Raw genomic sequence first — 57,444 nt, forward strand, 5'->3', positions numbered from 1 at the left:
CGCAGACCGGCTCATGCAGTTTAAACAGACAGATAGGACGGCCGTTGATGATGTTCTCAGAGAGCAGTTCCCCGCACTGTTCAAACCCGCGACGCCAGCGCTCGGCGGTGGCGTTCTGATGACAGCGCAAGGAGATGTGATCGGCCTCAAGCGGTGCGATGTCCAGACCAAGACGGGTGGCAAGTTCTGTGAACGCCTGGGTGAAGCGCGGTAAATCTGCGGAAATATCATGCAGTTCGTCAATGGATTGCCAGTTCGCCATAAGTCAGTCTCTTATCGTGTCGCAAAGCCGCTAATTTACTCTGTTGCCCCCTTTTGACCAACCGCGGAATGACGCTTTTTATCACTGCATGATTATGCATGCTTTCTTAGCCTGGATTCTGCGCAATCTTCGCCCCCCGCAATGCTGACGCCAGAAGGCATTTGCAGTATACTCCCGCCCTCATTCTTTAACTGGCGCGGGTGGCAGTCAGCCCGCATCAAAAACGTAAGGTATCCAGGTGAATATTCAGGCTCTTCTCTCAGAAAAAGTCAGTCAGGCACTGATTGCCGCAGGTGCGCCTGCGGATTGCGAACCGCAGGTTCGTCAGTCAGCGAAAGTACAGTTTGGCGACTATCAGGCTAATGGCGTGATGGCAGTGGCTAAAAAACTGGGCATGCCGCCGCGACAACTGGCTGAGCAGGTGCTGACTCATCTGGATCTCACCGGCATTGCCAGCAAAACCGAAATCGCTGGTCCGGGCTTTATCAACATTTTCCTTGAGCCGGCCTTCCTGGCAAGCCACGTTGACGCAGCGCTGAAATCTGACCGTCTGGGCGTAACCCAGCCAGAGCCACAGACCGTGGTGATTGACTACTCCGCGCCAAACGTCGCGAAAGAGATGCACGTTGGCCACCTGCGCTCCACCATCATCGGTGACGCGGCAGTACGCACCCTTGAGTTCCTCGGTCACAAGGTGATCCGCGCGAACCACGTGGGTGACTGGGGTACCCAGTTCGGTATGCTGATTGCTTACCTGGAAAAACAGCAGCAGGAAAACGCGGGTGAAATGGCGCTGGCGGACCTGGAAGGGTTCTACCGTGAAGCCAAAAAACACTACGACGAAGATGAAGCCTTCGCCGAGCGCGCGCGTAGCTATGTGGTGAAACTGCAGGGCGGCGACCCGTATTTCCTGGAGATGTGGCGCAAGCTGGTGGACATCACCATGTCCCAGAACCAGCTCACCTATAACCGTCTGAACGTCACCCTGACCCGCGACGACGTGATGGGTGAAAGCCTCTATAACCCAATGCTGCCGGGCATTGTGGCTGACCTGAAGGCCAAACATCTGGCGGTTGAGAGCGAAGGCGCAACGGTCGTATTCCTTGATGAGTACAAAAACAAGGAAGGCGAACCGATGGGCGTGATCATCCAGAAAAAGGATGGCGGCTACCTCTACACCACCACCGATATCGCCTGTGCGAAGTACCGTTACGAAACGCTGCATGCTGACCGCGTGCTGTACTACATCGACTCCCGTCAGCACCAGCACCTGATGCAGGCGTGGACTATCGTGCGTAAAGCCGGTTATGTTCCCGATTGCGTACCGCTGGAACACCACATGTTCGGCATGATGCTGGGTAAAGACGGCAAGCCGTTCAAAACCCGTGCGGGCGGTACGGTGAAGCTGTCCGACCTGCTGGACGAAGCGCTGGAACGCGCCCGTCGCCTGGTGGCAGAGAAGAACCCGGATATGCCGGCCGAGGAGCTGGAAAAACTGGCGAACGCCGTGGGTATCGGTGCGGTGAAATACGCGGATCTCTCCAAGAACCGTACCACCGACTATATCTTCGACTGGGACAACATGCTGGCGTTTGAAGGTAACACCGCGCCGTACATGCAGTATGCCTACACCCGCGTGCTCTCGGTGTTCCGTAAAGCGAATATCGATGAAAGCGTGCTGGCGAATGCGACCGTCACCATTACCGAAGATCGCGAAGCCCAGCTGGCGGCCCGTCTGCTGCAGTTTGAAGAGACGCTGTCCGTGGTTGCGCGCGACGGTACGCCGCACGTGATGTGTGCTTACCTGTACGATCTGGCCGGTCTGTTCTCCGGCTTCTACGAGCACTGCCCTATTCTGTCTGCGGAAAATGAATCGGTCCGCAACAGCCGCCTGAAGCTGGCGCAGCTGACGGCGAAGACCCTGAAGCTGGGTCTGGATACCCTGGGTATCGAAACCGTAGAACGTATGTAATACAAAAAACCCGGCTATCATCGCCGGGTTTTTTTATGATCAGAAGTACTTCCGCAAATACTCCGTCAAACAGAGGATTGCCATTGCCTGACCGTACGGCATCGACGTCAGCGGGATCTGGCGGTAAAACTCCAGATCGCTCCCCATCCCGGTTCCGAACGACGTTTGCAGCAGCTCCCCTTCCGGCGAGATGTTTTTCACAATCCCTCTGATGGCTTTCTCCGCGACATCAGCGTATTCCGCCGCCACATAGCGTTTACGCACGGCCTTAAGAATACCGTAGGCAAAGCCTGCCGTGGCCGACGCCTCCAGGTATGAGTCTGGGTCGTCGAGCAGCGTATGCCACAGGCCACTGTCGTCCTGACATGTCGCCAGCGCGGCAATCTGCGCATTGAGCACCTGCGTCAGATAACGGCGCACGGCGTTGTTTTCCGGCAGATCGACCAGTTCGAGGAAGTCCGGGATCACAATGGTGAGCCAGCTGTTGCCACGCGCCCAGCGGGCATGGGCAAAGTTATGGTTGCCGTCATAGTTCCAGCCGTGGAACCACAGCCCGGTCTCCCGGTCCATCAGGTTCTGCACGTGCAGCAGGAACTGGTACACCGCCTCCTCAACGTATTCCGGTTTGTTCAGCAGCTTGCCAATTTTGGCCAGCGGCAGGACCGTCATCATCAGCGTGTCATCCCACATCTGCTGCGCGTTCTCTTCCGCCAGGGTAATGTGCTGCATGCCGCCGTGTTCGGTACGCGGCATCTCATGCATCGCCCACTCCGCCCAGCTCTCCAGCCACGGCAGCCAGGCCGGATTTCGGGTCTCTTCATAGCGGTACGCCAGCGTCAGGAACGGCGACATGGTATTCACGTTTTTGGTGGTTGCCCCTTGTGCAAAACGGTCCGCAAACCAGCTGTCGATAATGTCGCGCATCCCGTCGTCGCCGGTCTGGCAGTAGTACTGCCAGATACCGTACAACGCGACGCCGTGCGTCCACTCCCACCCTGCCCAGCCTTTGGTATCTATGACGCGCCCGTCGTCCAGCCGCAGCAAAAATTCACCCGTTTTGTCGTGGATATTGACCAGGTTATGCGTCACCTTCTGAATCAGCGATTTCAGCTCGTCCCTGGCGATAAAACGCTCTGGCTGACGCAGCAAGGGGCTATGTTTGACAGGCCAAATTTTCATCATCTTAACCTCTGTTGTATGTCGAATTCAGTACCGCACGTCCCTTCAGCGAAGGAGCCGCTGGTTTATTGCGATTGAGATAACCAATGTTGTTATTCCCCCACAAGGATTCGAACGGCATACCGGCCAGCATTTCCACGGTGGCGCGGGCGTGCGGGGTGGCCGCTTCAGGCATGGCGCGGCCCGATTCGCGCATTTTCGCGGTCTCTTCGCGCAGCGTGCTGTGGGTTTGTAGATTGAGCCTGAAGCGCAGGGAGACCAGGAAGCCACAGAACAGCACCAGAAGGGTTCCCACGCTCAAAATCAGCAGAATGGTGTGGCTGACTTCAGCAGGCTGGGTTTTCTGACCGCTGACAAAGCCGGACATCTGCATCACGATGCCCACCAGCATTACCGCACCGGCCTGAGACGCTTTTCGGGTCAGTGTCATGATACCGGCGAAGATGCCCTCACGACGCTGGCCGGTGATCACTTCGTCCACGTCAGCAATGTAGGTATAGGTGTTCCACGGCACATAGTTGATACCGCCGCGACCAAGACCGGCAACCGCGGAGATAAGCAGCAGCAAAGCGTAAACGTCGCTCAGCCCGGCATAATACAGCACGGCGTAGGAGAGAGAGGCCAGGCCAAACAGCACCACCACCATGCGGTAAGACGGCGCAGGCCCAAAGCGAATGCACAGCGGGATCATCCCAATCACGGCAAGGAACTGGAAGATGGCCATCGTGCCCAGCAGGTTCGATGCCATTGACGCCTCCTGCATTAGCACAAACACCACGTAATAGGTAAAGACGGCGTTGAAGACGTCCTGCGCAATGTAGCCGCCGAGGTACATGCCCAGGTGCTGACGGAAAATCTTGATGCGCAGCGTCGAGCTTAACTCCACAAACAGGCGATTCAGGCTCTGGCCCAGGGTCAGTTTTTTCTTCTCTTCTTCCGCGCGCAGGGCCGCTTCGGACCACTCCTCGCGCGGGCGCTCCCAGGTGAAGAACCAGACAAAGGTCAGCATCAGCGCGCACAGCACCGAGAAGACCAGGCTTGCGTAGAAGAATGAAATCGCGTTGTCTTTACCAAAGTGGGTCAGCAGGATCCCCGGCAGGAACGAAGCCAGGATAGCGGACATCTGCGCCATCGAAATACGCGCACCGGAGAATTTCGTTTTCTGTTTAAAGTCATCGGTCATCTCCGGGACCAGCGTTTCATACGGCACCAGAATCATGGTGTAGACGATATCGAAGACCAGATAGGTCAGCAGGTAGTACCAGAAATTCATCTCCCCAACCCACATCAGGGAGTAGCTGAAGACGCAGGGAATGCCGAGCAGAATAAAGAATTTGCGACGGCCAAAGCGTTTGCCCAGCCAGGTGGTGCCAAAGTTATCGGTTAAAAAGCCCATCAGCGGGCTGACCACCGCGTCCAGCACCCTTGCAGCAGCAAAAATAAAGGTCGCTTCAATCGGTGTGAGTCCACAGAAGGTCGTATAAAAATACAAAAGCCAGGCCGCCGTCAGCGCGGTCGTTCCCGCGCCGAGGAAATCCCCTGCCCCGTATGCAAGATAGTTTGCGAGTCCAATTTTTCGTGTTTTCATTGCCGTCAACCCTAATCAGTTTTAGGAGACCCCCTGTAAGCAAACCTCGTCCGGGAGTTTTTACACGGCTACAGTAGAATTAACGCACTGTGGAAACCTTTCTGTTTCTGCCATCACACCGCAAAGGCTGGCAAAAATGCAAAGAGTGTCATTACGTGCATCACTGATTTATAAAACAGCGTTTCTATTACTTCAAAAGGCGAGGTCATTTTTGCGAGCCCGCTATCATAAACGTTGATAACGGGCGTTGAGGCAGGCAACTAGCGGTAGTTAACGATAACGGAATTACTCTGCACCTTGAGCGCCGGGATCAACCGCCCGCCGCCCGGCACTTCCCAGATAAAGCGTAAAGGTTCTACCGCAGGTACGCCGTTAAACGCCTGGGTAGTGCCGCTCTCTCCGTCAATTTCCGTGCAACGGCTCTGGGAGCACAGACGCACCTGCAGCCCGGCAGGCGTCGGGCCAATCAGCGAGTAGTTCCACACCACCAGGCTCATCTGACCGGATACCGGTTCAGAAGGTGCCAGCGGGCGCGACGACATCGCCACGCCACGGTTGCTGAGGGTCACGCCGATGCTGCTGGCCTGCCAGCTCCCTTCGCCCGCGGCCTGCGCCACCAGCGGGAAGAGTAATAGCCCTAACCACTTACGCATTATTTACCTCCAATCGTCGCCGTCATACGAATATGGCGATTATCAGACAGCTCCAGATTCGACAGCACCACCAGCTGGTTCAGGCTACGGCGCAGGAAGCGTGACAGCAGCGGACGCAGCGCATGGTTCACCAGCAGCACCGGCGGTGCACCCAGCATCTCCTGACGCGCCAGCGCCTCCTGTGTTTGCGCCAGCAGACGGTCAGCCAGACCCGGCTCCAGCCCGCCACCGCCCTGCAGGGCCTGCAACAGCAGACGTTCCAGCGGCGTATCCAGGCCAATCACCTGCACTTCACCGGTGCCCGGGAACCACTGCTGGGTGATCGCGCGGCCCAGCGCCACGCGCACCACCGCCGTCAACTCATGCGGATCGCTTTGCAGCGGCGCGTGCTCGGCGAGGGTTTCCAGAATGGTGCGCATATCGCGGATCGGCACTTTTTCATCAAGCAGGTTCTGCAGCACCTTATGCAGGGTGGTCAACGTCAGCACGCCCGGTACCAGATCCTCCGTCAGCTTCGGCATCTCCTGGCTCACGCGGTCGAGTAACTGCTGTGCTTCCTGACGGCCAAACAGCTCTGCTGAGAACTGTCCAATCAGGTGGTTAAGATGGGTAGCCACCACGGTACTGGCCTCCACCACGGTATACCCCTGAATTTGCGCCTGCTCTTTGAGCGCGCTTTCAATCCAGATAGCGGCCAGACCAAACGCGGGATCGATGGTCTGTTCACCCGGCAGCGTACCGGCGGCTGTGCCCGGGTTAATCGCCAGCCAGCGGCCTGGATACGCATCACCGCTGCCAATCTCAACCCCTTTCATCAGAATACGGTAGCGGGCAGGCGGAAGATCCATGTTGTCGCGGATGTGCACAACCGGCGGCAGGAAGCCCATATCCTGGGCGAACTTTTTCCGGATACTGCGGATGCGGCCAAGCAGTTCGCCATCCTGCTGGAAATCGACCATCGGGATCAGACGGTAACCCACTTCCATCCCCAGCGAATCTTCCAGCTGAACGTCGTTCCAGGTGGCTTCCACGGCCTGCGTGTTCTCCGGCATTTTTACCGGTACAGGTTCTGCCGCGGGTTTCATTTCACGGCCACGCATCCACCAGGCAAGGCCCAGTAATGCTGCCGTGAACAGCAGGAAAACCAGGTTCGGCATGCCCGGCACCAGGCCGAGCAGGCCCAGCACCGCCGCCGCCAGCAGCATGACGCGCGGGTTGCTGAACAGCTGGCCAACCATCTGCTCGCCAACGTCCTGATCGGTACTGACGCGGGTAACAATAACGCCCGCGGCGGTAGAAATGACCAGCGCCGGGATCTGCGCAACCAGACCGTCACCAATGGTCAGCAGCGTATAGCTTTCAGCCGCCTGGCCCATGCCCATGCCATGCTGCAGCACCCCAACAAGCAGGCCACCCACCACGTTAATCACCATGATGAGAATGCCCGCGATGGCGTCACCGCGCACAAACTTACTCGCACCGTCCATTGAGCCGTAGAAGTCCGCTTCCTGGGTCACTTCCGCACGGCGTTTTTTCGCTTCATCTTCCGCGATAAGCCCGGCGTTAAGGTCAGCGTCGATCGCCATCTGCTTACCCGGCATCCCGTCCAGCACAAAGCGCGCACCCACTTCCGCAATACGCCCTGCACCTTTGGTGATAACCATAAAGTTGATGATAACGAGGATGACAAACACCACGATGCCGATGGCAAAGTTACCGCCCACGAGGAAGTGGCCAAAGGCCTCAACCACTTTGCCCGCCGCTGCCGCGCCGGTGTGGCCTTCCATCAGGATGATACGCGTGGACGCCACGTTCAGCGCCAGTCGTAACAGGGTGGTAAACAGCAGGATGGTCGGGAACGCCGCAAACTCAAGGGTACGCTGGGTGAACATCGCCACCAGCAGCACCATGATGGACAACGCAATGTTGAAAGTGAAAAGCAGGTCGAGGATGAATGCCGGCAGCGGCAATACCATCATCGACAGGATTAGCAGGATGAGGATCGGCCCGGCAAGGATTTGCCATTGGGTCGATTTCAGGTTGCCGGGCAGGCGCAACATTGCCACCAGATTAGCCATCAGTGTCCTTCTCGTTCATAAAATCCAGCGCAGCAGGCACCGGAAGGTTCTCAGGTTTGACAGGTCGTTGACCGCCAGCCAGACGCCAGCGTTTCAACTGCCATACCCAGGCCAGCACTTCCGCCACGGCGGCGTAGAGTTGTCCTGGGATCTGTTGTCCAATTTCCGCGTGGCGGTACAACGCACGCGCCAGCGGCGGCGCTTCCAGTATTGGCACCCGGTTTTCCGTGCCAATCTCGCGGATGCGCAGGGCGATTAAGCCCGCCCCCTTCGCCACCACTTTCGGCGCGCTCATTTTGTTTTCGTCGTACTGCAGCGCGACGGAATAGTGGGTCGGGTTGGTGACGATAACGTCGGCTTTCGGTACATCTTCCATCATCCGTCGACGGGCGGCGGCGCGCTGCATCTGGCGGATACGCCCTTTCACGTGCGGGTCACCTTCCATCTGCTTATATTCGTCACGGATATCCTGACGGGACATGCGCAGTTTTTTGAAATGGCTGTACAGCTGGAAGATGACGTCGAACCCCACCATCGGAATAATGCTGAGGACCACCAGCAGCGCGCAGAGTCCGACCAGATTCAATGCATTGCTCATCGCGGTCAGAGGCGACTCGCTGATAAGCCGCATCATTTCCGGCCAGTTGTGCCACAGGTAAAACCCCGCGGCACTGCCCATCAGCGCCGCTTTGAGGATGGCTTTAAGCAGTTCTGCCCCGGTCTGTGCGGAGAACATTTTCGCGATGCCGGACAGCGGGTTCAGTTTGGAAAATTTTGGTTGCAGCGATTTGGTGCTAAAGACCAGACCGCCAAGCATCACCGGCGAGATCAGCGCGACCAGCACCACCCCGGTAATCAGTGGCAGCAGTGCGACCATGGCCCCTTTAATAAGCTGAATAATCTGGCTGAGGATAAGGTTTGGGTCGTTGACCATACTGTGGTCGAAACGTAATCCGGCAGAGAGCATCCCCGCCAGTTTTCGGGCGAGCGACTCCCCACCCCACCAGATGATGCACACACCCACAATAAGTATCAGCAAGGATGTCAGCTCTCGGGATCGGGGGATCTGCCCTTCCTCACGCGCTTTTTCAAGTCGGTGGGGTGTGGGGGCTTCTGTCTTGTCGTCGTTCTCTTCTGCCACAGTGCATGCTCAGCCCATTACGTCACGGGTATCATGCCAGCGCAGAGGAAATCCAATGGCGGGAAAAGCCCGTTTATTCGGGCTCTTTTCGGTGATTCTGCGTTAACCGCCTCAGGCGCATGCACACCTGAGGCGGTAAGGCGTATCAGAAGCCGAGACTGTCCAGCAGGTCGTCTACCTGATCCTGGCTTGCCACAACGCCCGCTTTGGTGGCGTCGAGCTGTGGGCCATTAAGCAGGCTTTCATTCTCGCGTTTCGGACGTGCAGCCGGTTCCGGGATGTTTTCCAGCAGCACCATCAGCAGCTGACGTTCAATCTCCTGAATCACATCCATCATGCGCTTGATCACCTGACCGGTCAGGTCCTGGAAATCCTGCGCCATCATGATGTCCAGCAGCTGAGCGTTGGTGAAGCTGGTGTGGCCCGGTACATCGCCCAGGAACTGACGGGTATCCGTCACCAGCTCGCGGGCATCCGCCAGCTCGATAGGATTCTCAAACCACTCATCCCAGCGTTTGGTCAGCGCTTTTGCGCCCTTTTCCATCGCATCCTGGTGCGGTTGTGACGCTTCAACGCTGTTCAGCGCACGTTCAGCCGCTTGCGCGGTCATCTGCACAACGTAGTCCAGACGGTCACGCGCATCAGGAATCGCTTCCGCCGCTTCTGCGATTGCCTGGTCCAGCCCCAGTTCACGCAGGCTGTCACGCAGCATGCGTGTCAGGCTGCCGATGCGGGCAATGATATCGCTGGGCGAATGTTCTTCAACGGGTTTCATAGCAGGTTGCATCATAACCAACACCTCACATGCCGAGTTTCTCGAAGATCTTACCGAGCTTCTCTTCCAGGGTCGCCGCGGTGAATGGCTTCACCACATAGCCGCTTGCGCCCGCCTGTGCAGCGGCAATGATGTTCTCTTTTTTCGCTTCTGCGGTCACCATCAGCACCGGCATAGAGGCCATGCCTGCATCCGCGCGGATGGTTTTCAGCAGTTCCTGACCATCCATATTCGGCATGTTCCAGTCAGAGATAACAAAACCAAACCCGCCCGCCTGCAGTTTGTTCAGCGCATCCACGCCGTCTTCTGCTTCTTCAACGTTGTTGAAGCCCAGCTCTTTCAGCAGGTTACGCACAATGCGACGCATGGTGGAAAAGTCATCCACAACCAAAAACTTAAGCTCTTTATCCGCCATAAAATAATACTCCTGAGTCAAATACGTATTGCCTGTCCGGCACTGATTTTCGCCAGCATCTGCTGGCTTACCTGGCTAAGATCGACCACTTCGCTCACGCCACCCATATTGATGGCCTCGCGCGGCATGCCGAACACCACACAACTTGCTTCATTCTGCGCAATCGTCCAGGCGCCAGCCTGGTGCATTGCAAGCATTCCGGCGGCACCATCGTTGCCCATCCCCGTCAGGATCACCCCAACGGCGTTGCGCCCCGCATGTTTCGCCACCGAATGAAACAGCACATCCACCGACGGACGGTGCCGGTTTACCGGCGGCCCGTCATGAATTTTGATTTGATAGTTAGCGCCGCTGCGCGCCAGCTCCATATGCTTATCGCCCGGCGCGATGTAAGCATGACCCGGGAGCACACGCTCGCCATCTTCCGCCTCTTTCACGCTGATCTGGCACAGCTTGTTCAGACGCTCCGCGAACGAGCGGGTAAAGCCTGGCGGCATATGTTGAGTGATCAGAATACCCGGACTGGAAAGCGGCAATGGCTGGAGTACATGGCGAATTGCCTCTGTTCCTCCGGTTGATGCGCCAATCACCAGCAGTTTTTCCGAGCTGAGTAACGGACCCGCCTTCAGGGTTGCCGGGGCAGCCGTTGGCTTATGGGCCGCGAGCTTCGCGCGTGAGGCGGTGCGGATCTTCTCAGCGATCATTTCGCTGTAGGCCAGCATGCCTTCACGAATGCCAAGCTGGGGTTTGGTGACGAAATCCACCGCCCCCAGCTCCAGCGCGCGCAGCGTAATTTCCGAGCCTTTGCCAGTCAGCGATGAGACCATCACCACCGGCATCGGACGCAGACGCATCAACTTTTCCAGAAAATCAATGCCATCCATGCGCGGCATCTCGACATCCAGCGTCAGCACGTCGGGGTTATATTTTTTAATTAAATCCCGCGCTACCAGCGGATCCGGCGCGGTAGCGACCATCTCCATGTCGCTGTGGCTATTGATAATTTCAGTCATGATCTGGCGCATCAGCGCCGAATCATCGACAGACAATACCCTGATTTTACTCATGCTTTTTCCTTACTCAGCGCATATACCGTTTGCCCACGCAGGCTAAACTCACGCACGAGGTTGCTGAAGTTTTCCGAGTGCCCGGCAAACAGTAAACCGTCAGGCTTGAGCAACGGAACAAACCGACGCAGAATGTCCTGTTGCGTCGTTTTATCAAAATAGATCATGACGTTACGGCAAAAAATGGCGTCGAAAGGCCCCGGCACGTTGTACTGCTTATCCAGCAGGTTAACCGGTGCAAACTCCACGCAGTTCGCCAGCTCCTGGCGCACGCGCACCAGCCCTTCATGCGGGCCGGTACCGCGCATGAAGTAACGCTGAAGCTGCTGAGGCGACAACGTCTTCAGCTCATCCTGGCGATAGACGCCGTTACGCGCCTTCTCCAGCACTTCGGTGTCGATATCGCTGGCGTACACTTTCCAGCGACCCGGCGCCATTCCCAGGGTATCGGCAAGGGTGATCGCCAGCGAGTAAGGCTCTTCCCCGGTCGAGGCCGCCGCACTCCAGACGCGATATTCCCCGGTGCGACGGCGGGCGTGCTCTGCCAGTACCGGGAAGTGATGAGCTTCGCGGAAAAAGGCCGTCAGGTTAGTGGTTAAAGAGTTAATAAAAGCCTGCCACTCGGCGCTGTTCTGGTTCGCTTCGAGCATGCTCAGGTAGCGACCAAAATCATCCAGCCCCAGCGTACGCAGGCGCCGCACCAGACGGTTGTAGACCATGTCTCGCTTATGGTCAGCAAGCACGATCCCCGCACGCTGGTAAATTAACTGACATATCCGACGAAAATGCGCGTCGGACAGCGCGAGGCGCTGTGTCATCTGCAACAATAATGACGTTTGCCCTGGAGGCATTGGTGATGTCATAGCGCCTTCTTAATTACATTCAGGATACAACTGGCACGGCCTGCGACCGCCCGACTTCTGTTACTGCTTCAACGTGCTCTTTGACATTAAATACCGCGACCAGCCCGGTCAGATGATCCGCCTGACTGGCCAGCTGATCGGTTGCCGCTGCCGCTTCCTCCACTAACGAGGCATTCTGCTGCGTGACCTGATCCATCTGGCTTACCGCCTGGGCCACCTGCTCAATCCCGCGACGCTGCTCATCAGACGCCGAGGCAATTTCGCCCATGATGTCGTTCACCCGCGTAACGGAGGTGACAATCTCGTGCATGGTTTTCGCCGCCGTATCCACCAGCGCGGAGCCTTGCTGGACGCGGGAGACAGACTCTTCAATCAGCCCTTTGATCTCTTTCGCCGCGTTGGCGCTGCGGCTCGCCAGGTTACGGACTTCACCCGCCACCACAGCAAACCCGCGCCCCTGCTCACCCGCACGCGCCGCTTCCACAGCCGCGTTCAGCGCCAGAATGTTGGTCTGGAACGCAATGCCATCAATCACGCTGATGATGTCGCCAATTTTCTGCGAACTGGCGGCAATATCCTGCATGGTGCTGGCCACATGAGACGCCTGGTCGCCCCCCTTCTTCGCCGTCATCGCCGCCTGTTTTGACAGGTCTGACGCCTGGCGCGCGTTGTCGGCGTTCTGGCTTACCGTTGCAGTCAGCTGTTCCATGCTGGCCGCCGTTTGCGCCAGCGAGGCCGCCTGTTGCTCGGTACGGGAAGAGAGATCGTTATTGCCTGCCGCAATCTCTGAGATCCCGGTGTGCATGGCATAGCTGCCCTGGCGCACATCGGAGACCGTTTCCCGTAGCGATCCTTGCATCGCCTTCAGGCTGGCAAAGATCGCCGAAATTTCGTTTTTGCCATACACTGCCACCGGACGCGCCAGATCCCCCTTCGCAATGCTGTCGAAGTGGCTGCTGATGATCGCCAGCGGCTGAACAATCATCTTGCGCGACCAGAGCAGCGCGGCACCGGTCAGCAGTGCCGCCAGAATCACCACCACGGTAAAAATCACGCCGGACATGTGGTAGCTCATGCGGCTGCTCTCCCCTGCGCGCTGCACAAACTGGTTAATGTCCTGCTGCCAGGCGTTAAAGCTGTCATCAAACGCCGCCTGTGAGGCCTGCACCGGCGCGCTCATAAAGTCCGAGAGCTGGTTGTTCTCAAGCCAGGTCGCCTGGTGATCCAGATCGCTGTGCCACTGCTCAAAGTTCTTCTTCATGGCAGCTTTCAGCGCTTTCCCTTTTTCGCTGACGTCCTCCTGCGCGGTGAACGTTTTGAACTGCGCGTCGGCCTGTTTAAGGCTGTTGCGCGCCGTCGCCATCAGCGCCTTGATATCATCCGGCGGATAACTCAGCGCGGTTAAGGTTCCCGCCTTGTTCAGCGCAGTGCTTGCCTGCAACAGCACGGCACGCGTTTGTGCCAGTGCGGAGCGCTGCTGATTACTCGCCTCAACTTCCTGCAAATTCTGATAGCCATCGCGAAACGCCCAAAAAGACAACCCGTTACTGCCAACCTGCAACACACCGCAAAGGATCAGAATCAAAAACAGTGTGGTCGAGATACGAATACGATTTAACATCCACGCTCCCATCAAGCGGCAAGCAGCCGCGGTTTAAATGTCAGTCAAAATGTTTCCCAGTTTTCATCATGTCCGTTCGTCGCGGCGCGGGTACGCGTGGCCGCCGGCTCAGCGGCGGGCGCACGATACGTGGCTTGCGGGATGACCGTATTTCCAGCGAGTGAAGCGAGACGAAACGCCGAGACGGCCATCTTCAGACGGCTCGCCTGGTCTTCCAGCGCAGCGGCCGCCGCGGCGGACTCCTGCACCAGAGCGGCGTTTTGCTGTGTCACGCGATCCATTTCCGATACCGCCAGGGCAACCTGGTCGATACCACGACTCTGCTCATCAGAGGCAGAGGCGATTTCACCCATGATGTCCGTTACGCGGGTAACGGCATTCACGATGTCATTCATGGTCTCCCCTGCGCTTTCCACCAGCACGGAGCCGGTATCGACGCGGGAAACCGAGTCTTCAATCAGGGCTTTAATCTCTTTCGCCGCGTTAGCGCTGCGGCTGGCGAGATTACGCACTTCACCGGCCACCACCGCAAACCCGCGCCCCTGTTCACCCGCACGCGCAGCCTCAACGGCGGCGTTCAGCGCCAGGATATTGGTCTGGAAGGCAATGCCGTCGATCACGCTGATGATGTCAGCGATTTTCTTCGAGCTGTCGGCAATTTCATGCATGGTTTTCACCACACCATCCACCACCCGACCGCCACGCTGCGCCGTTTCGGACGCGCTTTCTGCCAGCTGAGAAGCCTGACGCGCGTTATCCGCGTTCTGCTTCACGGTGGCGGTGAGCTGTTCCATGCTGGCCGCGGTCTCTTCCAGCGCGGAGGCCTGTTGTTCGGTACGGGAAGAGAGATCGTTATTGCCCATCGCAATTTCGCTGGTGCCGGTATAGATGGCATCCGTGCCGCTACGCACGTTGGCAACGGTATCGATAAGCGAACGCTGCATATGGTCTACGCTGTTGGCCAGTTCGGTGATTTCATTCCGCCCGGAGACGGTCAGCGTTTTGGTCAAATCGCCGCTCGCAATCTCGCGGATATGGGCAATGACGCGACCCAGTGGGTTCAGCAGGCTATGGCGAATGCCGTACCATACCGCGATCAGCACAATGGCCAGCGCCAGCGCCATCACCGCCATCTGCCATTTGGCAAAGCGGTAATCATTCTGGCTTTCCGTAAAGGCCGAGTGGTAGAGATCTGCGCTGGCTTTGGCGTATTCACTCAGCGCCGCGCCGAGCGCGTTTTGCATTCCTTGTGTCGGCTGGGCGAAATAGGCGTCCATGTTGCCGCTCTCCAGGAACTGGATAAGCTCCGTCAGACCGGCATAGTAGGCGTTATATTTTTCGTCGATGTTCTGACTCACCTGCTCCATGGCAGGCTGCGGGGCGATCTTCTTAAAGGCGTCGTAGTGCTTTGCGGCATCCGCAAGGGTCGCGCGGGCATTTTTCAGCAGATCGGTTTTCGCGCTGCTCTGCTGGTTATTGGGATCCATCATCATGCGGGCGGAGGAGCGGCTCAGGTTGATACGCGTTTGCAGCATCAAATCCCACGTTGACGTGAGTTCACTCTGCTGCAGGCGCAGATCGTTTGAGGCGGCGAAACTGTCCTGATTCTGTTTTAACGACGAGAAAAAAAGCCCACCGGAGATAAGCTGAAGTAGTGCGAAAATGACCAGCACCATCATGAGCATTGTGACAACGCGGATACGGTTCAACATACAACACCTTCTCATAGATTTATTAACGGTGTTATCGGCACAGGCCACAGGAACTTTACATTTGCGAAAGGGAAAAGCGCGGGGGTTAGAACGCCACGTCAACAATCAGCGTGTCGGTATAGGTTCCGGCGGGGGGCGTGGCCTGCCCGGTCAGGACTTTGGCGGTGTAATTGTAGGTACGCAGTAATCCGTCGGTACTGACCTGGGACGACGTCGCACTGGTCCAGCGTTCGGTGCCGCTGCTGCCCCAGCGGTTGGTGGTGGCTTCTTTATAGATGTCGTAACTCATGTAGTTACTGCCGCTCACCATGCGACGAACGTTGTTCAGCGCATTGGCACCATTGTTAATCCCTATGGTATAGGTACTGCCTTTGGTGCAGGTGACGGCGATGGCCTGCGAGACGGTGGGAAAACTTTGTACCAGCGGCGCGCTGTTGAAATTCACGTCCGGGGTGGTCATGGTGCTGCAGTCGTTAGTGACGGTCATGTTGAGAAGGATCGTGGTGGTGGCCGTGCCGGTTTGCGGCGTCAGGCAAAGTCCGGCAGCGCCAACGGCACAGACGTTGTAATTAATGCTGAATGTCAGCAGCACCTGATACGGCCCGGCCGAGACGTTTTGCCCCGGCACCGTACGGAAATAGAGCGGAATGTTGTAGCGCTTCGACCCCAGCAGCCCGAGCAGCGTGTTCCCGCTCCAGGTATAGGCATTACCGATCTGCACTTCGCTGCTACCGCCACAGCCGGAGGCAGCGCACAGGCGCGTGGGTATGACATCGGTAATAGCCGCATTGTCCGTGCGCTTCAGGGTGGCGCGACTGTTGGCGAATATCGATGCCGAGGTGTAAGTCAGCGCCACCGAGTCGTTGGTAAGGAGGTTGAGGACCGTATCGCAGGCCACCACCAGCGTACCGGTGGTTTCCACTTCCCCGGTTCCGCTCAGCGCGAACGAGGTCACGCTGCCAAACGACGCATTCACCGTACTGACGGTGCAGGCCGCGCCGCTGGCACCGGAGAAGAGCAGCAAAATCACCAGCAGATAACGCGTCACCGTGCCTCCCGACATACCAGCGGCCCGTAGGTTTGCAGCCTGTGTTCCGGGTTCGCGCCAACGGTCAGCGTCGCCTGGCACCGTTTGCCCGTCGGGGTGATCACCTCCAGCGAATTGACGTCGCTAAGATTTTCCAGCCAGGCGATCCCGTCATAACCCACCACCGCGTTGCTGCGTGAGGCACGTCTGACCTGGCTGCCCACCGGAATGGCCTGTCCCTCGGCATCATGCAGAATGACGCTTGCCACCCGCTCCTGCTCCATCGGGAAGTCCACCAGATAACCGCTGTGGCGGCGGATCGCAATCCGGCGTTCGGTCTCTTTCAGACGCGTATCGGCAGGCAGATTAAGGGTGTCAATGCGGTAACTGGCCGGGTAATAGGCCGATACGCCGCTCACCAGCAGATAGCCGTTGCGATTCGTTTTGCCGACCGGCTGATTCTCATAGCTGACGGGTACATCCGGTTGACCATCAGTGCTGATCACCACAAAGGCGTCGTTGATTTTATTCGCCGCAAACAGCTCGCCGTCCATCAGCACAATGGAGCCCAGCGCCTCGCTCCACCAGGTCATCATGTCCTTTTCACCGTAGGCCCCACCCTGCACTTCGATATTATTGTTACGCCACCCCAAGGTTCCCTGCTGATAATTGTTCGCCCGCGACTGATGCGCCCATGCCATGTTCCAGCTTAACCCGCCATCGGAAGGCATGGAGTGGTTGTAGTTGATGCGCTGCGTGCTGCCTGCCTCCGGCGTGTTTTCGAAGGTGACTGCGGCGCTGTCCCGTTCCCCAAGCGGGACCTGTAGCGAGAGTGCAACCGTCCAGTCGCCCCGCTGCTGATCACGGCTTGCGGCGAGGTAAAGACTGCTCGCGCCCCACAGGTTGCGGCTCCATGAGAGGTTAAGCAGTTCTGTTTTCTGGCTGTCAAAACTCTCCACACCGATCCAGGCAGCCCCGATATTGCCGTACTGCCCAAGATTAAAAGTCAGGGAATATTGATCGGTATTGCGGCTGAAGCTGGCGACAGGCCGGTCGTTTTCGTCATAGATCGTCGGCTGGTCATAGAGGGCCAGGTTGCCAAAGCCGCGATCGCGTCGCGTATGTTGAGTGGCAAGGCTAAAATCGCTGGTGCTATACTGATAGCCCCAGGCGATCTGCCCGCCCTCATCGCCGCGCATCCGGCTTTGGGTATACGCGGTATTCACAACGCCAAAGTGCCCGAGCTTCACCACCGTCCCGGCCCCACCCAGCACCAGCGACTCCGCCCCTTCCGCGTGAGCTTCAAGGGTCAGCCAGTCCGTTACCCCGTAGCGATACGAACCGCTGCCCGCCGCCGGACCATAGTCAAAATTGTCGATCCCGTAGTTGCGCCGCAGGCTTCCCAGCGTCACCGCCCCATCGCTCAAGCCGCGTTTAAGCAGTTCGCTGGTGACATAGAACGGCAGCGTAGTGCTCACCTGCCGTCCCAGCGCATCGGTGGTGATCAGCACCGCGTCCCCGGCCCCGTTAATATAGGGCAGATTCGTCAGGGTAAAGGGGCCCGGCTGAAGCTGCGTAGAGCCAGACCGATAGCCATTAATAAAGAGATCGACCGAGGTGGGAACCGCTGCTTCCCCGGAGAATTCCGGTAGCGGCCAGGTCACCAGATCCGGGCGCAGGGAGAAGTCACGCCCGTAGCTTATCCCACCCATACGCACGCTGGAGCTCCAGCTCAGGGCATCGCTGATCACATCCCCGGCCGTCCAGGTGGTGGCGTCCTCTTCGTTGGTGACCAGCAGGGTGGTGTCATAGCGCACATATCCGGCCTGCTGGCCGTCATCGCCAGCGAAATTTTTCCGCACATAACCGGTAGAAGAGAGCGAGCCGCGTTCATTGAAGTAGCGGAACTCATGCCACAGAGAAGCCTGGCCGCCCACGTGTTCCGTGTGGTTGGTATAAAGATCGTAATTCAGCAGCGCCCCGCGCCCAAAGTGAGGTTTGCTTTGCGCGGTTTGCCCGCCAAAGGAGGTCACCCGGGAGGCCACCCATTCGCGGGGCACAGTGAGCAGCAGACGCTGTGCGGCGCTGTCGTACTCCACGCGAACCTGAGCAAGCGATGAGAGATCCACCTCGCCGGTCGGCACATGCTCCGGCGGCAGCCCGACACGCAGCAAATCGGCGCTCGAGACAAAGTAAGCGCCTTTACGCTGCGTCACGGGCACCACCAGACCGGTATCGTAGTGGTTCACTATGAGGCCAAGCTGAAAAACCACCTCATCGTTCACCGCCCGGGCCTCGGGAGGCGGCGGTAAACTGTCATCGCCGGGTTCTGCCCAGGCGCTGGTCGTGACGCAAAGCAAGATCATCATCGCCGGTTTCAGTTGACGGGCGTCGACTGCCATTGTTCATCCCTGGCGTTAATCTGCGCGCGCATCTGGTCTGGCTGCCGAATTCCGGCCGGGATGGCCCAGCTGCGGGTACTGCCCGCCAGCACGTAGCCCAGCAATCCCTCAGCAACAGGACGTTTCTGCCCGCCCTGCACCAGCGAAACCTGACTGAGCCTGACGTGTACATCTCCCCGGTTGTTAACCTCCAGGTGAGGCTGTCCGCCCTCATTTTTTACCCGCCAGCTGAGGTTGTGCGTATCCACAAACGCATGGTGCGCCCCCTCTTTGCTTGTCGGGATCCCCTGCCCATAGACAAAAAGGGGAATGGAATAACGCATCTGCAGTTTGAGGCCGATAGCCGGTTCGGCTTTGTTATCCGGCTGAGGAATTTCATCGACAATAATGCGGTAGGCCTGCTCGACCCCTACCGGAACCGTCCCCTGTTTGATAAGACGAATCAGCTGCTTGCTGCCCGCTGCGATGGTGACAATTGGCGGGCTGGCCACCACATCCTGCTGAGCACTGTAACGTTCGAACCCGCCCTCCTGCTTCCAGCGCACAATGCGTACCTGCATGGTGGTTGGGCTGTTTCCTTGATTCTGGATCCACAGCTCCGTGGCTTTGGCATCAGCCGCCAGCCACGGATCGATAGGCCATAACAGAATGGTGGCGGCGGCCTGCACCTGGCCTGCCGCCACGGCCATCACCCCCAGCAAACTTCCCAGACATATGCGCCTGAAATATGCCGTCATCGACTCTCTCCCTTTATCACCATGACAAGGTCACGGTAAGTTGATCAGAATAGGTTCCTGCCGGGCTGAACCCGGTCAATAGCGCCACGCCAAACAGCGGCAGCGCGATGTTATTGCTGTTGGTATAGGTGACCGGAATCGCCTGGTTGACCCCTATTTCGCTGTTCGCCGCAAGTGAACTGCTGCTGTAAAGCCGGTATCCCACCACGTCGTTCCCGCCGTTGCGCGTCATTCGCCGCACGGAGGCGTAATTCTGCCCGCCGTTAATACTCATACTCAGCGCCACGCCTGGCGTACAGGCGATCGAGAGTGCCCCGTTTGGTACGAAGCTGGTGCTCACCGGAGCACTCTCCACGCCGGTATGGGTACCGAAGTTCAGCGTGCCTAACAGCCCCCCACTGCCGGTGCTCACCGCGCATCCCGGCACAATGGTCGCGCTGACCTTAAATGACTGCGACGTGACGGCCATAGCGACCGGCACCAGCGCCAGCCCGAGGATCAGCGTAAAAAAAAGATGCACGATCCCCTCTGCGCAGTGGCGCAGACCTGAAAAAGCGGTCTTCATGGGCTAAGTGGGCTAATAGGTTACGCTGACATTTATGGTGTCGGTGTAGGTCCCCGGTACCACCGTAACGCTGTTTCCGCCGCCGGTAATACGCCCGTAGAGGGTGTAACTGTCCACCCCACCGGCCGTGGACGCGATCGGCAATGCCGCGTTATTCGCCACAACGTTATTAAATCCGCTGTCGCTATACAGGCTGTATGCCACACCCTGCGCCGTGTTGGTGGTGTTGATCAGATAGCGGGCGGGTGTCCCCGTCGTGCCAACGACGGTGCCCGGCGCAGTGGAGTTGGTATTCCCGGTTATCGCCACCGTGTAGCTGGCGGTTGTACATTGAATCGTGAAGGTGTTTCCGCCGCTGGCACCGGTCAACTGCGTCGTCAGGGTGGAAAAGGTTGCAGGATGGGTCCCGAAATCCAGTGTCCCGAAGTTAATGCCGTTTTGGGTGGGCGATCCATTAATCAGACACCCGTTTGTCAATGTCAGCGTCGCGCCGATAGTGCCACTACTGGTGACCGCCAGCGCCTGATGGGCGGTTGTCGCGGTTAACAGAATGCCAGCGCAGGTCAAAAGGCGTTTTCTTTTCATTTACCACCCTCCAGAAGACGTCTCCGTTCACGTACAACAATTTAGTTTTAACGTTCAAGATGTTAGCCCCGCTTAATGTTCCTCCGAGGGGGTTATTGAGAATTTAGTTTATGGTTATCGCTTCGACCACTGGCGGCCATGTCAGTCACCCCCTTGTCCGATTGACAGAGAAATGATTTTAGAAACATTGGGTTATTGATTTATAAACGGAATTTACCGAATGTTGCCTGAGGATATATCCCATTAAAGTGTGATAAGCGTCACAATATATCGTCGCAGCATTAGCAACAAAATTAATAAAATTTAAAAAGGAGTTGTATCTCCCCCCGCTTTACTTCAATTTATGTGCCGAATAATTTCCCGCGCAGTAATAAAAAATCCATATATATCTGCGCGGGCGACATCTACAGCGCATAGGGGTCTTTTTCGTGGCAAGTGCAAACAAACTTACGCTCTTCATCGTGATATTCATGCTGGCGGGTATTCTTTCAGGGGCGGCCATTCATGAATACGCATCTGCGGATGCCATCAAAACCTGGTCGGATAACATTACGCTTCTCACCGATATTTTTCTGCGACTGATCAAAATGGTGATTGCACCGTTGGTCTTCAGCACGCTGACGGTCGGCATTATGAAAATGGGCGAAACCTCGACTATTGGCCGCGTAGGCGGTAAAGCGATGGTATGGTTTATCAGCTCATCGGTACTTTCTATTCTGGTGGGGGTGTTTATTGTCACTCTGGAGCATCCAGGCAGCGGTCTGAACCTGACGATCCCCACTGAAGCAGTGGATACCGGGCTGGCCGTCGGCGGCATGACCCTGAAAGCGTTCCTCTCCCACACCATTCCGACCAGCATTGCCGGGGCGATGGCGAACAATGAAATTCTGCAAATTGTAGTGTTCTCCATGTTCTTTGGCATCGGCGGCGCGTCGCTGGGCCAGAAATTCAACGCCCCGCTGGTCGCGGCGCTGGATGTGGTATCCCATATCATGCTGAAGGTCACGGGCTACGTCATGTATGTTGCCCCGCTGGCGATTTTCGCTGCGATCTCGTCGGTGATTGCCACCCAGGGTCTCGGCATTCTACTGAACTATGCCTCCTTTATTGGCGGCTACTATGTGGCGATCCTGCTCACCTGCATGGTGTTGCTGGCAGTGGGTTACATGGTGCTGAAAAAAGAGGTGTTCCGCCTGCTCAGCATGCTGAAAGATCCGGTGCTGGTCGCCTTTACCACCAGCAGCTCCGAGGCAGCGTATCCGAAAACCCTTGAGCAACTGGAGCGATTTGGCTGTTCGCGCAGCATCGCCTCTTTCGTCCTGCCAATTGGGTATTCCTTTAACCTGGTCGGTTCGATGGTCTACTGCTCTTTTGCCTCAATGTTTATCGCTCAGGCGTACAATATTCATTTGAGTTTCTCTGAGGTTACCGTTCTGATGCTGACGCTGATGCTGGCATCAAAAGGCATTGCGGGGGTACCACGCTCTTCGCTGGTGGTACTGGCGGCGACCATCCCAAGCTTTAATATTCCGGTGGCGGGTATTCTGCTGCTGATGGGGATCGACCACTTCCTGGATATGGGGCGTTCCGCCATTAACGTGCTGGGTAACGGGATTGCAACCGCGATGCTGTCGCAGAATGAAGGGGCGCGGGAAGCTGAAGCGGAGCTGGTAGAGCAGGAAGTGTAAGAGTACAAAAGGGGTGTGGCCTGATGCCCTCACCCCACCCCTCTCCCACCGGGAGAGGGAGCAAACACAAAAAACGGCAACCTGGATTGCCGTTTTGCATTTACCTACGCTACATGGTTCGCCGCGATATCCAGCAACGCCATCTCTTCGCTGTTCAACAGCTTCTCGATGTTTACCAGAATCAACATACGCTCACCCAGCGCCCCCAGCCCCGTCAGGTACTCGGTAGACAGCGTGACCGCAAACTCCGGCGCCGGACGGATTTGGTCAGACGTCAGTGAAAGCACGTCAGACACGCCATCCACCACGATACCGACCACGCGCTGCCCCAGATTGAGGACAATCACCACGGTGTTATCGTTATACTCCACATCGCCCTGGCTGAACTTCACGCGCAGGTCAACGATAGGCACAATCACGCCGCGCAGGTTGGTGACGCCTTTAATAAACGCTGGCGTGTTCGCGATGCGGGTAACCTGATCGTAACCACGAATTTCCTGCACTTTCAGGATATCGATGCCGTACTCCTCATCGCCTAAAGTGAATACCAGGAACTCCTGTCCTGATGGCTCGCCCGCCAGTTTCGTTACATTACTCATACCGGTCATGTTCTTACCCTTTACTTAATCAGGCGGCTGTGTACGCCACACGTTGTTCACGATTTAATCCCTGAAGCGCCGACACGTCGACGATCAGCGCCACGCTACCATCACCCAGAATGGTGGCGGCAGAAATACCCGGCACTTTGCGGTAGTTGCTTTCGAGGTTCTTCACCACCACCTGGTGCTGACCAATCAACTGGTCAACCAGCAGCGCGTAGCGGCGACCCGCACTTTGCAGGATCACGACGATACCCTGCGTGGCCTCTGTTTTCGCCCCGTCGACTTCGAAGACTTTCCACAGTTCCACCAGCGGCAGGTATTCCCCACGCACTTCGAGCACCCGCTCGCCACCTGCCAGTGGGTGCAGATCTTCTTCACGTGGCTGCAGTGATTCCATTACCGCGTTCAGCGGCAGAATGAAGACTTCGTCCGCCACTTTCACCGACATACCGTCGAGGATCGCCAGCGTCAGCGGCAGCAGAATACGAATGGTGGTACCAGAACCTTGCTTAGACTGGATTTCGACGTGGCCGCCCATTTCCTGAATGTTACGCTTCACCACGTCCATTCCCACGCCGCGTCCGGAGACATCCGTCACCTGCTCGGCGGTTGAGAAACCCGGGGCGAAGATCAGCATGCCCACTTCTTCATCGGTCATGTTTTCGCTGACCGCCATCCCCTGCGAAATCGCCTTCGCCAGGATACGTTCGCGGTTAAGGCCCGCGCCGTCATCGGTTACTTCAATACAGATGTTCCCGCCCTGGTGCTCCGCAGACAAGATCAGGTTACCGACCGGGGATTTTCCGGCGGCAATACGGTTTTCCGGCAGTTCGATACCGTGGTCCAGGCTGTTACGCACCAGGTGCGTTAACGGATCGATAATGCGTTCAATCAGGCTCTTATCCAGCTCGGTGGAGCTACCCATCAACGTCAGTTCAATCTGCTTATTGAGTTTACCGGCCAGGTCGCGCACCAGACGCGGGAAGCGGCTAAAGACGTACTCCATCGGCATCATACGGATGGACATCACCGATTCCTGCAGATCGCGGGCGTTACGCTGTAACTGCCCCATGCTGGTAATCAGATCGCCGTGCGTGACCGGGTCCAGTTCGTTAGAACGCTGGGCCAGCATTGACTGGGTAATCACCAGCTCGCCGACCAGGTTGATCAGCTGGTCAACCTTCTCTACGGCAACGCGGATGCTGGTCGATTCGCTGGAGCGCGCCGCCGGTTTTTCACCACGGCCCGGGGCAGCAGCCTCTTTAGGAACAGCTTTCAACGCCGGGGCAGCAGGGGCGACCGCGGGCGCAGCAGCCTGAGCCACAGCGGCAACCTCCTCCACTGCAGCAGGCGCGTCAACGGCAACCGCTTCCGTTTCAAAGGCGATTTGATCGGCTTCGATAACAAAACACAGCACTGCCACGATGTCGTCCTGGCTGATACCGTCATCGAGCGTCGCAGCAAGGCTGTCTTTGCCTTTTACCACGTTGCTTAATGTCGCCAGGTTACCCAGCTCCTCTTCCAGCAGGTTGACTTCGTTCTCTTTCAGGCGTGACAGCACAACGCGCAGTTTCCCCGCTTTAGCGGCGGCAGGTGCTGCATCTTCAGCGGCTGGCGCATCAACAACGCTCAGTTTGGCTGCAGGAACAACGGCTGCGGCAACCTCACCTTTTGCTTCCAGCGCAAGCTGGCGCAGCGCATTGCAGATGTATTCAAAGCTGGCGGCATCAGGCTCTGCCGAACTTTTATAGGCGTCGAGCTGTTCCTGCATAATATCTTTGGTTTCCAAAAACAGGTTGATAATGTCGGTATTGAGCTGCATCTCACCGCGTCGTGCTTCATCAAGCAGGTTTTCCATTAAATGGGTGGTTTCCTGCAGGATGGTAAATCCAAATGTTCCGGCTCCGCCTTTAATGGAGTGCGCAGCGCGGAAGATGGCATTGAGCTGCTCGGAGTCCGGCGCTTCTGGCACCAAATCCAGCAAATGTTGCTCCATATCCGCCAACAATTCGTCGGCTTCATCAAAGAATGTCTGGTAAAAATCGCTAATATCCATGCTCACGCTATCACCTCGGATTGGCTGGTGGCGATGTTGGAACGGCAGCCGAAGGAACGGCCCCAGGCTGTTTTAAATCGTCCAGTGACTCATTCTGACTTTCGGCGTTTTCATGCAGGATGGCCTGCTCCGCCTGCTGGTTCAGCACTAAAAGACTGATACGACGGTTGATGGCGTCATCCGGCCCGCGGTCAGAGACACGCATGGTTGCTGCCATGCCGACCACGCGCAGTACCTTGCCATCATCAAGCCCACCCGCCACCAGCTCGCGACGCGAGGCGTTGGCACGATCGGCAGAAAGCTCCCAGTTGCTGTATCCCTTCTCGCCCGTGGCGTACGGGAAGTCATCCGTGTGGCCTGACAGGCTAATGCGGTTTGGAATACCGTTCAGCACCGGCGCAATGGCGCGCAAAATATCGCGCATATAGGGTTCAACCTCGGCGCTACCGGTTTTGAACATCGGGCGGTTCTGGCTATCAATAATCTGGATACGCAGCCCTTCCTGCACCAGATCGATCTTCAGATGCGGTCGCAGCGCGCGCAGTTTCGGGTCCGCTTCAATCAGCTGATCGAGATCGCCGCGCAGTTTCTTCAGACGCGCCTGCTCCATCTTTCTCTTCAGCTCGTCGATGTTCGGCTCTTTTTTCACCTCACCCTGCTTCTGAGTGTAATCATCGCCGCCGCCGGGGATCGGGCTGTCACTGTTAGAGATACGCGGCCCACCAGAGACCGCAGTCGCCAGCGGCGTACGGAAGTATTCCGCAATCTGAATCAGCTCTTTCGGGCTGGAGATCGAGATCAACCACATCACCAGAAAGAAGGCCATCATTGCGGTCATAAAATCGGCGTAGGCAATTTTCCAGGAGCCATGCGCACCGTGCCCATGCCCCTTATGCTTGCGCTTTTTTACGATGACGATCGGATGGGACTGGTTTTTCATGCGTCCTCAGTTGTCGTCTGTTGGTTTGGGTTTTTCACCGCACGCACGTGTTCTTCAAGCTCGATAAACGACGGACGCTCGCTGGAGTAAAGCGTTTTACGGCCAAACTCAACCGCGATCGGTGGCGCATAACCGTTGAGGTTAGAGAGCAGCGTAATCTTCACGCATTGCATCATTTTGGTGGTTTCCGCGCTCTTCTGACGCAGAACGCTGGCCAGTGGAGAGATAAAACCATACGCCAGCAAAATACCGAGGAAGGTCCCCACCATGGCGTGGGCAATCAGCGCCCCCAGCTCTGCCGCCGGGCGATCCGCCGAGGCCAACGCGTGAACAACCCCCATGACCGCCGCCACGATACCGAAGGCCGGCAATGAGTCCCCCACCAGCGCCAGGCTGTTGGCCGGCACTTCGGATTCGCTCTCGTGGGTTTCGATCTCTTCGTCCATCAGCGCTTCAATTTCGAAGGTATTCATATTGCCGCTGATGATCAGGCGCAGGTAATCGACAATGAAATCCAGCATCATGGCATCGGCAAGAATGCGCGGGTAGCTGGCAAAAATCTCGCTCTCTTTCGGGTTTTCGATATCCCGTTCCAGCGAGAACATCCCCTGCTGGCGCGACTTCGCCATCAGGCGATAAAGCAGAGCCAGCAGATCCATATACATGCTTTTGGTGTATTTCGAGCGACGGAACAGCAATGGAATAGCTTTCAGCGTCCCCTTGATCGATTTCCCGTTGTTACCAACGATAAAAGCCCCTACCCCTGCGCCGCCGATGATAATAAGTTCAGCCGGTTGATAGAGTGCTCCAAGGTGCCCGCCGGTCATCATGTAACCGCCGAAAACTGTACCGAGAACTACCAGGTAACCTAATAAGATAAGCACGACATCATCCTTCCGCTAGTGACTATGGCAAGGACGTTCAGCTCGCAGCGTTTACCGAATCCAGGATAAAAAAAAGCAGCGGTAATGGCTTACCGCTGCTGGAATCTTTCCCACACGTTCGGGTTAAACAGCTTGTTCGATCTGTTCATCCAGCAGTTGTGGAATAATATCGGCAGCATCCCGGGAAAGTTTACGTCTTTTTACTGCACGGGATGGAGGCTGACATAAACTACAGGCGAAGCTGCCTGCAGGCTGATGAGCATGGGTAATGAAATTGCCATCGCAGCAGTTGCAGCGCGACAATTCAAGCATTCCGCTCTCAACAAAACGCACCAGCGTCCATGCGCGGGTCAGCGCCAGCAGGGGACCCTCTTCCTGCTGTGGGCATTGTTCAAGGTAAAGTTTATACGCTTTGATCACGGCATCGACGCCGCTACACAAACCGGTTTTGAGAAGGTACTGCCAGGCATTACAGAACATGGAGGCGTGAATGTTCTGCTCCCAGGTCATAAACCAGTCCGTTGAAAACGGCAACATTCCTTTCGGTGGGGGACTACCACGTAACTCTTTGTACAGTTTGATGAGACGACCACGGCTCAACTGAGTTTCGCTTTCCAGCATTTGTAAACGAGCACCCAGTGTAATCAGCTCCATGGCCAACTGTATGTCACGCGCTTCCTGAACAATGCTTTTCTCGCTCATTTCTACGCTCTTTTTTTACGGGCTGCGTCATCAGGCTGGCTGATTTCGTTGAGCAAGCGGGTGGAGAGAAGAATACCGGTATGGATCTGTTGCAGATCGTCCACACGAGATTCCTGTGTCAGCCGCGTGATAGTCTGAGGATTATCGAAGCGGAACTGGCAAACCAGTTGATTCGTTTCAGCCAGTTTAACCATTTGCGGCAGGGTTAACCCGCCCAGCATGGTTGCCATCTCTTCGTTAATACCCAAACGAAACATCGCGGACGCTTTGTCCTGACTAATCAATCGCTGCGCGAGCAGTAAATATGACAGGTTGATGTCATAGATATGTTTTAGCAACTCGGATGTATGCATTTTTCCCATCCCGAATAACCAACTATTATTTTTATGCGGAAAGACCGCACCCCGTGATGTCGCCGGGAAAACACCCGGTATTTAAAAAAAAGGCTAAATGCATAGTTGAATTTAGGTTTGTATTCTGCAAAACGTGCACCAACGAAGCGCGGATGCGCTTCTTACATGTTTTATCATTTCTTACAAATAACTAAGATTTTTCCTAATTCGACGCAAACTCTACTCGTCAGTTTTGACACATACAATGCAGCCATCCTCAAATTTAAAAAAAATGTGATCCATGTCACATAATTTAAGTGAATATCATCCATAAATCCATCAGTGAGACTTGTAATTTGTTCATTTTTTAACCAATCAAGACCATTTTATATTCTTTATGGACGAATACTCATGCAGAAGTGCGAACAGAAGGCGCATGGCGATTGCTTTTTTGAGCAATAGCGACTACCGCAACAATTCACACGCTATACATCTCAGGGCCACATTTTCATTACCTATGAAAAACATACAGTTATGCTTGAGGGGTGAAAAATTTGTTTCAAAGCGTGATCATTCACATTGCGTCTATAACGCTTTAAAACGATTTAACATCACGCGCATCAAAATGTGTGATTTACGTTAAGTTGTTAATTTTTTTCATTTGCACGCGGTTTGCCGTTATTCTTCTTATAAGAATAATTAATGAATAATTATGAGAAGCTTCACACTAATGTCGTATTCACCTCTTGCAGAAGTGCTGATTTCGCGGTAATGCTGACACAGACGCGGTTTTTCAGACAGCTAAGGAGTGCGTGATGAGTTACTCCCATCTTCTTGTTTCTGTTGCAGTTTCACCGGAAAGTCACCAACTCGTTGCCCGGGCGGTGTCCATCGCCCGCCCGCATAATGCGCGCATCAGCTTAATTACCCTTGCGGCCGAACCCGAGATGTACAATCAACTGGCAGCCCCCATGCTGGAAGATATTCGTGAGGTATTACAGGAAGAAACGCAGCAATTTCTGCAGGAGCTGGTGGAGAAAGCGCAATATCCCATTTATCAGACCGTCATTGCGACAGGTGAACTGAATGCGCATATTCTCGACGTATGTCGCAAAGAGAAAATTGATTTAGTGATATGCGGTAATCATAACCAAAGCTTTATTTCACGGGCGGCCTGTGCGGCGAAATCGATAGTCGCCTCAAGCCTGGTTGATGTGCTGTTGGTGCCTCTTGGGGGTCGTTAAACCCCCAGAGGAATATCACGCCAGTTTAGGGAAAGTCGCGATCTTTTTTTGCAGAACGCCTTCATGGCTTTGCGGCTCAATATTACGCAAATCGCGAATAAAACGTGCCTGCCAGTGATTAATATCGTTCTCGCGGATCGTATCCATCATTTCCGCATGACGGGAAATACGCTCCGTCAGCGGCATCGTCAGAGCACGGTTGAGCGCGTTCGCCACATCATCCCGGTCGTAAGGGTTCACGATGAGCGCTGAAGTAAGTTCGTTCGCGGCTCCCGCAAACTGAGAAAGCACCAGCACCCCCGGATCGGCCGGATCTTGCGCCGCCACATACTCCTTTGCCACCAGGTTCATCCCGTCGCGCAGCGGTGTTACGAGGCCGACGTCAGCATAGCGGAACACCTTCATCAGGATCTTACGGTCAAAGTGTTGGTTCAGATAAAACAGCGGCGTCCAGCCCAGCTGACCGTAGCGGCCGTTGATGCGCCCTGCTTCCGTCTCCAGCTGATGACGAATATCCTGATAGGCCTGCACTTCCCCACGTGACGTAGGTGCAATCTGCGTATAGCGGATTTTACCGTGGTGCTGCGGATATTTATCCAGCAGCGTTTCATACGCCAGGAAGCGCTCCGGCAGCCCTTTGGAGTAGTCGAGACGCTCCACCGAGAAGATATTCTTCACGTGTTTCAGCTCGTTTTTAAGCTGCGCCAGCTTCGGCGGCAACGGACCAGACGCCTGCTCAGCAATCTCATCCGGCTCTATCCCAATCGGATAGACTTCGGTGTGGAACGTTTTACCCCAGGCCGTATGCGTTTTGCCCCCTTTCGTCATCAGGCGTGTTTTGCCCGATACCGAATCCAGGAACGCAATGCGGTCATTCTCAGTCTGGAAGCCCAGCAAATCGTAATCACACAGCGCTTCCAGCAGTTCTTCATGCGGCGGCAGCGCGGTAAAAATTTCCGGTGTCGGGAACGGAATATGGAGGAAGAAGCCGATGCGGTTGTTGACTCCGCGTTTTCGCAGCTCACGGGCGAAGGGAAGCAGATGATAATCGTGGATCCATAAAATATCGTCTTCCTCGATTAAAGGCAGCAGTTTATCCGCCAGTAGCGCATTGACGCGGCTGTAGCCTTCAAACGATTCTCGCTGAAATTTGACCAGGTCCAGACGGTAGTGGAACGCGGGCCACAGCACGGCATTCGAGAACTGGGAGTAGTACTCGTCATAATCTTTCTCTTTCAGGGCGAATGACGCCCAGGTGATGTTGCCGCGCGTCACCTTTTTAAGTGGTTTTTCTTCCTCACTGATGTCACCACTCCAGCCAAACCACAGCCCGCCAGCAGCTTTTAAGGCACCTAATACCCCCACCGCCAGCCCACCTGCACTGGCTTTTTTATCGTCAGGCGGTGCGATACGGTTAGAGACGACGACTAAGCGACCCATAATGGTTTCCCCCTTTGTTTTGCGCTATTTGTTGTTGTTGCTGGTTAGCGATGTCAGATATCCACTGCCAGACGCTGGCCACATTTGCCAGACGCCATTCGGCTTCAGTGTCACCAGGCCCAACCTTCACGGAGATCCCTCCGGCCTGATTCACTACACGAAACCCGGCCTCATCGGTCAGGTCATCCCCAAGAAAAACGGGCGTCCGGCCCTGGAAAGGCGGCGTTGCCATAAACGCGGCGATCGCAGCCCCTTTATTGATCCCTTTCGGTTTAAGCTCCACGACGCATTTACCCGGCTGCAGCGCCAGCTCAGGATGCGCCTGCGCGACCCTGGCGGCGAGCGCAAGCACGGCCTCTTCATGCTGCGGTGCCTGGCGATAGTGCAAGGCAAAGGCCATCCCTTTGGCTTCCAGCTCCGTGCCCGGCAGTTCAGCCAGTGCAGCAGCGAGCTGCGCCTGCAGCTTTTCGATTAATGCATCGGGGAGTGAAACGATGTGCTTGTGATCATGGATGTCGCGGCGCTCCGCTCCGTGTACACCGGCCAGCGGAAAGTGGTAAGGACTGGCGAGCAAATCCAGCTCGGCCATTGAGCGCCCTGATATCAATGCCAGTGCTCCCTCATTCATTTGCGAGAGCTGATGCAAATCCTGTAATACCGCCTCCGGGATAACCACCTGGTCGGGGTGCGGTTTTATCCCGGCGAGCGTGCCGTCGAGATCGAAAAAGAAAGCATAATGTCCGGGCAGTACAGGCGGTGCGGTTAACAAGTCAGCCACCCTGGTCCTCCTTACGGTTTACGAGAGGTAAACGCCTTTACCTCTTTCATAGCCATGTAAGTATAGACAGTGTGACGTCGCTCGCCATTTGACAACCGCCCCGCCAGCGGAACTGGCGGGGCGGTTCAGGCGTCAACTAAGGTTATTAGTTGAGCAATTAAAAGGCAGGAAGAAAGTTACACGGTACGCTTCGCTTTTTGCTTGTAACGGTCGAAAATCACGGCTGCGAGCAGGATCAGGCCACGAACCACATACTGGGAGAACGGCGAAATATTCAGCAGGTTCATGGCGTTCTCTACCGTCCCCAAAATGAGGATACCGGCCACCACATATGAGATTTTTCCGATGCCGCCCTTCAGCGAAACCCCGCCCAACACGCAGGCTGAAATGACGATCAGCTCGTACCCGATGGAGGTCATAGGCTGGCCGCTGGTCATGCGCGATGCCAGAATAATCCCCGCTGCCGCCGAGACCAGACCGGAGAGCACAAAGATAATGATCTTGGTGCGCACCACCGGTACACCCGCCAGCCGCGCCGCTTCCTCATTACCGCCGATCGCCAGGGTATTTCGGCCAAACGTGGTGCGGTTAAGCAGGAAGCCGAACAGGATCAGACAGGCCACCGTCAGCCAGATTGGCGCAGGCAACCCCAGCCAGTTCGCATAGCCCAGGGTGAAGAAGCGCTCGTCTTCAATCCCCACCGCTTTACCGTCGGAGATGATATAGGCCAGACCGCGCACAATCTGCATGGTCGCAAGCGTGGTGATCAGGGCGTTAATCTTCAGGCGGGCAATCACAAACCCGTTAACCAGACCGCTGATAACGCCCAGCAGCAGACCCGCCAGCACGCCAATCCACAGGCTTTCGGTCATGTTGATTACCACCGCCGTGGTGACGCCAGCACAGGCAATGACGGAGGCCACTGACAGGTCGAAATCGCCCGAGGCCAGACAGAACAGCATCCCGCAGGCCACCATACCGGACATGGAAATGGCCAGCCCCAGCCCTTTCATATTAATGAAGGTGGCAAAGTTGGGCACAAAGATCGCGCAGGCGACAAAGAGTGCGGCAAAGACCACCAGCATGCCGTACTGATCCCAGATGCGGCCAAAACTGAAGGCCGATTTCGATTTCGGCGCTCCGGATGTAGTAACAGAGGACATCATTAACTCCTTACTCAGGCGACAGCCTGGCTAACTTTCGGCATGGCGAGACTCAACGCCTGTTGTTCATTCGCCTGTTCATGAAGCAATTCACCGGCGATTTCGCCCTCACGCATCACAACAATGCGGTCGGCCACGCCGAGTACCTCAGGCAGATCGCTGGAGGCGAACAACACCGCCACACCGCGTTTTGCCAGCTCATAGATCACGTTATAAATTTCGTGTTTCGCCCCCACATCGATGCCGCGCGTTGGCTCATCCAGCAAAATGACCTTCATATCCTCCGACAGCCAGCGGCCTAAAATCGCCTTCTGCTGGTTGCCGCCGGAGAGATTCATGATCAGCTGTTCCGGGCCCGGGGTTTTGATGTTCAGCGAACGGATATGGTGATCGGCGTTGCTCTCCTCCCAGCCGTCGTTGATCAGGCAACCGGCGCGAATAAACTTCCGCCGCGCGGAAATATTGATGTTGTCACGTACCGAGTGCACCGGAATAATGCCCTCCGCTTTGCGGTCTTCCGGGCAGAGCATCATTCCGGCCTGGATGGCATGTGCGGGCTTCTGGATATCGACCCGCTGCCCGTCAATGGATACCTGCCCTTCGGTGATGCGCGTACCGCCAAACAGGCCTTTCATTAACTCGCTACGCCCTGCGCCCACCAGACCAAACAGCCCGACAATCTCCCCGCTGCGCACCGAGAGCGAGATCGGCGTTCGCACGCCCGGCGCTTTAACGTTTTCCAGCTTCAGGCGCTCAGGGCCGTATTCGCGTGGCTGCCAGTGATAGATATCTCCCAGCTCGCGGCCAACCATCGCCTGAACGAGCTGGTCATGATTGACCTGCTCCATATCGGTAAAGGTGCGCACGTACCGGCCATCTTTAAAGACGGTGATGGCATCGCTTAAGGCAAAAATCTCTTCCATACGGTGCGAAACATACAAAATAATGCGGCCTTCTTTACGCAGCTCGCGGATCACCCGGAACAGGTTTTCGATTTCACGCGCGGAAAGCGAGCTTGTCGGTTCGTCGAAGGCAATGATCTTGGCGTTACGCGCCAGCGCCTTGGCAATTTCTACCATCTGCCACTGGCCGATGGAGAGATACTTCAGTGGTGTCTGGGGATCGACATCCAGACCCAGATGTTTCAGCTGCAGCCCCGCTTCGTAATTAAGTAGCGACCGGTTTACCACGCCGCTTTTGTGCGGGAGCTGGCCTAAATAGATGTTTTCCGCCACCGTCATCTCAGGGATCAAATGCAGTTCCTGATAGATGATGGCCACCCCGGCGTTGAGCGCAGCGGTGGTATCAGCAAACGCCACCTCTTCGCCGCGAATGGCCAGCGTGCCGGTGGTTGGCATATAGTTGCCGCTGAGGATTTTCAACAGCGTGGATTTTCCGGCGCCGTTTTCGCCCATCAGGGCGTGAACCTGACCGGCATAGCAGTCGAAGCTGATATCGGTCAGCGCGTTAACACCGGGGAAGGTTTTCCCGATACCGCGAAAAGAGAGATACGGATCAGACTGTCGCATAACGTCTCCGTGATTCCTGTAGTGTGTACGTCTGGCCCCTCGCGGTTCGCGAGGGGCACAATCACCGCGTATTACTTACCGCCCAGTCCTTTTTTCGCCAGCTCCTCTTTGAAGTTGTCGCGGGTGATCAGCACCACGTCGGTCACTTCAGTAAACTTCGGCGGTTCCACCCCTTTGGTAACCCAGTTGTAGAGCATTTCGCTGGATTTATAGCCGTGTACGTCCGGGCTTGGCAGCAGTGAGCCGTAGAAACCCGTCGCCTGCGCTTTAGAGAGCTCACTCACCGCGTCAACGCCGTTGATGCCGATACCGATCACATCAGGCGCTTTGAAGCCCTGACCTTCCGTTGCGCGTACGCCGCCCAGGACGGTGTTATCGTTCATGCCGACCACCAGCCAGTGTTTCACCTCTGGATGTTGAACCAGCATGGAGTTGGCGGCGTCGAAGGCCCCCGGAATGTCGTTGGATTTTGTCGGCACTTTATAGATCTGTTTTTCCGGGAAGCCGGCCGCTTTCAGCGCGTCCATTGACCCGGTGGTACGACGGCGGGCGGTATCCAGCTCGTCGGCGGTGATGGCCATCACGGCGGTATCTTTCACATCCCAGCCGCGTTTCTGCATCTCTTTATAGAGTTCCTGGCCCTGACGTTCGCCAATTTTGGTGGCCGCCATCATCACCAGCGGCACGCTGTCCATCGGTTTGCCCTTGGCGTTGACGAACTGATCGTCAACCGCAATGACCTTCATGTCGTAACCGCGCGCTTTGGCTGCAATTGCAGAGCCCAGTTTGGGATCCGGCGTACAGATAACGAACCCTTTCGCCCCGCTGGCCGCCAGGCTGTCGATAGCGTTCAGCGTTTTTTCACCGTCAGGCACGGCGATTTTAATGACTTCAAATCCTAAATCTTTCCCGGCCTTATCGGCGAATTTCCATTCGGTCTGGAACCAGGGTTCTTCCGGCTGTTTTACCAAAAAACCGAGTTTTAAATTCTCAGCGATAGCGGATTGTGACATAACGGCAGCCAGACCGATGGCCGCCAGCGCTTTAGTAAATTTGTGCATGGTAAACTCCAGCATTAGCGTTCTTTTCTGTAGGGAATATTTGCGTACTTCTTATTTAATCGGACTTAAAACAAGGCATTAGCGCTTACCTCGTCATAAGCGTTAGTGCTGATGATAGTTTTAGCGGGAAATTAATCATCCATAAGAGAGCGCCATCACACCGCAGAATTACAGTAATTGCGTACATAAATTCAGCGAAAAATGACATAAAAACGGCAGTATTTGTCGGACAAATGAAACCGAGATAAGCAGAATTATCCATAAGATCAGCTAAGAAATCCCTGATACCCAAACCCCCGCGCTCCGGGCGCGATCGCGGTACGGCGTTACCATCATCGGGAACTGTGTAGCACTGGCGTTGCCGCAAAATATATTTTATGGCGTTATTCTGCGAAAATTGATTTAGCGCAATTTAGTCGGCGCATCATATATTTGAAATAGTTAATCCTGAATTAACTATTTCTCAGAGCATTATTCCAACTCACTATTCCCAGTGGGTAAATATCGATATTAAAATAGGTAAAAACTATTAATTTCAAGGCATTAGATAAATCTTATTTTATAACAACATGTTGTTATTTTTGTACTATATTAAATTTTGTAATGTATGGTAAAACGCACCAATTAAGAGTTTTCTTAAACACCGAGCAGGGGTATGCTTATTTATATCGAACACAGGAAGTGATTATTCGGTCGACTTTTGTCACTGCAGAAATGCTTTTCTGCCACTTACTCGTCTTAACCTGCCCGTTCAGGTTTTGTTACGGACATCACACTAACAGTCTATAAGGATATTGGTATGACTACCCAAACGATGATGCAAAAACTCAATGCGCAGATGAACCTGGAGTTCTATGCGTCGAATCTGCACCTCCATTTGAGCGAGTGGTGTTCTGAGAACCGTCTCAACGGTACCGCCACTTTTTTTCGTACCCAGGCACAAAGTAACGTCACCCATATGATGCGCGTCTTTAACTTTATGAAAGGCGCAGGGGCAAATCCTATCGTCAAAGCCCCGAATGCAATTAATGGGCACTACTCCTCGCTGGAGGAGTTATTCAGGAAAACACTTGAAGAGTATGAGCAACGCTGCGCCACGCTGAATAAACTGGCGGATGAAGCCAGAGCACAGCATGACAGCGCAACACTGCAGTTCCTGCGCGATATGGACAAAGAGCAGCAGCAGGACGGCATTTTGCTTAAAGCACTGGCGGATGAGCTCCGCAACGCGCAACAGTCCGGGTTATGCCCGGAACAGACCGACCGTCACCTGCTCGATCTGGTAACAGTACAGCACCACTAAGCTTTTCGCCTGCTCCCGTTCGGGAGTGGGCCTCTTTTTCACAGCCAACCTCCTGCTTTTTAAAAGATTTAACAAATCAGATCTCGCTCTCAATGATTATCCATACAACATGTAATGATTTATTTAATTACATAATTAATGACGAGGGAGCATCATGATCACCATTGAGTTTATTGTCATCCTCCTGTGCCTGCTGACAGGCACGCGTTTTGGCGGGATGGGACTGGGGCTGATAAGCGGTATCGGTCTGTTTATTTTGACGTTTATCTTTGGTCTGCAGCCCGGTAAACCGCCGGTTGATGTGATGCTGACCATCCTCGCTGTGATCGGGTGTGCGGCCACCCTGCAGACGGCAGGCGGGCTGAATGTGATGATGCAATTTGCCGAGCGCCTGCTGCGCAAGCATCCTCAGCACATCACCCTCCTCGCCCCCTTTACCACCTGGATGCTGACCTTTCTCTGCGGTACCGGCCATGTGGTGTACACCATGTTCCCGATTATTGCCGATATCGCCCTGAAAAAAGGGATCCGCCCGGAACGTCCGATGGCCGTGGCGTCGGTGGCATCGCAAATGGCGATCACCGCCTCCCCGGTCTCCGTTGCCGTGGTGTCGCTGATTTCCATTCTGGCCGCCCAGCATGGCATTGGACACGCGTGGGGGATCCTTGAAATTCTCGCCGTGTCAGTTCCCGCCTCGCTGTTCGGTGTGACCATTGCCGCCCTGTGGAGTTTACGCCGCGGGAAAGATTTAGCTGATGACATGGAATTCCAGGAAAAGCTGAAAGATCCAAAACAGCGCGAGTTTATCTACGGCGGAACCGAGACGTTGATGAATCAACGTTTTCCGAAACAGGCCTACTGGTCAACGTGGATTTTCTTCGCCGGGATCGCGGTGGTGGTACTGCTCGGGGCATTGCCTGAACTGCGTCCGGCATTTGATGTGAAAGGCAAAATGACGGCGCTGTCGATGAACCTTGTCATTCAGATGATGATGCTCATTGCGGGTGCGGTGATGCTGGTCACCTGCAAGGTCAATGCAGCGACCATTTCTAACGGCGCGGTCTTTAAAGCCGGAATGGTGGCGATTTTCTCGGTGTTCGGCGTCGCGTGGATGAGTGATACCTTTTTCCAGGCGCATCTCGACGAGCTAAAACTGGCGCTGGAAGGGGTCGTGAAAAGCCATCCGTGGACCTACGCCATCGTGCTTTTCCTGGTCTCTAAACTGGTGAACAGCCAGGCGGCAGCGCTGACGGCCGTGGCGCCGATGGGGTTAATGCTGGGTATCGATCCGAAAATGCTGATCGCTTTCTTCCCGGCGTCGTATGGCTATTTTGTTCTGCCTACCTACCCAAGCGATTTGGCCTGCATCGGGTTTGACCGTTCAGGGACAACTCGTATCGGCAAATTTATTATCAACCACAGCTTTATTCTGCCGGGGATAATTGGCGTGAGCTGTGCGTGCGCGGCGAGTTATCTGCTGGTACAGACTTTCTTTTAAACGCTTTCGGGCGACAGGCACTGTCGCCCTTCTCACGTTGCGCGCTATCAGTGAGATTCACTCTGCGGCGTGAATCTCAGCTCAATCAGCGCGATGGCTTTCTGGATCGCCCGAAGCGTAACCGGGTCAGCCGCAGCGGGATGGCTGGAAAAATCGATGTTTTTCAGCTGGGTAGACATCTTCTCACGCACTTCCACCGGCGCGATAACATCTAAGACATCAAGGATCTGTTTGATGACCAGCTGGCATGCGACAACATCAGATACCAGTTCCTGATCGGCGCTCAGGTTTTGAGACATGGGGTTTCTCCTTATTCAAAGGCCGCCATAGTAACAAAACACGCCCCCTTTCATCTCCCTTCTGGTGGTTGCAGGCATAAAAAAACCTGCCGAAGCAGGTTTTTTTATCAGAACATCGCGCCAGGCGGCACGTCTTTGAAGGTGTTGCAGTAGTTAGCCCACATGCTTTTGAGGATTTTGCGCAGTTTCATTGTGATGCTCCATTAACTTGTTATACAACTTTATCGTCAATGTGCCTATAATATGACCACTATCACAAAAATCAATATTTTTGTGACTCACATCACAATTTTTTCTGTATTCAACTACGCGTGTTAGCCGACAATCTCGCGCACGAAAGCCTCGATCTCTTTGTCCTGACAGTTTTCAAAGAAGCACTGCTGGAAGCGCTGGCCGGAAACGGCGGTTTTTACCAGCTCAGGATCGATTGCCCGCAGCGTGTCCAGATAGTTCTCTTTGACCACAGCCGCTTTCACCTGATTCAGGATCCCCGCATTACGTACCTGAGGCTCTTTGCGCTCTGGCGGATAACCTTCTCCCTTGCGGCCGGTGAACGCTTTTTCGAAGATAAAGCGAACGTTCAGCTCTGCACCCCAGCCGAAGCCTTTGGCAAACGGCAGGGCAAGCGCGTTACCGTTGTTAATCTGGGCGAAGAGAAACGCATCTGCAGGGTCGATACAGTAACCGCAGATCACGCCCGGGTGGATGTTCAGCGACATCAACGCCCCCTGGCCCGTTCCACACCCAGTCACCACAAAATCAACGGCCTTCGCATTGAGCAAAATGCTCGCCATGATCCCCAGATGGATATAGGTCAGATGATGGTCGTTCTCATCGCTCATGCCAACGTTATACACCGGGAACCCTTTTTCATCGGCGACCGTTTTTAACTCTTTCAGAATCACTGGATTTTTTGCGGCCTGGCTGTTTTCCATCATCAGTGCGATTTTCATTGTCTCTCTCCTGAATGCGTTGCGGGCGAGCCCATCATGGATACCTTTTCATCTTCACCCTACTATCACACAAACGCACTTTCAAATTAAATGAAAGATTGTTTTAAAAAACCAAAGAGGACTCACATTTTTGTTGATGACAGGTCTGAGCCCGGCCCGTTGCAAAGAGAAAGGGCAGATTGTCCGGCTATTCAGGGCATTGCGGCGGACAGCGAGCGGTACGATAACGTATTTCCCTCCACTCAGAGCGAACCATGAAAAGAGTCTTCGTTGTCGGCACGGTCCTGCTGCTCGCGGGATGTAGCATCAACCGCCAGGCACAGGTGAGCAGTCTGGATGCGCCAAATGGCATAGTCCGCCTCGACTATGGTCAGGCCGCCCTACAAAACGCCTGGTCTGATGAATATGTGAATAACGGCACCGCAACCAAAGCGTGCCAGGGCATGGGATATGCCACCGCCTCCTCCTATGGGCAGCCCATTAAAACCTGCACCCTGATTAGCGGCTCACTGTGTCTGAACGAGAGCGTGACTATTCAGTACAAATGCATGGGTTATGCTGTTAAACCAGCCACCAGTAATCCGTGGTATTAATCTGTGCTGCCAGTTTTGGCTGGCAGCTCGTTAAAATAAATAATTCTCATTTATAAATATAAATATCGCCAATGCGTTTTATTCCCATTCGTATTTTTAAATAAACAAATATTTATTTTACGTTTTGCATATAATTAAATAACAAATTATAGTGTCGCTCATTGTGAACCAGAAATAATAAACCGGAGCGTCACCATGCTGAAAACTGAAATGATCGACAAGCTCAATGCACAAATGAATCTTGAGCTTTTTTCCTCCCTGCTCTACCAGCAGATGAGTGCCTGGTGCAGCTATCACAGCTTTGAAGGTGCCGCCGCGTTCCTGCGTCGTCACGCTCAGGAAGAGATGACCCACATGCAGCGTCTCTTTGATTATCTGACAGATACCGGCAGCCTGCCGCGCATTGATAACGTGGCATCACCGTTTGCGGAGTATGGCTCACTTGATGAACTCTTCCGCGCTACCTACGAGCACGAGCAGCTGATCACCCAGAAAATTAACGAACTGGTGCATGCGGCAATGACCAGCCAGGATTATCCAACCTTTAATTTCCTGCAGTGGTATGTGGCCGAACAACACGAAGAAGAGAAACTGTTTAAATCGGTTCTGGATAAATTATCGCTGGCCGGTAAAACCGGTGAAGGTCTTTACTTTATTGATAAAGAACTCTCTACGCTTGATACCCAGAATTAATATCGATACGGCGCTGACTTTCAGCGCCGTATTTTTTTACATGCAACCTGCGCAACTGGTGCAGCGCCAGTCATACGGATTTACGGCCTGGAAAAAGTACCGGTAGTTTGCCGCCTCAAGCGGGATCCCGGCGTCGAAGAATAAATCCGTCAGCCAGTCCACGTTTTCGATTATCCACTCATCCTCTTTTAACCCCTGTGCAAAGGTCTCATCCTCAGGATCGATAATCGAATAAATCGCCCATGTGCCCATATCCTTTTCACGTCGGGATTCCGGCAACGTCAGCGCCGTATTCTGCCAGCTGATGATCCAGTGGCCGTGACATAGCAAATTGCCTCCCCGGCTCCAGGCCGCTGTGAATGGATTTTCCCCCGCCATCAGACCCTCATTTTATTTTATGTTTTGCAATTTTTGTTTAAATTACGCCTGATTTTCACGCGATCCTATTGTCCTTATGAAGTAGCCTTACACCTCCGAAGGATCAGAGAGTTACCTGAAGAGCCTCGCCCGGCTAAAATCGTAAAGTTAAAGTTACACTTCTTGTAACGGTGATTTGACGAAATACGGCTTTTCCCTTACTCTGCGCCGCAGATTTTGTCGCGATCGTGAAGCGTTGTAGAGGAAAGCGTGAAAAACAGAACCCTGGGAAGTATTTTTATCGTCGCCGGAACGACGATTGGCGCAGGAATGCTGGCGATGCCGCTGGCCGCCGCGGGCGTCGGATTTGGCATGACATTACTGCTGCTGGGTACGCTCTGGGCATTAATGTGTTACACCGCGCTGTTGCTGCTTGAGGTTTATCAGCACGTCCCCGCCGATACCGGGCTGGGTTCGCTTGCGGCACGCTATCTGGGCCGTTACGGACAGTGGGTGACAGGCTTTAGCATGATGTTTCTGATGTACGCCCTGACCGCTGCATATATCAGCGGTGCCGGGGAATTGATCGCTTCCAGCGTCAACGACGGGTTCGGTGCTGACATTACGCCAGCGACGGGGGCCATCTTCTTTACGCTCATCGGCGGCGGCGTGGTCTGTGTGGGCACCTCGCTGGTCGATCTGTTTAACCGTTTTTTATTCAGCGCCAAAATTCTTTTTCTGATTGTGATGCTGGTTCTGCTGGCACCGCATGTTCATAAGGTTAACCTGCTGACGCTGCCGCTGGAAAAAGGCCTGGCGCTTTCCGCGATCCCGGTCATTTTTACCTCATTTGGCTTCCACGGCAGTGTGCCAAGCATTGTCAGCTACATGAACGGTGATATTCGCAAGCTTCGCCGCGTGTTTGTTATCGGTAGCGCCATCCCGCTGATTGCCTACATTTTCTGGCAGCTGGTGACGCTGGGCAGTATCGACTCTTCCACCTTTATTGGCTTGATGGCGGAACACGCCGGTCTGAATGGTTTCTTGCTGGCGCTGCGTGAAGTGGTAACTTCTCCACACGTTGAGCTGGCGGTGCATCTGTTTGCCGATCTGGCGCTGGCCACCTCCTTCCTGGGCGTGGCGCTCGGTCTGTTTGATTATCTGGCAGATCTGTTCCAGCGTCGCAATTCCGTCACCGGCCGCTTACAGACAGGGGCGATCACCTTCCTGCCTCCGCTGGCCTTTGCCCTCTTCTACCCGCGCGGGTTTGTCATGGCGCTGGGGTATGCGGGGGTGGCTCTATCCATCCTTGCCCTGCTGCTCCCTTCTCTGCTGGCGTGGAAGAGCCGCCAACAGCATGCCCGGCAAGGGTACCGGGTGGCAGGTGGAAAGCCGCTGCTGTGCATTGTGTTTGCCTGCGGGGTCGTCATTATTCTGGTGCAATTTTTAATTGCGGCGGGAATGCTGCCGGAAGTGGGGTAAAAAAAAGGGGCTATCGACAGCCCCTTTTTTATCAGTGTAAGCAACAGCTCTTAAACTTCTTCCCGCTGCCGCACGGACACGGATCGTTACGCCCGACCTTTGTGCCGTTAACAATCGGTTTCTTCGCTTCCGGTTGCTGTGGGTTAGCAGACCAGTAGTCGTATAAGCGCAGCGCCGCTGGCTGGATACGCTCAATGCTGGCGATGTACTCCTCTTCGCTCAGCGCGTCCAGCTTCTCGCTGTTCTCTTCTGAGCCGTGAAGCGCGATGACATCCAGATCCGCTTTCAGCTCTTCTGGCAGTGCAGACCAGTCGGTCAGCGACACGCCGCGCATATAGCCATAACACCACTCTTCCACAACGGTGTAGCTCTGGCCGTCCACGTCGTTATAACCAAACATCGGCTCAAACTGATCCGGGTATTCGCTCAGGCGCTCAGCAATGTCGTTCATATGCTTAAAGCAGAGATCGATAAAACGGTTCATTTCTCGATCGTTTTTCCAGCGCGGGATATATTTCTCGCCGCCCCATACCGCCACCAGCCAGGTGTCTGGCTCGACAACCACGGGGCCGGAAAGCACTGCCGTAAGCATGCCGTCCAGTTCGGACACGTCAATCACGGACGCATCGTCATGACCGTAAGACATTAACGTCTCTTCCAGCCACGCCATTTCGCTTTCATTTAATGGGCCTTCAGTCATTGCTGACACTCCTGATCAAAAAGGAAAGGATCCTAGCACATATCGTACGCCTTTCCCGGCGGAAGTTACGGGAATTATTGCTGCAAAAACGTGCAAATCGTGACCCTTGCACAACTTATGGGCTTTATTGTTAACGAGATGTGATCTCCGCTGTAATTTCAGTGCGTCCCGCAAGGCTGCGTACAACGGCGCTCTATACTCAACATGTCGCAACGCCGTCAACAGGTTAACCATTCTGGCAACGATTTTGCTTAATCTTCAGCACGCGACACTGCGCATGGAAACCTCGCCGTATTAAGCAGGATGCTGACCGTATCTTGTTCGTAACATCATTTTTCTCGCTCGTGTTTTTGATTGGCTGCGCCGTCGGGCGTTCGGGTTTACACCGTGGTGCAAAAACCTCATTGCTAAGGAACACAATAATGTCGCTGAAATTAATCAGAACTCCTCTTTCTCTTGTGTTGGCCGGTTGTCTGGTGACGGCATTTTCCGCCCGGGCAGATATTGTCATTGGCGTGGCCGGGCCATTTACAGGCCCCAATGCCACCTACGGCGATCAGTACTGGCATGGCGCAACACAGGCAGCAGAGGACATTAACGCCGCAGGCGGGATCAACGGTGAAAAAATTAAGCTGGTTCAGGGAGATGATGCCTGCGAGCCCAAGCAGGCCGTTGCCGTCGCCAACCGTTTAGTCGACCAGGATAAGGTCAACGCGGTGGTCGGTCATTTCTGCTCCTCGTCCACCATGCCCGCCTCTGAGGTGTACAGCGACGCGGGGATCATCGCCATCACGCCTGGCTCCACCAACCCGCAGATTACCGAGCGCGGCATGAGCGATATGTTCCGCATGTGCGGCCGCGATGACCAGCAGGGTCAGGTCGCCAGCGATTTCATTATCGACAAGCTGAAAGCCAAACGGGTGGTGATCATTCACGACAAAGACACCTACGGTCAGGGGCTAGCGGACGCCACCAAAGCCGCACTGGCAAAACGCGGCGTGCAGGACGTAATGTACGAAGGGTTATCCCGCGGTGAAAAAGACTTTAACGCCCTGGTCACCAAAATTGGGGCGCAAAAACCGGACGTCGTCTTCTTCGGGGGCTGTCACCCTGAAGCCGGCCCGCTGGTTCGCCAGATGCGTGAACAGGGCGTGCAGGCAAAATTCTTCTCCGGCGACTGTATTGTCAACGAAGAGATGGTGACCGCGGCGGGAGGCCCCCAATATACCAACGGCATCTATATGACCTTCGGTAAAGATCCGCGCCTGATCCCGGACGGTAAAGCGGTAATTGAGAAATTCCGCGCCGGTAAATTCGAACCGGAAGGATACACCCTCTACTCCTATGCCTCCGTGCAGGCTATCGCCGCGGCATTCAAGGCGACGGGCGGCAAGGACTCAGCCAAAGCCAGCGAATGGCTGAAGGCTAATTCCGTCGATACGGTGATGGGCAAAAAAGCCTGGGACAGCAAAGGCGATCTGAAAGTCTCTGACTACGTGGTGTATCAGTGGGACGACAAAGGAAAGTATAAGGAAGTGCCGTAACGGGACGGAGTCACGCTCAACGTCGGCAGGGCCGCCTGCCGACGCAAACAACACATCAGGCTGCGCGGTTTATGCGGCCGTTATAAAGAGCGCGCTAAGATGAGTACATTCTTCCTGCAACAGTTAATTAATGGCTTAACGCTGGGCTCCGTCTACGGTCTCATCGCCATCGGTTATACGATGGTGTACGGCATCATCGGCATGATTAACTTCGCCCACGGCGAAGTGTATATGATCTCTGCCTATCTCTGCGCGATTGGCCTGGCGCTGCTCTCCTTCTTCGGCCTGCAGTCGTTCCCTCTACTGATCCTCGGCACGCTGGTATTCACCATCGTGGTCACCGGAGTGTATGGCTGGACCATCGAGCGCATTGCCTATAAACCGCTACGCAACTCCACCCGTCTGGCACCGCTGATCTCCGCCATCGGCATGTCGCTTATCCTGCAAAATTACGCGCAACTGAGCCAGGGGCCGCGTCAGCAAGGGGTTCCCACCATGCTGGACGGCGTGATTCGTCTGCATCTGGGAGAGGGGTTCGTGCAGATTACCTATACCAAAGTATTCATTCTGGTCGCCTCCTTCGCCGGGATGCTATTGCTCACCTGGATTATCAGCCATACCCGGCTGGGACGCATGTGTCGTGCGGTACAACAGGATCGAAAAATGGCCTCCATTCTGGGGATAAATACCGACAGGATTATTTCTCTGGTATTTGTCATCGGCGCGGCAATGGCCGGTCTGGCGGGGGTGCTCATTACCATGAATTACGGCACCTTTGATTTCTACGTCGGGTTTGTGATTGGTATCAAAGCCTTTACCGCCGCGGTGCTAGGAGGGATCGGCTCTTTGCCCGGCGCGATGCTCGGCGGGCTGATTCTGGGGGTGGCCGAAGCTCAGTTTTCCGGCATGGTGAACTCGGACTACAAAGATGTGTTCTCGTTTGGGCTGCTGGTCATGATCCTGATTTTCCGCCCTCAGGGGCTGCTCGGCCGCCCTGTCGTGGCCAAAGTGTGAAGGAGAAAACGATGACATCACACGGTTTCTCCCTCAAGCGCTGCCTGCTGGACGCGATGTTTTCCGGGCTGATCGCATTGATTATTTTTGGCCCAATTGCGGGCGTGGTACTGGACGGGTATAGCTTTAACTTTGCCGGACAGCGCCTGGCCTGGATGGTTGGCACGGTGATGGTTGGGCGTTTTCTGCTGAGCGCTTTTTTAAGTACCGCTGCCGGGGCCCGCTTTCAGGCGCGGTTCGAAGCCGACAGCGCGGGGGTATATGTTCGCCCGCCGGAATACAAAAGCCGTCTGCGCTGGGTTATTCCTCTGGCGATCGCCCTTGCGATCTGCTTCCCGTTTGTCGCCACCAAATACCTGCTGACGGTTGCTATCCTCGGGCTGATTTACGTCCTGCTCGGCCTCGGCCTGAATATCGTCGTGGGTCTGGCCGGACTGCTGGATCTGGGGTATGTCGCCTTCTACGCCATCGGTGCTTACGGGCTGGCGTTGGGGTATCAATATCTGGGACTCGGATTCTGGAGCATGCTGCCGCTGGCGGCAATTATGGCTGCGGCTGCCGGTGCCCTGCTCGGCTTCCCGGTGCTGCGCATGCACGGCGACTACCTGGCGATTGTGACGCTCGGGTTCGGGGAAATTATCCGTCTGGTGCTGAACAACTGGCTAACCTTCACCGGCGGGCCTAATGGCGTGTCAGCGCCGCCGCCTACGTTTTTCGGACTGGAGTTTGGTCGACGCGCCAAAGAAGGTGGCGTGCCATTTCATGAATTTTTCCATCTGACGTACAACCCGAATATGAAGTTTATCTTTATTTACGCGGTGCTGTTTCTGGTGGTGCTGCTGGTGCTTTATATCAAGCATCGCCTGACACGAATGCCAATTGGCCGGGCATGGGAAGCCCTGCGGGAAGATGAAATCGCCTGCCGCTCCATGGGCCTCAACCATGTGCTGGTTAAGCTTTCGGCCTTTACGCTGGGCGCGTCAACGGCCGGGATTGCGGGCGTGTTCTTTGCCACCTATCAGGGTTTTGTGAATCCAACCTCATTCACCTTTTTTGAATCTGCGCTGATCCTCGCCATCGTGGTACTGGGCGGCATGGGCTCTACGCTCGGAGTCGTGCTGGCAGCCTTTGTGCTCACCGTGACACCCGAGCTGTTGCGCAGCTTTGCTGAGTATCGCGTCCTGCTGTTTGGCATGCTGATGGTAGTGATGATGATCTGGCGTCCGCGCGGGTTGATCCGCATTAACCGCAGCGGGTTTGCCGTGCGTAAGGGCGTGGCGCCATGAATGGAACGATTTTAAGCGTAGAGCACCTGATGATGCATTTTGGCGGGATCAAGGCGCTTAATGACGTCAATCTCGACGTGGAGCGCGGTTCAATTACCGCCCTTATCGGCCCAAACGGCGCTGGCAAAACCACCGTCTTTAACTGCCTGACCGGCTTCTATAAAGCGTCCGGCGGGAACATTCTGTTTAATGCACGCAACAGAACGACCAACGTCATTCAGGTACTCGGGCAAAAATTCCAGCCGGACGACTGGATTCACCCTGCACAGTTGGGGCAGCGCCTTTTCTATAAGATGTTTGGCGGGACGCATCTGGTTAACCGCGCCGGGCTGGCACGCACCTTCCAGAACATTCGTCTGTTCCGCGAGATGTCGGTCGTGGAAAACCTGCTGGTCGCACAGCATATGCGCGTTAACCGTAATTTGCTCGCCGGGATCCTCAATACCCCCGCTTACCGACGGGCAGAGAGCGACGCCCTGGACAGGGCCTTCTACTGGCTTGAGGTGGTGGATCTTGTGGAGTGTGCCAATCGCCTGGCGGGCGAGATGTCCTACGGCCAGCAGCGGCGTCTGGAAATCGCGCGCGCCATGTGCACCGGACCAGAGATGATCTGTCTGGATGAACCCGCCGCCGGGCTCAACCCGGTTGAAACGCACAAGCTGAGCAACATCATCCGTTTTCTGCGCGACCATCACGGCATTACGGTACTGTTGATTGAACACGATATGGGAATGGTGATGGAGATTTCGGACGACATCATTGTGCTCGACCATGGAGACGTCATCGCCAGGGGAAAACCCGAGCAGATCCAGCATGATGAAAAAGTGATCGCCGCGTATCTGGGCACCGATGAAAGCGAGGTCAATCTATGAGCGAACCGATGCTGGCCTTTCGCGAGGTGGACGTGTTTTACGGCGTGATCCAGGCGCTGAAACAGGTAACCCTTGAAGTAAACAAAGGGGAGACCGTGGCGCTGATAGGCGCTAACGGCGCGGGTAAATCGACATTACTGATGTCTATCTTCGGCCAGCCGCGTATTCGCAGCGGGCAGATCGTGTTTTGCGGAGAGGACATTAGCCATAAATCGACCCACTATGTCGCCTCCGAAGGCATTGCCCAGGCGCCGGAAGGACGACGCATTTTTCCCGATATGACCGTGGAGGAGAACCTGCTGATGGGGACCATCCCCATTGGCAGCCAGTTTGCAACGGAAGATATGCACACCATGTTTGACCTCTTCCCTCGCCTCAAAGAGCGGCGTAAACAGCGCGCGATGACCATGTCCGGCGGGGAACAGCAGATGCTGGCTATCGCCCGGGCGCTGATGAGCCGCCCTAAACTCCTGCTGCTGGATGAACCCAGCCTCGGTCTGGCGCCGATTGTGGTGAAACAGATCTTTCAGACGCTGCGCGAACTGGCCCGCAACGGGATGACCATTTTTCTGGTAGAGCAGAACGCGCACCACGCGCTGAAGCTTTCTGACCGCGGCTACGTGATGGTTAACGGGCAGATCCGCCTGAGCGGCAGCGGAGAAGAGTTACTGGGGAATCAGGAGGTGAGGAAGGCGTATTTGGGCGGGGTGTGATTTGATATGAAAGGAATCATTAAAAGTAATTTCATATAAATAACAATGAGATATTCACGACAGGTATAGCACGCAATGCCTTGAGACGGCCTGAGTTTGTTGATTTATTAGTCTCTGACAATCACGTCAAACTCACTGAAAAGGAGCTTTCAGAATGGCTATACCCGCATATCTTTGGCTTAAAGATGACGGCGGTGCAAACATTACAGGTTCTGTAGATGTTCAGCACCGTGAAGGTAGTATTGAAGTTCTTGGATTTGGACATGGTTTGCACCTTCCTACTGATAGCGCAACCGGAAAAATCACAGGTACACGAGTTCACTCCGCATTAAATTTTGAAAAAGAATTCGATTCATCAAGCCCATATCTTTATAAAGCTGTGGCGCATGGGCAAACGTTACAATCAGCGGAATTTAAGTGGTACAGAATTAACGACGCTGGGCAGGAAGTTGAATACTTCAATATGTATCTTGAAGGGGTAAAGGTAGTGTCTGTATGCCCCGTCATGCACGATGTGAAAGATCCTACGACTGAAAAGCACAACCATCTTGAAAGCATATCTTTGCGTTATGAACGCATAACCTGGAAGCACTGCGACGGCAATATTATTTTTACTGATTCTTGGGCAGACAGATGATCCGTTGCTATTTTCATATGAATAATGGGCAGCTATCGTCACTAAGTTGTCCTGGTGTGGGTTTTTTCGCCGCCTATTCAGGCAATAAAGGGAAGCACAGAAACAACCCAGATTCTATAGCAATCGCCAAAAGGGGGCCTCTTCCTCCGGGTAATTATTACATTGTTGTAAGATCTCGGGGTAATCTTAAAAACCGTACCAGCAATTGGATGAAATCAATTCGAAGCGGATCGGACCGTGACTTATGGTTTGCACTCTTGCGTGAAGATGAACGGATTGATGACACTACTTTTATAAATAAAGTTGAGCGAGGATCATTTCGTCTACACCCGGCAGGAAGCAGTGGCAACAGTGATGGGTGTATAACGCTTGTCTCTCTCAATGATTATATGGTGCTTTGGAGAGCGCTTGTCAGAACCCCATCAACGATGATCACCCCTCAACTACGTGCATTTGGCACTATACAGGTCTAGTGATGAAACCCGTTCACTCAGTGCTTATCTGGCTTGCCGAATTGAGCTTCTTAAGCATTCTTTACTGTATATTCTGTTACTTCACGCCTGATTTGGAGCTATATGACTGGTATGTAGAAAAGTATGGGTTTGTTATCGAAGAGGATTTTCTGGATTACTACACATTAATTCTCTATTTGATAGCGATTGCAGTCACTACTGCATGTATATGGCTGATCGCCATCATACGAACAAAGAGATATTGATTAGCGCATTGTGAAAGAAATAAAAAAACCGCCTTAAGGGGCGGTTTCACGACACTGCTTATTGCTTTGATTATTCTTTGTTTCCCATGGTACCCGGAGTGGGACTTGAACCCACACAGCGCGAACGCCGAGGGATTTTAAATCCCTTGTGTCTACCGATTCCACCATCCGGGCTCGGGAAGAAAGTGGAGGCGCGTTCCGGAGTCGAACCGGACTAGACGGATTTGCAATCCGCTACATAACCGCTTTGCTAACGCGCCGTAAAACTTTTTCAAACTGACACCCGCTATCGCGCATGTCTTTAATCTGGAGCGGGAAACGAGACTCGAACTCGCGACCCCGACCTTGGCAAGGTCGTGCTCTACCAACTGAGCTATTCCCGCATGTCATCAAGTTAACTGCTAACCACTTGATTTCATTATCGTCCGGCTAACTGTGCCGCCGTTCGATGCGTTGCATTCTACTGATATGACGTGATGAGTCAACGTTATTTTTTGCATCCCCGGATCGTTTGCTGAAAATTACGGCGAAACGATCACTGTTCAAGCAAATCTCCGCGCGCCGCGTTCAAATATTGCAGCATTGACCACAGGGTCAGCACCGCGGCAACCCACAGCAGGCCGATTCCCGCCCACTCTACCCAGGCGTTCGGACGCCACAGCATCCAGACCAGCGCCGCCATTTGCGCGGTGGTTTTCACTTTACCGATCCAGGATACCGCCACGCTGCTGCGTTTACCCAGTTCAGCCATCCATTCACGCAGTGCAGAGATGATGATCTCGCGTCCAATCATGGTGGCGGCTGGCAGTGTCACCCACCAGGTGTGGTAATGTTCAGCCACCAGCACCATGGCAATAGCCACCATCACTTTATCGGCCACCGGATCGAGGAAAGCACCAAAACGGGTGCTTTGGTTCCAGCGGCGCGCCAGATAACCATCAAACCAGTCGGTGACCGCGGCAACCAGGAAAATCAGCGCACAGGCAAAAGGGGCCCAGACAAACGGCAGATAAAACGCGAGTACAAAGAACGGGATAAGCACGACGCGAAAGAGAGTGAGCAACGTAGGGATGTTATATTGCATAATGACGGTAACTATTTGTTGTCAGTAAAATTTAGCTCTATGTTGCTACAGAGCCCTCAATGTTTCAACGAGTAGTAGATCTTTTCTGCCAGCCCTTGCGAAATACCCGGCACTTTTGCAATTTCCTCCATGCTGGCGTTGAGTAATCCTTGCAATCCGCCCATATACTTCAGCAGCATCTGGCGACGTTTTGGCCCAACGCCTTCAATGGTCTCCAGCGTGCTGGTGTTTTTCACCTTCGCCCGTTTTTTACGGTGACCGCTGATGGCATGATCGTGCGACTCATCGCGAATATGCTGAATAACATGCAGCGCCGGGGAATCCGGCGGCAGGCTAAAGCCCTCACCTTCCGGCTCGAAGAATAGCGTCTCCAGCCCGGCTTTACGATCGGCCCCTTTTGCCACCCCCAACAGCAGGGGATGGTTTTTATCCCAGCTGACATCCAGGGATTCAAAGACCGCCTTCGCCTGCCCGAGCTGCCCTTTTCCGCCGTCAATCAGGATCACATCCGGGATCTTGCTCTCTTCAATAGCTTTACCATAGCGACGACGCAGCACCTGATTCATTGCCGCATAGTCATCCCCCGGGGTGATGCCGGTGATGTTGTAGCGACGATACTCAGCACGCAGCGGACCGTTCGCATCGAACACCACGCAGGAAGCAACGGTCTGCTCCCCCATGGTATGGCTGATGTCGAAACACTCCATGCGTTTCACTTCCGGCAATTTCAGCAGCGTCGCCAGAGCCGTTAAACGCTGACTCACCGTCGACTGCTGGGAAAGTTTGGTGCTGAGCGCTGTCGCGGCATTGGTACGCGCCAGCTTCAGATAACGCGCACGGTCGCCGCGCGGTTTGGTCTGGACATTCACCCGACGTCCCGCCAGCTCGGATAAGGAATCGGCCAGCAGGGTTTTATCGGCAAGGTTAAAATCAAGCAGGATCTCCGACGGTAGCGTGCGCATCTGGCTCCCCTGCAGATAAAACTGGCCGACAAACGTTTCAACCACTTCACCCAGCTCCGTACCGCCTGGTACTTTCGGGAAATAGCTGCGGCTGCCGAGCACTTTGCCCTGACGAATAAACAGCACATGCACACAGGCCAGACCGGCATCAAAGGCAACGCCGATCACGTCGAGATCGTCACCGGTGTTCGAAACAAACTGTTTCTCCGTCACCCGGCGCACCGCCTGAATCTGGTCACGTATGCGCGCGGCCTCTTCAAACTCCAGCGCGGCGCTGGCTTTCTCCATACGGGCAATCAGTTGGGTCAGGACCTGATCGTCTTTACCGGCTAAAAACAGGCGCACGTACTCAACCTGCTGCGCGTACTCTTCTTCACTCACCAGCCCGGCGACGCAGGGCCCCAGACAGCGGCCAATCTGGTACTGCAGGCACGGACGCGAGCGGTTACGGTAGACACTGTTTTCGCACTGACGAACAGGAAAGATTTTTTGCAGCAGCGCCAGCGTCTCACGCACGGCATAGCCGTTAGGAAACGGCCCAAAGTATTCACCCTTCGCATGTTTCGCACCACGGTGCATCGCGAGCCGGGGATGGGTATCGCCGCTCAGAAAAATAAACGGGTAGGATTTATCATCCCGGAGCAGAACGTTATAGCGCGGCTGATAGAGCTTAATATAGTTGTGCTCAAGCAGGAGTGCTTCTGTCTCCGTATGGGTGACGGTGACATCAATATTCTGGATAAGCGCGACCAGCGCTTCAGTCTTACGGGAGGCAAGGTTGCTGCGAAAATAGCTGGAGAGGCGTTTCTTGAGATCTTTCGCCTTCCCCACGTAGATAACCGTACCGCCAGCGTCATACATGCGATAAACGCCAGGCTGGCTGGTCACGGTTTTCAGAAATGCTTTTGAATCAAATACATCACTCACTGACTTAATAACGTCTCCGCATTACACAGACCATGACGGATGGCAAGATGAGTCAGTTCAACATCACCGTGGATGTTCAGTTTACTGAACATCCGATAACGATAGCTGTTCACCGTTTTCGGGCTGAGATTCAGTTGCTCCGAGATCTCATTTACCTTCTGGCCTTTGGTGATCATCAGCATAATCTGCAATTCACGCTCAGACAAACTGGCAAACGGAGATTCGGTTTTCTCCGGCTCAATCTGGCTCAGCGCCATTTGTTGCGCAATGTCGGAAGCAATGTAACGCTGGCCGGCAAAGACGGAACGAATCGCGTTCACCACTTCCTGCGGCGCGGCGCCTTTACTGAGGTAACCTGCCGCCCCTGCCTGCATCACCTTCGCAGGAAGCGGGTTTTCGGTATGTACGGTCAGCATGATGACTTTTGTGTCAACAAAGGTACGCGCGATTTTGCGTGTTGCTTCAAGCCCACCGATACCGGGCATGTTCATATCCATCAGCACCACATCGGCTGAATTGGTGCGGCACCATTTAACGGCATCTTCGCCACAGCACGCCTCACCGGCAACTTTAATACCTTTTATATCTTCAAGAATGCGTCGTATCCCTGCGCGCACCAGTTCGTGGTCATCAACAAGAAGGACGTTGATCAAAGGGAATGTCTCCAGAATAGGGATAACGCTACTGAGTGATAATTGGCTTTATATTAACGTTTTTCCTCACAAGATTAAAACGTTAAAAAACCGGCTATTCGATTTCGCTCGCGTTTTTGGAAATTAGCCTGTACAGATGCTGGAAAGAAAGCCCGCGCGGTGAGCGCTTGTACGGCTTTTTTTAAGCATCTGTATTCAAAAGGTTACAAAAATCGCTGCCCCGTCACGGTCAAAAAAACAGTTCTCAAATTTTTGTAACAATAATTAACGGCAAGCGAACCGGCCATAAACAATTAATAATCTTCGACCCTGTACAGTTTACTGGCACGCGGTGTTTATGCAAATAAACACCCTGCGGAAAAGTATGAAAAACAACCGCTGCATTTTTTGGAACAGCTTGTGGTATACTCCGCCGCCTTGACTTGCATCATCGCGCGCGAGCGCTGTTTTATAACGAGGAAAATAAATGAGCACACCTGAATTTGCAACTGCGGAGAATAGCCAGGAACTGGCCCAGGAAGTCAACTGCCTGAAAGCCCTGCTGACGCTGATGTTACAGGCAATGGGTCAGGCTGACGCCGGACGTGTGATCATTAAAATGGAAAAGCAAATCGCGCAGATGGAAAACCAGGCTGAGTCAGCGGTATTTGCCAATACCGTTAAGCAAATTAAACAAGCCTACCGTCAGTAAAAAAAACGGCTGAATGTGTTGCATTCAGCCGTTATCTCGTCTGGCACGCAGAACGTTCTCTCTGCTCAGATTAACCCTGTCGCCGCCGCGTAACACGCAATCTGCGTCTTGTTTGGCGCGTTGAATTTCTTCTGCATATTCTTCTGATGGAAGTTAACGGTATTCTCCGAGATAGAGAGAATGATCGCTATTTCCGCTGATGTCTTCCCTTCCGCAGTCCATTTCAGAATTTCCCGCTCACGTTTGCTGAATTTCATTTCGGGTGGCATCACCATCTCATCTTCAAAACGCAGCAGGCTGGTTAACGCCATTTGCAGCAGCATCTGCAACCGCAGCTCTAATTCTTCGCTGGTGACCGCGCCCGCCTGAACGCTGGTACACGAAACGGACAGGAAACCGAGCGCGTGATTTGGCAGCATCAGGCACTGTGTTATTCCCTTACGCAAGCCATGGTCGCGTGCGCCATTCCATAATGCCTCAGCGTCCGCGAATAATTCATCCGTCCAGGGTAAATGGCCCTGAATGAAATTCTCCGGTTTGAGCACCGGATCAATGGCGAAATAATTCTCTGACTGATATTGCGCCATCCACCGTTGTGGATACGTGGCGTGTACAGATATCCTGGGGCGCGTAAATGGCACAGGATGGCGTACACAGAGTGCGTAATAATCAAATTCGAGCGCCTGAGTTTGTCGCTGTAGTTCCTGATATACCTCACTGGCACTGGTCAGTGCCTGAAACCGGAGGAAGCAATCCCGTCGCCAGGTGAAAAAGTCTGAATCCTTCATACTTACTAAATGAAGCCTCTGAAATGATATTCATTATTAAGGTGAATATAACCTAACACATAAAACTTATTTCTAACCACAAAATATCGGCAATAGCACAATTAACTTTAGTTTTGATAAGGTTTATCTGTACTGAGCGGAATAAAAAAACATGGCAGACGAAACCGCGAGAGAATAATTTGCTCCAGAAGAAAAATCTGGAGCAAATGCGTGCAAAAATGCTACTGCATAAGGAATTTTTCAAGGAATTGACGGGTTCGCGGCTGCTGCGGGTTGGCAAATAAACTTTTTGCCGGCCCCTGCTCCACAATCCGTCCTTGATCCATGAAAATAGCCCGGTCGGCGACGTCACGGGCAAAGCTCATTTCGTGAGTCACAATGACCATGGTGCGTTTTTCCTGTGCCAGCTGACGAATAGTGTTAAGCACCTCGCCCACCAGCTCAGGATCAAGCGCAGAAGTGGGTTCGTCAAAGAGGATCACATCCGGGCGCATTGCCAGCGCGCGGGCTATCGCCACACGCTGCTGTTGCCCGCCCGAAAGACGACGCGGATAGCTGGTCTCTTTCCCTGCCAGCCCCACTTTGGCAAGCAGTTCACGCGCGCGCGCCGTGGCTTCCTCTTTTGGTTCACCTTTCACAATCACCGGACCTTCAATAATGTTCTCCAGCACCGTCCGGTGCGGGAACAGATTGAAGCTCTGGAAAACAAACCCCACGTGCTGGCGCAGTTGGCGGATCAGGCCTTTTTGCTGGCTGATGGATTTCCCGGTATCAATGGTGATCTCCCCTACCCGAATGGTGCCTCCCTCCGGCTGTTCAAGCAGGTTAATGCTGCGCAGCAGCGTGGTTTTTCCTGAGCCGCTCGGGCCGATAATCGCCACCACTTCACCCTGCTCCACCTCCAGATCGATCCCGTGGAGCACCGTTTGCCCGTGGAATTTCTTCACCAGGTTTTTAACGTCGATAGCACTCATTTTGGATCACGCTCCTGGCGGTTAAGCTGGTTTTCAAAATAGTTTTGCAGGGCAGACAGCACCGTCGCCATCACCCAGTAGATCAGCGAGGCAGCAAGATACATGGTAAACACTTCAAGCGTGCGCGAGGTGATAAGCTGCGCCTGACGGAACAGCTCCGGCACCTGAATCGTCGCCGCGAGCGAGGTGTCTTTCACCAGGCTGATAAAGCTGTTGCTAAGCGGCGGCAATGCCACCCGCGCCGCCTGCGGCAGAATGGCCCGGCGCAAGGTTTGCCACGGTGTCATACCGATACTGGCCGCGGCTTCCCACTGCCCTTTATCAATCGACGAAATTGCCGCACGCAGGGTTTCCGAGGTATACGCCGCCGTATTAAGCGACAGACCAATCATCGCCGCCGGGATCGGGTCCAGTTCAATCCCGAACTGTGGTAAACCGTAGTAGATCATAAAGAGCTGCGCGATAAGCGGCGTGCCGCGAAACACAGAGATATAAAAACGAGCCAGCCAGCGCACCGGCCAGACGGGCGACATACGCATTAAGGCCAGCACAAACCCGAGGACCAGGCCGAAGAACATGCCACCAATACTGAGCTGTAAGGTGAACACCGCGCCTTTCAGCAGGAACGGCAGCGAATCGATAACCAGTTGAATACTTTCTTGCATTATTATTTTTCGACCTGATTTTTAGACATGAGGATGATAGGCAAACAGCGCGGGCGCGCCGCCGGTGTGCACAAATAAAATCGGGCCTTCATCCTTAAAGCGTTTCTGCGCAATGCCATCAATAAGCCCGGCCATCGCTTTGCCCGTATAGACCGGATCCAGCAGTATGCCCTCAAGGCGCGCCAGCAGTTTAACCGCTTCCATTCCCTCTTCGTTCGGCGTGCCGTAACCCGGCGCAAAATAGTCGTCCCACAGCAGAATATCGGCCTTTGCCTTCAGCTCCAGCTGTTCTGCCACCGCCTGCTGCAAGCTCACCACTTTGGGTTTCTGATCCGCAACGCTGCGCGATACCGTCACACCAATCAGCTCAACGTCCGGCAGCAGGTGCTCCAGCCCGACGGCCAGCCCCGCGTGCGTACCTGCACTGCCAGAGGCAACCACCACTGACGAGAGGCTCACCGCCCCTTCGCACTGCTGAGCAATCTCCAGCGCGCTTTCCACATACCCCAGCGCACCCAGCGCATTCGAGCCGCCCACCGGAATGACATACGGACGAAAGCCCTGTGCTTCAAGGCGTGTGGCCAGCTCATCGAGCTGTGCGGTCGGGTCGGTCAACGCATCGACCATTTCAACCTGCACGTTAAAGAGATCTAGCAGCAGACGGTTACCGTTGGTCAGGTAGTTCTCTGCCCGTGTACCGATTGGGTTTTCCAGCAACGCCACGCAGTGCAGCCCAAGTTTTGCCGCCACCGCCGCCGTCTGGCGAACGTGGTTGGACTGAATCGCCCCTGCGGTGACGAGCGTATCCGCCCCTTCACGCAGCGCGTCAGCCGCCAGAAACTCCAGTTTGCGCAGCTTATTGCCCCCCATCGCCATTGGCGTCACGTCATCACGCTTAATAAAAATATCGCGTCCTAAATAGTCAGAAAATCGCGGCAGATACTCCAGCGGCGTCGGCGCGCCGATAAACTCCAGGC

General features: G+C 54.7%; 56 protein-coding genes and 3 tRNA genes (2 of these 59 running past the window's edge). 16 read left to right on the plus strand and 43 right to left on the minus strand.

Going from position 1 to position 57,444, the window contains the following annotated elements:
- Positions 1-262, minus strand: the beginning of a protein-coding gene (locus APU11_RS21040; protein WP_038979737.1) for a VOC family protein. It extends 299 nt beyond the left edge of the window; 262 of the gene's 561 nt are visible here — the first part of the coding sequence; the start codon lies at positions 260-262; its stop codon lies beyond the left edge, outside the window.
- Between the two features lie 238 nt (positions 263-500).
- Between APU11_RS21040 and argS the strand changes: the two genes are divergently transcribed.
- Positions 501-2,234, plus strand: a complete 1,734-nt coding sequence (gene argS / locus APU11_RS21045; protein WP_029882318.1) for an arginine--tRNA ligase — start codon at positions 501-503, stop codon at positions 2,232-2,234.
- 39 nt (positions 2,235-2,273) lie between these two features.
- Here the strand turns inward: argS and APU11_RS21050 are convergent, their stop codons facing one another.
- The 16 genes from APU11_RS21050 to APU11_RS21125 form a co-directional block, all read right to left on the minus strand.
- Positions 2,274-3,413 (minus strand): glycoside hydrolase family 105 protein, encoded by a 1,140-nt coding sequence (locus APU11_RS21050; protein ID WP_038979744.1) that lies wholly within the window; start codon positions 3,411-3,413, stop codon positions 2,274-2,276.
- A gap of 4 nt (positions 3,414-3,417) precedes the next feature.
- Positions 3,418-5,001 carry an MFS transporter gene (locus APU11_RS21055; RefSeq protein WP_020687644.1) on the minus strand — a complete coding sequence of 528 codons (1,584 nt, stop codon included), beginning with the start codon at positions 4,999-5,001 and terminating at the stop codon, positions 3,418-3,420.
- Between the two features lie 260 nt (positions 5,002-5,261).
- Positions 5,262-5,654, minus strand: a complete 393-nt coding sequence (locus APU11_RS21060) for a flagellar protein FlhE (RefSeq protein ID WP_029882321.1) — start codon at positions 5,652-5,654, stop codon at positions 5,262-5,264.
- The gene (flhA, locus tag APU11_RS21065; protein WP_020687642.1) at positions 5,654-7,732 is read right to left on the minus strand and encodes a flagellar biosynthesis protein FlhA; all 2,079 of its coding nucleotides are present in this window, start codon (positions 7,730-7,732) and stop codon (positions 5,654-5,656) included. The genes APU11_RS21060 and flhA overlap by 1 nt, the downstream gene beginning before the upstream one ends.
- Positions 7,725-8,873: a flagellar biosynthesis protein FlhB gene (gene flhB, locus APU11_RS21070; RefSeq protein WP_013096066.1), complete on the minus strand. Its 1,149-nt coding sequence runs from the start codon at positions 8,871-8,873 to the stop codon at positions 7,725-7,727. The genes flhA and flhB overlap by 8 nt, the downstream gene beginning before the upstream one ends.
- Before the next feature lie 145 nt (positions 8,874-9,018).
- A complete protein-coding gene (gene cheZ, locus APU11_RS21075) occupies positions 9,019-9,663 on the minus strand; it encodes a protein phosphatase CheZ (protein ID WP_013096065.1) in 645 nt (214 codons plus the stop codon).
- Positions 9,664-9,673: 10 nt separating this feature from the next.
- Complete coding sequence (gene cheY, locus APU11_RS21080) at positions 9,674-10,063, minus strand: chemotaxis response regulator CheY (RefSeq protein WP_060578715.1); 390 nt, start codon at positions 10,061-10,063, stop codon at positions 9,674-9,676.
- A 17-nt stretch (positions 10,064-10,080) separates the two neighbouring features.
- A complete protein-coding gene (locus APU11_RS21085; protein ID WP_003859716.1) occupies positions 10,081-11,130 on the minus strand; it encodes a chemotaxis response regulator protein-glutamate methylesterase in 1,050 nt (349 codons plus the stop codon).
- Positions 11,127-11,993 (minus strand): protein-glutamate O-methyltransferase CheR, encoded by an 867-nt coding sequence (cheR, locus tag APU11_RS21090; RefSeq protein WP_008500429.1) that lies wholly within the window; start codon positions 11,991-11,993, stop codon positions 11,127-11,129. Before cheR ends, APU11_RS21085 begins: the two co-directional genes overlap by 4 nt.
- Before the next feature lie 19 nt (positions 11,994-12,012).
- Positions 12,013-13,614 carry a methyl-accepting chemotaxis protein IV gene (gene tap / locus APU11_RS21095; protein WP_029882322.1) on the minus strand — a complete coding sequence of 534 codons (1,602 nt, stop codon included), beginning with the start codon at positions 13,612-13,614 and terminating at the stop codon, positions 12,013-12,015.
- A gap of 44 nt (positions 13,615-13,658) precedes the next feature.
- A complete protein-coding gene (tar, locus tag APU11_RS21100; protein WP_058650811.1) occupies positions 13,659-15,326 on the minus strand; it encodes a methyl-accepting chemotaxis protein II in 1,668 nt (555 codons plus the stop codon).
- A gap of 85 nt (positions 15,327-15,411) precedes the next feature.
- Positions 15,412-16,374: a spore coat U domain-containing protein gene (locus APU11_RS21105; RefSeq protein WP_038420939.1), complete on the minus strand. Its 963-nt coding sequence runs from the start codon at positions 16,372-16,374 to the stop codon at positions 15,412-15,414.
- Positions 16,371-18,755: a fimbria/pilus outer membrane usher protein gene (locus APU11_RS21110; protein ID WP_058650812.1), complete on the minus strand. Its 2,385-nt coding sequence runs from the start codon at positions 18,753-18,755 to the stop codon at positions 16,371-16,373. Before APU11_RS21110 ends, APU11_RS21105 begins: the two co-directional genes overlap by 4 nt.
- Positions 18,731-19,492: a molecular chaperone gene (locus APU11_RS21115; RefSeq protein WP_038419938.1), complete on the minus strand. Its 762-nt coding sequence runs from the start codon at positions 19,490-19,492 to the stop codon at positions 18,731-18,733. The genes APU11_RS21110 and APU11_RS21115 overlap by 25 nt, the downstream gene beginning before the upstream one ends.
- 16 nt (positions 19,493-19,508) lie before the next feature.
- The gene (locus APU11_RS21120) at positions 19,509-20,057 is read right to left on the minus strand and encodes a spore coat U domain-containing protein (RefSeq protein WP_020687631.1); all 549 of its coding nucleotides are present in this window, start codon (positions 20,055-20,057) and stop codon (positions 19,509-19,511) included.
- A 12-nt stretch (positions 20,058-20,069) separates the two neighbouring features.
- On the minus strand, positions 20,070-20,642 hold the full coding sequence (locus APU11_RS21125) for a spore coat protein U domain-containing protein (protein WP_013096056.1): 573 nt from the start codon (positions 20,640-20,642) through the stop codon (positions 20,070-20,072).
- A 428-nt stretch (positions 20,643-21,070) separates the two neighbouring features.
- Between APU11_RS21125 and APU11_RS21130 the strand changes: the two genes are divergently transcribed.
- Entirely contained in the window at positions 21,071-22,330 is a 1,260-nt protein-coding gene (locus tag APU11_RS21130) for a dicarboxylate/amino acid:cation symporter (RefSeq protein WP_047352439.1), read from the plus strand.
- A 104-nt stretch (positions 22,331-22,434) separates the two neighbouring features.
- Here the strand turns inward: APU11_RS21130 and cheW are convergent, their stop codons facing one another.
- The 6 genes from cheW to flhD form a co-directional block, all read right to left on the minus strand.
- Entirely contained in the window at positions 22,435-22,938 is a 504-nt protein-coding gene (gene cheW, locus APU11_RS21135) for a chemotaxis protein CheW (RefSeq protein ID WP_013096054.1), read from the minus strand.
- A 19-nt stretch (positions 22,939-22,957) separates the two neighbouring features.
- The gene (cheA, locus tag APU11_RS21140) at positions 22,958-24,994 is read right to left on the minus strand and encodes a chemotaxis protein CheA (protein ID WP_028027937.1); all 2,037 of its coding nucleotides are present in this window, start codon (positions 24,992-24,994) and stop codon (positions 22,958-22,960) included.
- A 4-nt stretch (positions 24,995-24,998) separates the two neighbouring features.
- The gene (motB, locus tag APU11_RS21145) at positions 24,999-25,928 is read right to left on the minus strand and encodes a flagellar motor protein MotB (RefSeq protein WP_013096052.1); all 930 of its coding nucleotides are present in this window, start codon (positions 25,926-25,928) and stop codon (positions 24,999-25,001) included.
- A complete protein-coding gene (gene motA / locus APU11_RS21150; protein ID WP_008500417.1) occupies positions 25,925-26,812 on the minus strand; it encodes a flagellar motor stator protein MotA in 888 nt (295 codons plus the stop codon). The genes motB and motA overlap by 4 nt, the downstream gene beginning before the upstream one ends.
- 123 nt (positions 26,813-26,935) lie before the next feature.
- The gene (gene flhC / locus APU11_RS21155) at positions 26,936-27,514 is read right to left on the minus strand and encodes a flagellar transcriptional regulator FlhC (protein ID WP_013096051.1); all 579 of its coding nucleotides are present in this window, start codon (positions 27,512-27,514) and stop codon (positions 26,936-26,938) included.
- A 2-nt stretch (positions 27,515-27,516) separates the two neighbouring features.
- Positions 27,517-27,867 (minus strand): flagellar transcriptional regulator FlhD, encoded by a 351-nt coding sequence (flhD, locus tag APU11_RS21160; protein WP_013096050.1) that lies wholly within the window; start codon positions 27,865-27,867, stop codon positions 27,517-27,519.
- Between the two features lie 794 nt (positions 27,868-28,661).
- On the opposite strand from flhD, the gene uspC reads away from it, so the two are divergent.
- Positions 28,662-29,090 carry a universal stress protein UspC gene (gene uspC / locus APU11_RS21165; protein WP_029882593.1) on the plus strand — a complete coding sequence of 143 codons (429 nt, stop codon included), beginning with the start codon at positions 28,662-28,664 and terminating at the stop codon, positions 29,088-29,090.
- Between the two features lie 15 nt (positions 29,091-29,105).
- Here the strand turns inward: uspC and otsA are convergent, their stop codons facing one another.
- The 5 genes from otsA to araF all read right to left on the minus strand — a co-directional run bounded on the left by otsA (position 29,106) and on the right by araF (position 35,061).
- Entirely contained in the window at positions 29,106-30,530 is a 1,425-nt protein-coding gene (gene otsA / locus APU11_RS21170) for an alpha,alpha-trehalose-phosphate synthase (RefSeq protein WP_013096048.1), read from the minus strand.
- A complete protein-coding gene (gene otsB / locus APU11_RS21175; RefSeq protein ID WP_058650813.1) occupies positions 30,505-31,308 on the minus strand; it encodes a trehalose-phosphatase in 804 nt (267 codons plus the stop codon). The genes otsA and otsB overlap by 26 nt, the downstream gene beginning before the upstream one ends.
- A gap of 176 nt (positions 31,309-31,484) precedes the next feature.
- Complete coding sequence (araH, locus tag APU11_RS21180; protein WP_013096046.1) at positions 31,485-32,471, minus strand: L-arabinose ABC transporter permease AraH; 987 nt, start codon at positions 32,469-32,471, stop codon at positions 31,485-31,487.
- A gap of 14 nt (positions 32,472-32,485) precedes the next feature.
- Complete coding sequence (gene araG, locus APU11_RS21185) at positions 32,486-34,000, minus strand: L-arabinose ABC transporter ATP-binding protein AraG (protein WP_058650814.1); 1,515 nt, start codon at positions 33,998-34,000, stop codon at positions 32,486-32,488.
- 71 nt (positions 34,001-34,071) lie between these two features.
- Positions 34,072-35,061 carry an arabinose ABC transporter substrate-binding protein AraF gene (araF, locus tag APU11_RS21190; protein ID WP_028027935.1) on the minus strand — a complete coding sequence of 330 codons (990 nt, stop codon included), beginning with the start codon at positions 35,059-35,061 and terminating at the stop codon, positions 34,072-34,074.
- A 799-nt stretch (positions 35,062-35,860) separates the two neighbouring features.
- On the opposite strand from araF, the gene APU11_RS21195 reads away from it, so the two are divergent.
- Positions 35,861-36,364 carry a non-heme ferritin-like protein gene (locus APU11_RS21195; RefSeq protein ID WP_058650815.1) on the plus strand — a complete coding sequence of 168 codons (504 nt, stop codon included), beginning with the start codon at positions 35,861-35,863 and terminating at the stop codon, positions 36,362-36,364.
- Positions 36,365-36,518: 154 nt separating this feature from the next.
- Positions 36,519-37,862, plus strand: a complete 1,344-nt coding sequence (locus APU11_RS21200) for an anaerobic C4-dicarboxylate transporter (protein ID WP_058650816.1) — start codon at positions 36,519-36,521, stop codon at positions 37,860-37,862.
- A gap of 47 nt (positions 37,863-37,909) precedes the next feature.
- Here the strand turns inward: APU11_RS21200 and APU11_RS21205 are convergent, their stop codons facing one another.
- The 3 genes from APU11_RS21205 to APU11_RS21210 all read right to left on the minus strand — a co-directional run bounded on the left by APU11_RS21205 (position 37,910) and on the right by APU11_RS21210 (position 39,114).
- Positions 37,910-38,161, minus strand: a complete 252-nt coding sequence (locus APU11_RS21205) for a DUF2766 family protein (RefSeq protein WP_023620128.1) — start codon at positions 38,159-38,161, stop codon at positions 37,910-37,912.
- A 107-nt stretch (positions 38,162-38,268) separates the two neighbouring features.
- Positions 38,269-38,352 (minus strand): stress response protein AzuC, encoded by an 84-nt coding sequence (azuC, locus tag APU11_RS28205; protein WP_014832437.1) that lies wholly within the window; start codon positions 38,350-38,352, stop codon positions 38,269-38,271.
- A gap of 123 nt (positions 38,353-38,475) precedes the next feature.
- A complete protein-coding gene (locus APU11_RS21210) occupies positions 38,476-39,114 on the minus strand; it encodes an RpiB/LacA/LacB family sugar-phosphate isomerase (RefSeq protein WP_013096040.1) in 639 nt (212 codons plus the stop codon).
- Between the two features lie 254 nt (positions 39,115-39,368).
- Here APU11_RS21210 and yecR point away from each other — a divergent pair, with 254 nt between their 5' ends.
- Both yecR and ftnA read left to right on the plus strand, forming a co-directional pair.
- A complete protein-coding gene (gene yecR, locus APU11_RS21215; RefSeq protein ID WP_013096039.1) occupies positions 39,369-39,707 on the plus strand; it encodes a YecR family lipoprotein in 339 nt (112 codons plus the stop codon).
- Between the two features lie 195 nt (positions 39,708-39,902).
- The gene (ftnA, locus tag APU11_RS21220; protein WP_013096038.1) at positions 39,903-40,400 is read left to right on the plus strand and encodes a non-heme ferritin; all 498 of its coding nucleotides are present in this window, start codon (positions 39,903-39,905) and stop codon (positions 40,398-40,400) included.
- A gap of 36 nt (positions 40,401-40,436) precedes the next feature.
- Here the strand turns inward: ftnA and APU11_RS21225 are convergent, their stop codons facing one another.
- Positions 40,437-40,778 (minus strand): hypothetical protein, encoded by a 342-nt coding sequence (locus APU11_RS21225; RefSeq protein WP_058650817.1) that lies wholly within the window; start codon positions 40,776-40,778, stop codon positions 40,437-40,439.
- Between the two features lie 249 nt (positions 40,779-41,027).
- Here APU11_RS21225 and tyrP point away from each other — a divergent pair, with 249 nt between their 5' ends.
- Positions 41,028-42,239, plus strand: a complete 1,212-nt coding sequence (gene tyrP / locus APU11_RS21230; protein ID WP_029882588.1) for a tyrosine transporter TyrP — start codon at positions 41,028-41,030, stop codon at positions 42,237-42,239.
- A 31-nt stretch (positions 42,240-42,270) separates the two neighbouring features.
- Here the strand turns inward: tyrP and APU11_RS21235 are convergent, their stop codons facing one another.
- A complete protein-coding gene (locus APU11_RS21235) occupies positions 42,271-42,939 on the minus strand; it encodes a YecA family protein (RefSeq protein ID WP_013096035.1) in 669 nt (222 codons plus the stop codon).
- Positions 42,940-43,361: 422 nt separating this feature from the next.
- Here APU11_RS21235 and APU11_RS21240 point away from each other — a divergent pair, with 422 nt between their 5' ends.
- The 7 genes from APU11_RS21240 to APU11_RS27300 all read left to right on the plus strand — a co-directional run bounded on the left by APU11_RS21240 (position 43,362) and on the right by APU11_RS27300 (position 49,478).
- Positions 43,362-44,483: a branched-chain amino acid ABC transporter substrate-binding protein gene (locus tag APU11_RS21240; RefSeq protein ID WP_029882586.1), complete on the plus strand. Its 1,122-nt coding sequence runs from the start codon at positions 43,362-43,364 to the stop codon at positions 44,481-44,483.
- 99 nt (positions 44,484-44,582) lie between these two features.
- A complete protein-coding gene (locus APU11_RS21245) occupies positions 44,583-45,497 on the plus strand; it encodes a branched-chain amino acid ABC transporter permease (protein WP_020687620.1) in 915 nt (304 codons plus the stop codon).
- A gap of 11 nt (positions 45,498-45,508) precedes the next feature.
- Complete coding sequence (gene livM / locus APU11_RS21250; protein WP_014832446.1) at positions 45,509-46,783, plus strand: high-affinity branched-chain amino acid ABC transporter permease LivM; 1,275 nt, start codon at positions 45,509-45,511, stop codon at positions 46,781-46,783.
- Positions 46,780-47,655: an ATP-binding cassette domain-containing protein gene (locus APU11_RS21255; RefSeq protein ID WP_058650818.1), complete on the plus strand. Its 876-nt coding sequence runs from the start codon at positions 46,780-46,782 to the stop codon at positions 47,653-47,655. The genes livM and APU11_RS21255 overlap by 4 nt, the downstream gene beginning before the upstream one ends.
- Positions 47,652-48,368, plus strand: a complete 717-nt coding sequence (locus APU11_RS21260; protein WP_013096030.1) for an ABC transporter ATP-binding protein — start codon at positions 47,652-47,654, stop codon at positions 48,366-48,368. Before APU11_RS21255 ends, APU11_RS21260 begins: the two co-directional genes overlap by 4 nt.
- A 154-nt stretch (positions 48,369-48,522) precedes the next feature.
- The gene (locus tag APU11_RS21265; protein WP_013096029.1) at positions 48,523-49,005 is read left to right on the plus strand and encodes an Hcp family type VI secretion system effector; all 483 of its coding nucleotides are present in this window, start codon (positions 48,523-48,525) and stop codon (positions 49,003-49,005) included.
- 17 nt (positions 49,006-49,022) lie between these two features.
- Positions 49,023-49,478: a DUF2778 domain-containing protein gene (locus APU11_RS27300; RefSeq protein ID WP_310794041.1), complete on the plus strand. Its 456-nt coding sequence runs from the start codon at positions 49,023-49,025 to the stop codon at positions 49,476-49,478.
- 332 nt (positions 49,479-49,810) lie between these two features.
- Here the strand turns inward: APU11_RS27300 and APU11_RS21275 are convergent.
- The 6 genes from APU11_RS21275 to uvrY all read right to left on the minus strand — a co-directional run bounded on the left by APU11_RS21275 (position 49,811) and on the right by uvrY (position 53,349).
- Positions 49,811-49,897: transfer RNA gene (locus APU11_RS21275), tRNA-Leu, on the minus strand.
- A 12-nt stretch (positions 49,898-49,909) separates the two neighbouring features.
- A tRNA-Cys gene (locus APU11_RS21280) sits at positions 49,910-49,983 on the minus strand.
- Between the two features lie 47 nt (positions 49,984-50,030).
- Positions 50,031-50,106 (minus strand) — tRNA-Gly (locus tag APU11_RS21285).
- A gap of 152 nt (positions 50,107-50,258) precedes the next feature.
- The gene (gene pgsA, locus APU11_RS21290) at positions 50,259-50,807 is read right to left on the minus strand and encodes a CDP-diacylglycerol--glycerol-3-phosphate 3-phosphatidyltransferase (protein ID WP_013096028.1); all 549 of its coding nucleotides are present in this window, start codon (positions 50,805-50,807) and stop codon (positions 50,259-50,261) included.
- Positions 50,808-50,863: 56 nt separating this feature from the next.
- Positions 50,864-52,696, minus strand: coding sequence for an excinuclease ABC subunit UvrC (gene uvrC / locus APU11_RS21295; RefSeq protein WP_013096027.1), 1,833 nt, complete (start codon positions 52,694-52,696; stop codon positions 50,864-50,866).
- Positions 52,693-53,349, minus strand: a complete 657-nt coding sequence (uvrY, locus tag APU11_RS21300) for a UvrY/SirA/GacA family response regulator transcription factor (RefSeq protein WP_013096026.1) — start codon at positions 53,347-53,349, stop codon at positions 52,693-52,695. Before uvrY ends, uvrC begins: the two co-directional genes overlap by 4 nt.
- A 466-nt stretch (positions 53,350-53,815) precedes the next feature.
- Here uvrY and APU11_RS21305 point away from each other — a divergent pair, with 466 nt between their 5' ends.
- Positions 53,816-54,040 (plus strand): DUF2594 family protein, encoded by a 225-nt coding sequence (locus APU11_RS21305; RefSeq protein WP_013096025.1) that lies wholly within the window; start codon positions 53,816-53,818, stop codon positions 54,038-54,040.
- 65 nt (positions 54,041-54,105) lie between these two features.
- On the opposite strand, the gene sdiA is transcribed toward APU11_RS21305, so the two are convergent.
- The 4 genes from sdiA to dcyD all read right to left on the minus strand — a co-directional run.
- Positions 54,106-54,828 carry a transcriptional regulator SdiA gene (gene sdiA, locus APU11_RS21310; RefSeq protein WP_058650820.1) on the minus strand — a complete coding sequence of 241 codons (723 nt, stop codon included), beginning with the start codon at positions 54,826-54,828 and terminating at the stop codon, positions 54,106-54,108.
- Between the two features lie 221 nt (positions 54,829-55,049).
- Complete coding sequence (gene tcyN, locus APU11_RS21315) at positions 55,050-55,802, minus strand: L-cystine ABC transporter ATP-binding protein TcyN (protein ID WP_013096023.1); 753 nt, start codon at positions 55,800-55,802, stop codon at positions 55,050-55,052.
- A complete protein-coding gene (tcyL, locus tag APU11_RS21320; RefSeq protein ID WP_013096022.1) occupies positions 55,799-56,467 on the minus strand; it encodes a cystine ABC transporter permease in 669 nt (222 codons plus the stop codon). The genes tcyN and tcyL overlap by 4 nt, the downstream gene beginning before the upstream one ends.
- Before the next feature lie 21 nt (positions 56,468-56,488).
- Positions 56,489-57,444: the 3' portion of a D-cysteine desulfhydrase gene (gene dcyD, locus APU11_RS21325; protein ID WP_020687612.1), read on the minus strand. The gene runs 31 nt beyond the window's last position; 956 of the gene's 987 nt are visible here — the last part of the coding sequence; its start codon lies off the right edge, out of view — the gene reads right to left on this strand; the stop codon is at positions 56,489-56,491.

Source organism: Enterobacter sp. 50793107, from assembly GCF_001463365.1.
Lineage (GTDB): Bacteria > Pseudomonadota > Gammaproteobacteria > Enterobacterales > Enterobacteriaceae > Enterobacter > Enterobacter cloacae.

Bases quoted from the DNA above. Each gene is read 5' to 3' on its own strand.
- APU11_RS21050 (WP_038979744.1), bottom strand. From the start codon at position 3,413: ATGAAAATTTGGCCTGTCAAACATAGCCCCTTGCTGCGTCAGCCAGAG.
- APU11_RS21055 (WP_020687644.1), bottom strand. From the start codon at position 5,001: ATGAAAACACGAAAAATTGGACTCGCAAACTATCTTGCATACGGGGCA.
- APU11_RS21060 (WP_029882321.1), bottom strand. From the start codon at position 5,654: ATGCGTAAGTGGTTAGGGCTATTACTCTTCCCGCTGGTGGCGCAGGCC.
- flhA (WP_020687642.1), bottom strand. From the start codon at position 7,732: ATGGCTAATCTGGTGGCAATGTTGCGCCTGCCCGGCAACCTGAAATCG.
- cheZ (WP_013096065.1), bottom strand. From the start codon at position 9,663: ATGATGCAACCTGCTATGAAACCCGTTGAAGAACATTCGCCCAGCGAT.
- cheY (WP_060578715.1), bottom strand. From the start codon at position 10,063: ATGGCGGATAAAGAGCTTAAGTTTTTGGTTGTGGATGACTTTTCCACC.
- APU11_RS21085 (WP_003859716.1), bottom strand. From the start codon at position 11,130: ATGAGTAAAATCAGGGTATTGTCTGTCGATGATTCGGCGCTGATGCGC.
- cheR (WP_008500429.1), bottom strand. From the start codon at position 11,993: ATGACATCACCAATGCCTCCAGGGCAAACGTCATTATTGTTGCAGATG.
- tap (WP_029882322.1), bottom strand. From the start codon at position 13,614: ATGTTAAATCGTATTCGTATCTCGACCACACTGTTTTTGATTCTGATC.
- tar (WP_058650811.1), bottom strand. From the start codon at position 15,326: ATGTTGAACCGTATCCGCGTTGTCACAATGCTCATGATGGTGCTGGTC.
- APU11_RS21110 (WP_058650812.1), bottom strand. From the start codon at position 18,755: ATGGCAGTCGACGCCCGTCAACTGAAACCGGCGATGATGATCTTGCTT.
- APU11_RS21115 (WP_038419938.1), bottom strand. From the start codon at position 19,492: ATGACGGCATATTTCAGGCGCATATGTCTGGGAAGTTTGCTGGGGGTG.
- APU11_RS21120 (WP_020687631.1), bottom strand. From the start codon at position 20,057: ATGAAGACCGCTTTTTCAGGTCTGCGCCACTGCGCAGAGGGGATCGTG.
- APU11_RS21125 (WP_013096056.1), bottom strand. From the start codon at position 20,642: ATGAAAAGAAAACGCCTTTTGACCTGCGCTGGCATTCTGTTAACCGCG.
- cheW (WP_013096054.1), bottom strand. From the start codon at position 22,938: ATGACCGGTATGAGTAATGTAACGAAACTGGCGGGCGAGCCATCAGGA.
- motB (WP_013096052.1), bottom strand. From the start codon at position 25,928: ATGAAAAACCAGTCCCATCCGATCGTCATCGTAAAAAAGCGCAAGCAT.
- flhC (WP_013096051.1), bottom strand. From the start codon at position 27,514: ATGAGCGAGAAAAGCATTGTTCAGGAAGCGCGTGACATACAGTTGGCC.
- flhD (WP_013096050.1), bottom strand. From the start codon at position 27,867: ATGCATACATCCGAGTTGCTAAAACATATCTATGACATCAACCTGTCA.
- uspC (WP_029882593.1), top strand. From the start codon at position 28,662: ATGAGTTACTCCCATCTTCTTGTTTCTGTTGCAGTTTCACCGGAAAGT.
- otsA (WP_013096048.1), bottom strand. From the start codon at position 30,530: ATGGGTCGCTTAGTCGTCGTCTCTAACCGTATCGCACCGCCTGACGAT.
- araH (WP_013096046.1), bottom strand. From the start codon at position 32,471: ATGTCCTCTGTTACTACATCCGGAGCGCCGAAATCGAAATCGGCCTTC.
- araG (WP_058650814.1), bottom strand. From the start codon at position 34,000: ATGCGACAGTCTGATCCGTATCTCTCTTTTCGCGGTATCGGGAAAACC.
- araF (WP_028027935.1), bottom strand. From the start codon at position 35,061: ATGCACAAATTTACTAAAGCGCTGGCGGCCATCGGTCTGGCTGCCGTT.
- APU11_RS21195 (WP_058650815.1), top strand. From the start codon at position 35,861: ATGACTACCCAAACGATGATGCAAAAACTCAATGCGCAGATGAACCTG.
- APU11_RS21200 (WP_058650816.1), top strand. From the start codon at position 36,519: ATGATCACCATTGAGTTTATTGTCATCCTCCTGTGCCTGCTGACAGGC.
- APU11_RS21205 (WP_023620128.1), bottom strand. From the start codon at position 38,161: ATGTCTCAAAACCTGAGCGCCGATCAGGAACTGGTATCTGATGTTGTC.
- azuC (WP_014832437.1), bottom strand. From the start codon at position 38,352: ATGAAACTGCGCAAAATCCTCAAAAGCATGTGGGCTAACTACTGCAAC.
- APU11_RS21210 (WP_013096040.1), bottom strand. From the start codon at position 39,114: ATGAAAATCGCACTGATGATGGAAAACAGCCAGGCCGCAAAAAATCCA.
- yecR (WP_013096039.1), top strand. From the start codon at position 39,369: ATGAAAAGAGTCTTCGTTGTCGGCACGGTCCTGCTGCTCGCGGGATGT.
- ftnA (WP_013096038.1), top strand. From the start codon at position 39,903: ATGCTGAAAACTGAAATGATCGACAAGCTCAATGCACAAATGAATCTT.
- APU11_RS21225 (WP_058650817.1), bottom strand. From the start codon at position 40,778: ATGGCGGGGGAAAATCCATTCACAGCGGCCTGGAGCCGGGGAGGCAAT.
- APU11_RS21235 (WP_013096035.1), bottom strand. From the start codon at position 42,939: ATGACTGAAGGCCCATTAAATGAAAGCGAAATGGCGTGGCTGGAAGAG.
- APU11_RS21240 (WP_029882586.1), top strand. From the start codon at position 43,362: ATGTCGCTGAAATTAATCAGAACTCCTCTTTCTCTTGTGTTGGCCGGT.
- APU11_RS21245 (WP_020687620.1), top strand. From the start codon at position 44,583: ATGAGTACATTCTTCCTGCAACAGTTAATTAATGGCTTAACGCTGGGC.
- livM (WP_014832446.1), top strand. From the start codon at position 45,509: ATGACATCACACGGTTTCTCCCTCAAGCGCTGCCTGCTGGACGCGATG.
- APU11_RS21255 (WP_058650818.1), top strand. From the start codon at position 46,780: ATGAATGGAACGATTTTAAGCGTAGAGCACCTGATGATGCATTTTGGC.
- APU11_RS21260 (WP_013096030.1), top strand. From the start codon at position 47,652: ATGAGCGAACCGATGCTGGCCTTTCGCGAGGTGGACGTGTTTTACGGC.
- APU11_RS21265 (WP_013096029.1), top strand. From the start codon at position 48,523: ATGGCTATACCCGCATATCTTTGGCTTAAAGATGACGGCGGTGCAAAC.
- APU11_RS27300 (WP_310794041.1), top strand. From the start codon at position 49,023: ATGAATAATGGGCAGCTATCGTCACTAAGTTGTCCTGGTGTGGGTTTT.
- pgsA (WP_013096028.1), bottom strand. From the start codon at position 50,807: ATGCAATATAACATCCCTACGTTGCTCACTCTCTTTCGCGTCGTGCTT.
- APU11_RS21305 (WP_013096025.1), top strand. From the start codon at position 53,816: ATGAGCACACCTGAATTTGCAACTGCGGAGAATAGCCAGGAACTGGCC.
- sdiA (WP_058650820.1), bottom strand. From the start codon at position 54,828: ATGAAGGATTCAGACTTTTTCACCTGGCGACGGGATTGCTTCCTCCGG.
- tcyN (WP_013096023.1), bottom strand. From the start codon at position 55,802: ATGAGTGCTATCGACGTTAAAAACCTGGTGAAGAAATTCCACGGGCAA.
- tcyL (WP_013096022.1), bottom strand. From the start codon at position 56,467: ATGCAAGAAAGTATTCAACTGGTTATCGATTCGCTGCCGTTCCTGCTG.